The sequence below is a fragment of the Corynebacterium kalidii genome (assembly GCF_022869005.1).
Classification (GTDB): Bacteria; Actinomycetota; Actinomycetes; order Mycobacteriales; family Mycobacteriaceae; genus Corynebacterium; species Corynebacterium kalidii.
Genome location: NZ_JALIEA010000008.1, coordinates 57672 through 115342, shown reverse-complemented (window position 1 = coordinate 115342; position 57671 = coordinate 57672). Strand labels below are relative to the sequence as shown.

The 57671-nt window shown below is 69.8% G+C and carries 52 protein-coding genes (2 of these 52 cut by a window edge); 23 read left to right on the top strand and 29 right to left on the bottom strand.

From position 1 onward, the window contains the following. The 3 genes from MUN33_RS02110 to MUN33_RS02100 form a co-directional block, all read right to left on the bottom strand. On the bottom strand, positions 1 to 321 hold the beginning of the coding sequence (locus MUN33_RS02110) for an acyltransferase family protein (protein ID WP_244803261.1). It extends 1896 nt beyond the left edge of the window; the window shows 321 of its 2217 coding nt (coding positions 1-321); the start codon lies at positions 319 to 321; its stop codon lies off the left edge, out of view. Positions 322 to 530: 209 nt separating this feature from the next. Next, the gene (locus tag MUN33_RS02105) at positions 531 to 1109 is read right to left on the bottom strand and encodes a GNAT family N-acetyltransferase (RefSeq protein WP_244803260.1); all 579 of its coding nucleotides are present in this window, start codon (positions 1107 to 1109) and stop codon (positions 531 to 533) included. 14 nt (positions 1110 to 1123) lie between these two features. Next, entirely contained in the window at positions 1124 to 2089 is a 966-nt protein-coding gene (locus tag MUN33_RS02100; RefSeq protein ID WP_244803259.1) for an aldo/keto reductase, read from the bottom strand. 125 nt (positions 2090 to 2214) lie between these two features. Here MUN33_RS02100 and MUN33_RS02095 point away from each other — a divergent pair, with 125 nt between their 5' ends. From MUN33_RS02095 to MUN33_RS02085, 3 genes are all read left to right on the top strand, one after another. Continuing rightward, positions 2215 to 4281 (top strand): FAD/NAD(P)-binding protein, encoded by a 2067-nt coding sequence (locus tag MUN33_RS02095; protein WP_244803258.1) that lies wholly within the window; start codon positions 2215 to 2217, stop codon positions 4279 to 4281. Next, on the top strand, positions 4278 to 4877 hold the full coding sequence (locus MUN33_RS02090; protein ID WP_244803257.1) for a DNA-3-methyladenine glycosylase: 600 nt from the start codon (positions 4278 to 4280) through the stop codon (positions 4875 to 4877). The genes MUN33_RS02095 and MUN33_RS02090 overlap by 4 nt, the downstream gene beginning before the upstream one ends. 242 nt (positions 4878 to 5119) lie before the next feature. Further along, a complete protein-coding gene (locus MUN33_RS02085) occupies positions 5120 to 5542 on the top strand; it encodes a cupin domain-containing protein (protein ID WP_244803256.1) in 423 nt (140 codons plus the stop codon). A gap of 13 nt (positions 5543 to 5555) precedes the next feature. Here MUN33_RS02085 and MUN33_RS02080 read toward each other — a convergent pair whose 3' ends face one another. Further along, positions 5556 to 5891, bottom strand: coding sequence for a YdeI/OmpD-associated family protein (locus tag MUN33_RS02080; RefSeq protein ID WP_244803255.1), 336 nt, complete (start codon positions 5889 to 5891; stop codon positions 5556 to 5558). A 155-nt stretch (positions 5892 to 6046) separates the two neighbouring features. Here MUN33_RS02080 and MUN33_RS02075 point away from each other — a divergent pair, with 155 nt between their 5' ends. After that, the gene (locus tag MUN33_RS02075) at positions 6047 to 7729 is read left to right on the top strand and encodes a DNA glycosylase AlkZ-like family protein (RefSeq protein WP_244803254.1); all 1683 of its coding nucleotides are present in this window, start codon (positions 6047 to 6049) and stop codon (positions 7727 to 7729) included. Between the two features lie 103 nt (positions 7730 to 7832). Here the strand turns inward: MUN33_RS02075 and MUN33_RS02070 are convergent, their stop codons facing one another. Beyond that, positions 7833 to 8594, bottom strand: a complete 762-nt coding sequence (locus tag MUN33_RS02070) for a hypothetical protein (protein WP_244803253.1) — start codon at positions 8592 to 8594, stop codon at positions 7833 to 7835. Continuing rightward, on the bottom strand, positions 8591 to 9856 hold the full coding sequence (locus MUN33_RS02065) for a cystathionine gamma-synthase (RefSeq protein ID WP_244803252.1): 1266 nt from the start codon (positions 9854 to 9856) through the stop codon (positions 8591 to 8593). The genes MUN33_RS02070 and MUN33_RS02065 overlap by 4 nt, the downstream gene beginning before the upstream one ends. Before the next feature lie 108 nt (positions 9857 to 9964). Here MUN33_RS02065 and MUN33_RS02060 point away from each other — a divergent pair, with 108 nt between their 5' ends. From MUN33_RS02060 to MUN33_RS02040, 5 genes are all read left to right on the top strand, one after another. Then, on the top strand, positions 9965 to 10573 hold the full coding sequence (locus MUN33_RS02060) for a sugar O-acetyltransferase (RefSeq protein ID WP_244803251.1): 609 nt from the start codon (positions 9965 to 9967) through the stop codon (positions 10571 to 10573). Positions 10574 to 10706: 133 nt separating this feature from the next. Continuing rightward, positions 10707 to 12614 carry a hypothetical protein gene (locus MUN33_RS02055; RefSeq protein ID WP_244803250.1) on the top strand — a complete coding sequence of 636 codons (1908 nt, stop codon included), beginning with the start codon at positions 10707 to 10709 and terminating at the stop codon, positions 12612 to 12614. 61 nt (positions 12615 to 12675) lie between these two features. Next, entirely contained in the window at positions 12676 to 12906 is a 231-nt protein-coding gene (locus MUN33_RS02050) for a hypothetical protein (protein WP_244803249.1), read from the top strand. 349 nt (positions 12907 to 13255) lie between these two features. Then, complete coding sequence (gene phoA, locus MUN33_RS02045) at positions 13256 to 14824, top strand: alkaline phosphatase (protein ID WP_244803248.1); 1569 nt, start codon at positions 13256 to 13258, stop codon at positions 14822 to 14824. A gap of 82 nt (positions 14825 to 14906) precedes the next feature. Further along, positions 14907 to 16136: a dicarboxylate/amino acid:cation symporter gene (locus tag MUN33_RS02040; protein ID WP_244803247.1), complete on the top strand. Its 1230-nt coding sequence runs from the start codon at positions 14907 to 14909 to the stop codon at positions 16134 to 16136. Between the two features lie 45 nt (positions 16137 to 16181). Here the strand turns inward: MUN33_RS02040 and MUN33_RS02035 are convergent, their stop codons facing one another. Both MUN33_RS02035 and MUN33_RS02030 read right to left on the bottom strand, forming a co-directional pair. After that, on the bottom strand, positions 16182 to 16880 hold the full coding sequence (locus tag MUN33_RS02035; protein ID WP_244803246.1) for a response regulator: 699 nt from the start codon (positions 16878 to 16880) through the stop codon (positions 16182 to 16184). Then, entirely contained in the window at positions 16877 to 18220 is a 1344-nt protein-coding gene (locus MUN33_RS02030) for a sensor histidine kinase (protein WP_244803245.1), read from the bottom strand. Before MUN33_RS02030 ends, MUN33_RS02035 begins: the two co-directional genes overlap by 4 nt. Positions 18221 to 18363: 143 nt before the next feature. Here MUN33_RS02030 and MUN33_RS02025 point away from each other — a divergent pair, with 143 nt between their 5' ends. After that, positions 18364 to 19026, top strand: a complete 663-nt coding sequence (locus tag MUN33_RS02025; protein ID WP_244803244.1) for a phosphatase PAP2 family protein — start codon at positions 18364 to 18366, stop codon at positions 19024 to 19026. Here MUN33_RS02025 and lepB read toward each other — a convergent pair. Genes lepB through MUN33_RS02005 form a run of 4 tightly spaced genes read right to left on the bottom strand, consistent with a single transcriptional unit; the run spans position 18986 to position 22581 of the window. Then, positions 18986 to 19705, bottom strand: coding sequence for a signal peptidase I (gene lepB / locus MUN33_RS02020; RefSeq protein WP_244803243.1), 720 nt, complete (start codon positions 19703 to 19705; stop codon positions 18986 to 18988). The two genes, MUN33_RS02025 and lepB, sit on opposite strands and share 41 nt — an antisense overlap. 10 nt (positions 19706 to 19715) lie before the next feature. Continuing rightward, positions 19716 to 20495, bottom strand: coding sequence for an ABC transporter ATP-binding protein (locus MUN33_RS02015; RefSeq protein ID WP_244803242.1), 780 nt, complete (start codon positions 20493 to 20495; stop codon positions 19716 to 19718). A gap of 11 nt (positions 20496 to 20506) precedes the next feature. Next, positions 20507 to 21160, bottom strand: coding sequence for a hypothetical protein (locus MUN33_RS02010; RefSeq protein ID WP_244803241.1), 654 nt, complete (start codon positions 21158 to 21160; stop codon positions 20507 to 20509). Continuing rightward, positions 21046 to 22581, bottom strand: a complete 1536-nt coding sequence (locus MUN33_RS02005) for a hypothetical protein (protein ID WP_244803240.1) — start codon at positions 22579 to 22581, stop codon at positions 21046 to 21048. The genes MUN33_RS02010 and MUN33_RS02005 overlap by 115 nt, the downstream gene beginning before the upstream one ends. A gap of 327 nt (positions 22582 to 22908) precedes the next feature. On the opposite strand from MUN33_RS02005, the gene MUN33_RS02000 reads away from it, so the two are divergent. From MUN33_RS02000 to MUN33_RS01970, 7 genes are all read left to right on the top strand, one after another. Then, entirely contained in the window at positions 22909 to 24171 is a 1263-nt protein-coding gene (locus MUN33_RS02000) for an alkane 1-monooxygenase (RefSeq protein WP_244803239.1), read from the top strand. 3 nt (positions 24172 to 24174) lie between these two features. Next, positions 24175 to 24561: a hypothetical protein gene (locus MUN33_RS01995; protein WP_244803238.1), complete on the top strand. Its 387-nt coding sequence runs from the start codon at positions 24175 to 24177 to the stop codon at positions 24559 to 24561. A gap of 110 nt (positions 24562 to 24671) precedes the next feature. Further along, positions 24672 to 24839 carry a rubredoxin gene (locus MUN33_RS01990; RefSeq protein ID WP_244803237.1) on the top strand — a complete coding sequence of 56 codons (168 nt, stop codon included), beginning with the start codon at positions 24672 to 24674 and terminating at the stop codon, positions 24837 to 24839. A 51-nt stretch (positions 24840 to 24890) separates the two neighbouring features. Then, entirely contained in the window at positions 24891 to 25073 is a 183-nt protein-coding gene (locus MUN33_RS01985) for a rubredoxin (protein WP_244803277.1), read from the top strand. A gap of 65 nt (positions 25074 to 25138) precedes the next feature. Further along, positions 25139 to 26416 (top strand): NAD(P)/FAD-dependent oxidoreductase, encoded by a 1278-nt coding sequence (locus MUN33_RS01980; RefSeq protein WP_244803236.1) that lies wholly within the window; start codon positions 25139 to 25141, stop codon positions 26414 to 26416. A gap of 34 nt (positions 26417 to 26450) precedes the next feature. Next, entirely contained in the window at positions 26451 to 27959 is a 1509-nt protein-coding gene (locus MUN33_RS01975; protein WP_244803235.1) for a carboxylesterase family protein, read from the top strand. Between the two features lie 114 nt (positions 27960 to 28073). After that, the gene (locus MUN33_RS01970) at positions 28074 to 29165 is read left to right on the top strand and encodes a Fic family protein (RefSeq protein WP_244803234.1); all 1092 of its coding nucleotides are present in this window, start codon (positions 28074 to 28076) and stop codon (positions 29163 to 29165) included. A gap of 14 nt (positions 29166 to 29179) precedes the next feature. On the opposite strand, the gene MUN33_RS01965 is transcribed toward MUN33_RS01970, so the two are convergent. Next, complete coding sequence (locus MUN33_RS01965; protein ID WP_244803233.1) at positions 29180 to 30553, bottom strand: dicarboxylate/amino acid:cation symporter; 1374 nt, start codon at positions 30551 to 30553, stop codon at positions 29180 to 29182. 223 nt (positions 30554 to 30776) lie between these two features. On the opposite strand from MUN33_RS01965, the gene MUN33_RS01960 reads away from it, so the two are divergent. Then, positions 30777 to 31580: a CPBP family intramembrane glutamic endopeptidase gene (locus MUN33_RS01960; RefSeq protein WP_244803232.1), complete on the top strand. Its 804-nt coding sequence runs from the start codon at positions 30777 to 30779 to the stop codon at positions 31578 to 31580. Between the two features lie 38 nt (positions 31581 to 31618). Here MUN33_RS01960 and MUN33_RS01955 read toward each other — a convergent pair whose 3' ends face one another. From MUN33_RS01955 to MUN33_RS01945, 3 genes are all read right to left on the bottom strand, one after another. After that, positions 31619 to 32662 carry a GmrSD restriction endonuclease domain-containing protein gene (locus tag MUN33_RS01955; RefSeq protein ID WP_244803231.1) on the bottom strand — a complete coding sequence of 348 codons (1044 nt, stop codon included), beginning with the start codon at positions 32660 to 32662 and terminating at the stop codon, positions 31619 to 31621. Between the two features lie 74 nt (positions 32663 to 32736). Then, entirely contained in the window at positions 32737 to 33993 is a 1257-nt protein-coding gene (locus MUN33_RS01950) for a glycosyltransferase 87 family protein (protein WP_244803230.1), read from the bottom strand. 167 nt (positions 33994 to 34160) lie between these two features. Next, positions 34161 to 34664 (bottom strand): Dps family protein, encoded by a 504-nt coding sequence (locus MUN33_RS01945; protein ID WP_244803229.1) that lies wholly within the window; start codon positions 34662 to 34664, stop codon positions 34161 to 34163. A 110-nt stretch (positions 34665 to 34774) separates the two neighbouring features. On the opposite strand from MUN33_RS01945, the gene MUN33_RS01940 reads away from it, so the two are divergent. Both MUN33_RS01940 and MUN33_RS01935 read left to right on the top strand, forming a co-directional pair. Next, positions 34775 to 35662 (top strand): PaaI family thioesterase, encoded by an 888-nt coding sequence (locus MUN33_RS01940; protein ID WP_244803228.1) that lies wholly within the window; start codon positions 34775 to 34777, stop codon positions 35660 to 35662. After that, complete coding sequence (locus tag MUN33_RS01935) at positions 35659 to 36537, top strand: PaaI family thioesterase (protein WP_244803227.1); 879 nt, start codon at positions 35659 to 35661, stop codon at positions 36535 to 36537. Before MUN33_RS01940 ends, MUN33_RS01935 begins: the two co-directional genes overlap by 4 nt. 19 nt (positions 36538 to 36556) lie before the next feature. Here the strand turns inward: MUN33_RS01935 and MUN33_RS01930 are convergent, their stop codons facing one another. Continuing rightward, on the bottom strand, positions 36557 to 37582 hold the full coding sequence (locus MUN33_RS01930; RefSeq protein WP_244803226.1) for a CNNM domain-containing protein: 1026 nt from the start codon (positions 37580 to 37582) through the stop codon (positions 36557 to 36559). Next, entirely contained in the window at positions 37575 to 38954 is a 1380-nt protein-coding gene (locus MUN33_RS01925) for a hemolysin family protein (RefSeq protein ID WP_244803225.1), read from the bottom strand. Before MUN33_RS01925 ends, MUN33_RS01930 begins: the two co-directional genes overlap by 8 nt. 162 nt (positions 38955 to 39116) lie before the next feature. Between MUN33_RS01925 and mgrA the strand changes: the two genes are divergently transcribed. Then, entirely contained in the window at positions 39117 to 40163 is a 1047-nt protein-coding gene (mgrA, locus tag MUN33_RS01920) for an L-glyceraldehyde 3-phosphate reductase (RefSeq protein WP_255805271.1), read from the top strand. Positions 40164 to 40341: 178 nt separating this feature from the next. Here the strand turns inward: mgrA and MUN33_RS01915 are convergent, their stop codons facing one another. From MUN33_RS01915 to MUN33_RS01900, 4 genes are all read right to left on the bottom strand, one after another. After that, positions 40342 to 40896: a DJ-1/PfpI/YhbO family deglycase/protease gene (locus MUN33_RS01915; protein WP_244803224.1), complete on the bottom strand. Its 555-nt coding sequence runs from the start codon at positions 40894 to 40896 to the stop codon at positions 40342 to 40344. 66 nt (positions 40897 to 40962) lie between these two features. Beyond that, a complete protein-coding gene (exaC, locus tag MUN33_RS01910; protein ID WP_244803223.1) occupies positions 40963 to 42504 on the bottom strand; it encodes an acetaldehyde dehydrogenase ExaC in 1542 nt (513 codons plus the stop codon). A gap of 148 nt (positions 42505 to 42652) precedes the next feature. Beyond that, the gene (locus MUN33_RS01905) at positions 42653 to 43069 is read right to left on the bottom strand and encodes a DoxX family protein (RefSeq protein ID WP_244803222.1); all 417 of its coding nucleotides are present in this window, start codon (positions 43067 to 43069) and stop codon (positions 42653 to 42655) included. A 98-nt stretch (positions 43070 to 43167) separates the two neighbouring features. Continuing rightward, complete coding sequence (locus MUN33_RS01900) at positions 43168 to 43929, bottom strand: class I SAM-dependent methyltransferase (protein ID WP_244803221.1); 762 nt, start codon at positions 43927 to 43929, stop codon at positions 43168 to 43170. Between the two features lie 114 nt (positions 43930 to 44043). On the opposite strand from MUN33_RS01900, the gene MUN33_RS14190 reads away from it, so the two are divergent. Next, positions 44044 to 45216, top strand: a complete 1173-nt coding sequence (locus MUN33_RS14190) for a DUF418 domain-containing protein (protein ID WP_244803220.1) — start codon at positions 44044 to 44046, stop codon at positions 45214 to 45216. A gap of 142 nt (positions 45217 to 45358) precedes the next feature. Here the strand turns inward: MUN33_RS14190 and MUN33_RS01890 are convergent, their stop codons facing one another. The 4 genes from MUN33_RS01890 to MUN33_RS01875 form a co-directional block, all read right to left on the bottom strand. After that, complete coding sequence (locus MUN33_RS01890; protein ID WP_244803219.1) at positions 45359 to 46735, bottom strand: M1 family metallopeptidase; 1377 nt, start codon at positions 46733 to 46735, stop codon at positions 45359 to 45361. Positions 46736 to 46745: 10 nt separating this feature from the next. Next, positions 46746 to 50744: a Pls/PosA family non-ribosomal peptide synthetase gene (locus tag MUN33_RS01885; protein ID WP_439647820.1), complete on the bottom strand. Its 3999-nt coding sequence runs from the start codon at positions 50742 to 50744 to the stop codon at positions 46746 to 46748. A gap of 31 nt (positions 50745 to 50775) precedes the next feature. Further along, on the bottom strand, positions 50776 to 52425 hold the full coding sequence (locus MUN33_RS01880) for an ABC-F family ATP-binding cassette domain-containing protein (RefSeq protein ID WP_244803218.1): 1650 nt from the start codon (positions 52423 to 52425) through the stop codon (positions 50776 to 50778). 163 nt (positions 52426 to 52588) lie between these two features. Next, positions 52589 to 53053, bottom strand: a complete 465-nt coding sequence (locus tag MUN33_RS01875; protein ID WP_244803217.1) for an SRPBCC family protein — start codon at positions 53051 to 53053, stop codon at positions 52589 to 52591. 197 nt (positions 53054 to 53250) lie between these two features. Between MUN33_RS01875 and MUN33_RS01870 the strand changes: the two genes are divergently transcribed. Continuing rightward, the gene (locus MUN33_RS01870) at positions 53251 to 53580 is read left to right on the top strand and encodes an immunity protein CdiI family protein (RefSeq protein ID WP_500790165.1); all 330 of its coding nucleotides are present in this window, start codon (positions 53251 to 53253) and stop codon (positions 53578 to 53580) included. On the opposite strand, the gene MUN33_RS01865 is transcribed toward MUN33_RS01870, so the two are convergent. The 3 genes from MUN33_RS01865 to deoC form a co-directional block, all read right to left on the bottom strand. Then, a complete protein-coding gene (locus MUN33_RS01865; protein ID WP_305037367.1) occupies positions 53553 to 55427 on the bottom strand; it encodes an ABC transporter ATP-binding protein in 1875 nt (624 codons plus the stop codon). The two genes, MUN33_RS01870 and MUN33_RS01865, sit on opposite strands and share 28 nt — an antisense overlap. Continuing rightward, positions 55424 to 57181 carry an ABC transporter ATP-binding protein gene (locus MUN33_RS01860; RefSeq protein ID WP_244803215.1) on the bottom strand — a complete coding sequence of 586 codons (1758 nt, stop codon included), beginning with the start codon at positions 57179 to 57181 and terminating at the stop codon, positions 55424 to 55426. Before MUN33_RS01860 ends, MUN33_RS01865 begins: the two co-directional genes overlap by 4 nt. A gap of 206 nt (positions 57182 to 57387) precedes the next feature. Then, positions 57388 to 57671, bottom strand: partial view of a deoxyribose-phosphate aldolase gene (deoC, locus tag MUN33_RS01855; RefSeq protein WP_244803214.1) — the final stretch only. The gene runs 373 nt beyond the window's last position; 284 of the gene's 657 nt are visible here — the last part of the coding sequence; its start codon lies beyond the right edge, outside the window; its stop codon occupies positions 57388 to 57390.

Genomic DNA, 57671 nt, shown 5'->3' with positions numbered 1-57671 from the left:
GTCTTCCCCGACCTCCGGCCACCGCACCCTGTGGAAGACCAGCAGCGCGCTGACCACGACGACGGTGACGACGGTGATCAGCGCCGGGTACAGACGCCGGAAGATGCGCAGGAACGACTGCACCACCGTGAGCCCGGCCGGGTTCAGCGCGTTACGGATCTGTGGGCTGAAGAAGAAGATCCCGCCGAGCAGCAGGAATACGTCCACACCCGCCGACACCCGGCCGACGAAGACATGGAACACCACCACCAGGACGATCGCGAGACCGCGCAGACCGTCGATGTCCCTACGGTGGCCCCGGTACCGGTGTCGGTGTTGCATGTGTGTCGAATCCATAACGGTCCACATGTTATCCTCGCGCACCGGCCGCCCCGGCGAAGCGCTCCACCGGGGCGTCGGAGGACGAACGGAGGCGCTATCGACCCTCGCACCCGATCATCAGCTTATTCATCTCTGATCTGGCGCTTTGTTGTGTTAAGCAACTTATGGGGTGCGAAAGTGGGAGGGATTGCCGGCGCCCCCGCCCACCACTAGGCGCCGAACGCCGGGTGGTAGCTCACCACCGCCTGCGGGTAGGCCGCTCCCCCGTCCAGACGCAACGCCTGGAAGTAGCGCGCGCTGTCCTCCGGCAGGCCCTCCATCACGAGCCCCTCACGCGCCCGGAAACCGAAACGGTCGTAGTAGGCGGGCTCGCCGAGCAGGACCGCACCGGCAGCCCCGTGCTCCGAGGCCAGGAGCTCCAGCGCCGCGCGCATCAGGGCCGCCCCGATGCCCTCGCCCTGGTGGGGCGGAGACACCGACAGCGGCCCCAGACCGAACCACCGGCCGGCAGCCTCCCCGTCCCCACCGGTGAGCGTCACCGGTGAGGCGGCGATGTGCCCGATCGCCCAGCCGGACCGCACCGCCACCAGCGACAGGGTCAGGGCCCCGGCCTGGCGGAGGGCGTCGATGATCGCGGGCTCACGCCCGTCGGACTGCTCGATCCCGTCGAACGCGGCGGCCGTGAGCGAACGGATCTCGCCGGCGTCGCCTCCGTCGGCCGCTTCAGGGCGGATCACCGGCAGTCCCCGGGCTCCACCGTCGTTCCTGTCCGGAGCATGAGTGTTCATGCCCCGGATTCTACTCAGAAACCGTCGGACGCGGCGTCGAGAGCGGCGATCTCCTCGTCGCTGAGCTGCAGCGTCGTCGCGGCGATCAACGGCGCGACCTGCCCGGCGGTACGCGCCGAGGCGATCGGGGCGGTGACCCCCTTGGCCAGCAGCCACGCCAGCGCCACCGACGCCGGCTCCACCCCGTGGGCGTCGGCGACCTGCTGCACGGCCTCGACCACGACGAACGGATCCCTGCCGTCCTCGAAGTACCCGGCGGTCTGCCCCTCGCGGGCGGCACCGGACAGGTCCTCACGGCTGCGGTACTTGCCGGTGAGCAGCCCCGAGGCCAGGGAGAAGTAGCTGAACACACCCACGCCGTACTCCTCGGCGACCTGCAGGTAGCCGTCCTCGTACCCGGCACGGGCCAGCAGGCTGTACTGGGGCTGGACAGCCAACGGGATGGCGTGGTCCAGTTCCAGCTCGCGGGCGGTCTCGAAGAACTCGCGCATGCGGTCGGTGGAGTAGTTCGACAGTCCGATGTAGCGCACCTTGCCGGAATCCACCAGTTCAGCGGCGGTACGGACCTGGTCGGCGATGTCCACGGACGGGTCGTCGTAGTGGTAGTAGTACAGGTCCACCCGGTCGGTCTGCAGCCGCTCCAGCGACCGGTCGAGGTTCGCCACGACGGTGTCGTGCGCCAGGCCCGGCGCATCCTGGATGGCGCCGACCTTGGTGGCCAGCACGACCCGGTCGCGGTTGCCACGCTCGGCGAACCACCGGCCGAGCACGGTCTCGGACTCGCCGCCGGAGTGCCCCTCGCCCCACTGGGAGTACATGTCGGCGGTGTCGATGAAGTTTCCTCCGGCGGCCAGGAAAGCATCCAGCACGTCGAAGGACCCCTGGACATCCGACGTCCAGCCGAAGGTGTTCCCGCCGAGATTCAGCGGGGTGATCTCGAGATCGGTTCCGGGGACGGTAATACGGTTGGTCTCTGTCATGGCGACCACGGTACGCCCTACCGGAAGCGTGCCGGAACCTCCGGTTCCCCGAGTGCCAGCACCAGCCGCTTCCAGCCAGTACCAGGGTGCGTCAGTGTGCGTGACCGGGCGATACCATGGTGGCCATGAGCACACTTGTCGTCATCGGCGGCGGACCGCGCGGCATCTCCGTCCTCGAACGACTCAGCGCCCTGGTGCGCGACAGCAACCACCCCGCCGCGGACCCCGCCGCCGAGCCCGTCACCGTCCACATCATCGACGACGTCGCCGTCGGCACCGGCCGTATCTGGCGCACCGACCAGACCCCCACCCTGTGCATGAACACCCTGGCGGACGCCGTCACCCTCTTCACGGAGCCGGGGTCATCCGTCGCCGCGCCGGTACTCGAAGGCCCCACCATGTACGAGTGGATCCGCCTGCTGCGCGGCGAGTCCCTGCAGGACGGCCCGGGCGACGCCGACCCGACCGGGGCGAAGACCGCCCTGTTCACCGCCCACCCCGCCACCACCCCGGACGGGTTCGCCGCGGAGATCGCCGACACCCGGCCGGAGTCGCACCCGTCCCGCGCCCTGTACGGCCACTACCTCCAGTGGGTTTTCGATACCGTGGTCGCCCGCCTCCCCGAGGGCCTGGTCCTGGAGACCCACACCACCCGCGCCACCGACGTCACCGCGCTCGACGACAGCCGCGACCGCGTCACCCTGCAGGACGGCACCGTGATCGACGCCGACGCCACCGTCCTCGCCCTCGGCTGGACCGACACCGAACCCGATGCGCTGGAGACCTTCACCGCCCAGTCCGTCGAGCTCTACCCCGAACTCACCTGGGTCCGCCCGGGCAACCCCGCCGACCAGGACGTCCACTCCCTCCCCGCCGGCCGGAACGTGGTCGTCCGCGGCCTCGGCATGGGCCTGTTCGACCTCGTGGCGATGGTGACCGTGGACCGCGGCGGACGGTTCGTCCCCGACGACTCCGCACGCTCGGGCCTGCGCTACGAGCCCTCCGGACGTGAACCCCGCCTCGTCGTCTCCTCCCACCACGGCTACCCCTACCAGCCGAAACCCGTCTACAACGCACTGCCGCCCGCCGCGCGGATGCCCCGGTTCCGCGCCGAACTCGCCGCCGTCCCGTCCGACGCCCCGGCCGGCTCCGTCGACTTCGGCGACCGGTTGTGGCCCGCCCTGCTGCGCGACGCCCACGAGGCGTACTACCGGGTGCTGCTGCGCGAGGACGGCGAGGCCAGTATCGACGCCACCCTCGACGCGGTCATCGCGGTGATCGACGCCACCGACGACCCCTGGACCCTGCACGAGGACCCCGCCCTGGCCGCCCTCGTCCCGGACGCCGCCGACCGCTTCGACATCCCCGGTTTCGCCGACCCCGTCGCCGCCTACCTCCACCGCCGGACGCAGGACGGTGCCGCCACCCCCACCGTCGACGAACTGACCGCCCACATCGCCGACCGGCTCACCCGTGACCTGCACGAGGCGACACTCGGCACCGACTCCGCCGTGAAAGCGGGACTGCAGGTCATCGGCTCGGCCCGCAAGCCGGCCCAGGTCGCCGACCAGCCCGGACGCTTCACCCTGGAATCCCGGCGCGGCGCCTACGCCGAGCTGCGCCGGGTCGGCCAGATGGTCGGCTCCGGGCCGCCCGCGTTCCGCACCGCCGAACTCCTCTGCCTCGTCGACGCCGGCTACGTCCGCTTCCTCGGCGGACACCCCACCGTGGTGATCGACCCGGAGGCGCCGGCGTTCCTGATGTCCTCGGAGTCCACCGGCGACCACGCCGTCGCGGCGACCGCCCTAGTGGACGCCTGGCTGCACAAGCCGTCCGCACGCGACAGCGCCGACCCCGTCACCGCCGCCCTGGTGCGCGACGCACGCCTGCGCCCGTTCGTCTTCGCCAGCGCGGAAACCTCCACCGAGGTCGTCTCGAAGGCCCCGGAGGTCGACCTGGCGAGCACCCGGCTGGTGCACGTCGACGGGACCGTGGACCCGCGGATCCACATGCTCGGCATCCCGCTGCAGGAGGTCCGCGCCGACATGACGATCTCCCCGATGCCCCGCACCGACCCGCTGATGCTGCAGGAGACCGACGCCGCCGCGGTCTCGGCCCTGTCCGTCCTGTCGGCTTCGGTGGCGTCGGTGGCGACGGCGGCGACGGCGGCGACGGCGACACCGAACAGATGATCGACTTCTCGGCGTCCCCCGTCACCGTGGCCCCGCAACTTCTCGGGGCCACCCTGCGACGGGTGACCCCCGACGGCATCGTCGCGGTGACGTTGACCGAGGTCGAGGCCTACCCCGGCGCCGGCGACCCCGCCTCGCACACCTTCAACGGCCCGACACCACGGTGCCTCACCATGTTCGGCCCACCCGGACACCTGTACGTCTACGCCAGCTACGGCATCCACCGTGCGGGGAACCTGGTCTGCCAGGCCGAGGGGACCGGGGCCGGGGTGCTGATGCGGGCCGGACGGGTGGTCGAGGGCATGGACCTGGTGCGTCAGCGCCGCGGTCCGGGCCCCACCGAGGACGGACTGGCCCGCGGGCCGGGGAACCTCGGGGCCGCCCTGGGCCTCGACCTGGCTCTCGACGGCTCGGTGGTCTCGCAGGACGGTGCGGGGGCCGACGGTTTCCACCTCAGCGCCCCGGCCTCCCCCGTCGACTGGGTCGCCGGCCCCCGGATCGGCATCTCGAAGAACAGGGACGCCCCGCTGCGGTTCTGGATCCCCGGTGACCGGACCGTCACCTCCCCGCGCCGAAGGCCCCGGCTGCCGGACTGACGGTGGTCGCCTGGTCCCGGCCCGCCGACGTCGCGTCCCGATGATGTCGCCCCCCGATGTCGGATTGTCGCCCTCACAGGTAGGGGTTCGGCCCCGGATCCTACCTGGGAGGGCGACAATCCGACATCGCGTGCACCGCCGGTACACCACGTCACACCACGTCACACCACATCACACCGCGACACATCTGGGCGCCGACGCAGAGCACCTCCCCGAGCTCCGGACGTAGGCTGGGTGCCACCATGACTCCCACACCACACTCCCCCTCCGCGAACACCGACGCCCATCCCGGGTGGACCTTCGTCGACGGCCTCGCCGACGCCCACCCCGGGACCGTGAAAACCGACTACGACATCCCCCGGACCGACTACACGCAGGCGAAACCCGCCGTTGAACGGCTCGCGCGCGCGGACGGGACCACTGTCGTCCGCCTGGCGTTCCGCGCCGGCGACGTGATGGCCGACCACCATGCCGCCGCCCCGATCCTGATCCTCGGCCAGGTCGGCACCCTCGAGGTGTCCATCCGCCGCGACCCCGCCGAAACCACCGACGGCACCGATGCCGTCACCGTCTCCCCCGGGTCGGCGGTGCACATCGACGCAGGTCGCGTGCACAGTCTGCGCGCCGACGGCCCCGCCACCGTGACGCTGCTCGTGCTCGCCTGACCCCGCCCCTGCGTCAGCGGTGCTTGCACCCGGGCCAGCAGCAGGGGCGACGCTTGCCCTCCTCGAGCTCCTCACAGGTCCGCCGGATCCGGCGGGCGCGGGTCTTCGCCTGCTTGGCGTCCTCCACCCAGCAGATGAACTCGTTGCGGGCCAGCGGGGTGATGTCGGCCCACAGGTCCAGCACGCTCCTGGCCACCGACGGGCTGCCGTCGTCGCCCTCTCCCCGGTCACCGCCGAGGACCGCGGCACGCAGGTCGTCCGGAAGGTCGTGGACGACGCCGCCGGGGACGGCAGGCTCTGAGTCGGCCCCGGAAGCCGAGGACGCCGCGGAAGTCACTGTCTCACTCATGGGACCGAACCTACACCGCACCCCGTCCTGCCGACCAGACCGTGCATTCACACCGCATTCGGAAAACATTCGAAAACATTCACACACATTCACATCCTGGCGACTCCAGGTCCCCCAGGATTGAATCATTCACACACGAGCACTATGATAACCGCATGACCAGCGCAGACAACGTCCGCTCGCTTATCGCCGCAGGCGAGTCCCTGACCGTGGAGTTCAAGAGCCGTCGCGAACCTGGCCGTTTCAGCGAGGACAAACTCTCCGCCACGGTCGCCTGCATGGCGAACGGAGAGGGCGGGCAGCTCCTCATCGGAGTCGAGGACGACGGCACGATCACCGGATGCGCCCCCTGGGACCGGAAGACAGGTGCCACGGATCCCGCGCGACTCGAGGCCCTGATCCAGCACAGGACAGTTCCCCCGGTGGCATGCCAGGTCGAGGTCATCACCGTCGACGGCCATGACATCGTGCAGGTCACCGTCCCTGCGTCACCGTCCCCGGTCGCCACATCCAACGGCCTGTACCAGCGCCGCACGATGCGCATCAACGGCGGGCCCGAATGCGTGGCGATGGACCCCAGCTACCTCTTCAGCCGGTACAACAGCGTGAACGCCCGGGACTGGTCCACCCTCGACGCCGTAGGTGCCACTCTCCAGGACCTCGACACACGGGAATTCGACCGCTTCCGGGCGATGATTCGCGCCAGCGGCGGCGACGACCTGCTCGCCGATCTCCCGGACGAGGACATCCTGCGTGCACTTCGGTTCTACGACAACGGTCCGGATCCGGTGAAGCTCGGAGCAGTCCTCCTCTTCGGCACCCGGTCCTCCGTGGCCAGGTGGATCCCCAACCACGAGATCATCTTCCAGGTCATGGACGGCAACGCGGTGTCGGTCAACCACCGCACCACCTCACCTCTGTTCGCCGCCGTCGAAGACGTCACCGCCCGTCTCGACGTCTACCGGACCGAGGACGAGATCACCCTCGGCATGGTGCGTGTCGCCCTCCCGAACCTTCCCGAGCGGGTCAGCCGCGAGGCCGTGGCCAACGCCCTGATCCACCGCGACTACACCGCGCTCGGGCCGGTGAAGATCCTGCTCGAACGCGAGAGGCTGTCTGTGACCAGCCCCGGCGGGCTCCCGCGTGGGGTCACCCTGGAGACCATCATCGAGGATTCGGTACCCCGCAGTCCGGCTCTGGCCGACGCCTTCAAACGTGCGGGGATCGTCGACAGGGCAGGGCGCGGTGTGCGCCTCATGTACCAGTCCCTCCTACGTTCCGGGCACGGGGAACCCGACTACACCTCGACCACGGACGAACAGGTTGTCGTCGAGATCCCGACCGCCGACACCGACCGGGAGTTCGCCCGGTTCGTCGCCACCTGGCAGCGCGACCACGGCGACCTGGACGTCCGCCAGCTCAGGGTCCTCCATTGCCTGCACGCGGACGGACGGGCATCGTCCGAGGATCTGGCGGCACTACTGGGCGAAAAGCCGACCCGACTCCGGCGCACGGTACACCGGCTCACCGACCTTTCCCTGGTCGAGGCACTCGGTCGCGGGGCGACCAGGGAGTACCGTCTCGGCTCAGCGTTCTTCGATTCGGTGGGCCGCCGGTCGGACTTCATCCGCTCCCAGGACCTCGACGATGTCCGCGCCCGCCAACTCATCCTCGCCTATGCCACGGAGTACGGCTCCGTGACCCGCGCTCAGGCCGCCGAAACCTGCGGGCTCACCGGCACTGCCGTCTACCGCCTGCTCAAGGAGTTGACGAACTCGGGGGAGCTGCAAAAACACGGCACAACAAGGAACACGTACTACACGCTGCCAGAGCGGTGACCTGCCGACCAGACCGTGCATTCACACCGCATTCGACAAACATTCGACAACATTCACACACATTCACATCCTGGCGACTCCAGGTCCCCCAGGATTGAATCATTCACACACGGTAGGCCCGGACGGCGTCCCAGCCGGGGTCGTCCTCCTCGTCGACGACCGTGTCGCCGTACTGCCAGGCGGACGCCACCGCGCGCAGCGTGTTCAGCACCGACCTGTCCATCACCGCGGGTGCGGTGGAGTCCAGGTAGAAGTGCATCGTGTCCGCCCCGGAACGGAACTCGGTGACGGCGAGGATTCCCGCGTTGTTCTCGTCGACGGTGTCGGCGAGCGCCTCCCGGACGGCCGCGGACCGGTCCTCGATCTGCGCCATCGTCAGGTCCGACGACGCCACGGGGTCCGTCCCCAGGGTCACCGGAACATGCAGGTCACAGCCCGGGGCCACGGTCGGGGACAACGGCAGGACGACCCGCGCCGTCCTGCGCGTCGCACCCTGACCTGCGTTGAGGACGGCGTACGCGGGACGCCCGTCCGCGCCCACGGCGTCCTGCGCCATGCGTTCGACGCGGTCCTGCAGCTCGGCCATGCCGACGGAGTGCCCCGGGCTGTGGTCGGTCACGGTCACCCGCCCCAGCCAGCCGGCGGCCCGGCCGGCGCCGAGGGCCTCGTCCAGCATCCGGTGCGCCGCGGAGACGTCGGGTGCCGAACCACCGGCCGGACCGTCCGCTCCGAAGAGGCTGCGCCGCAGCGCATCGGTGGCCGCCGACCCCCAGTTCGGGTGCCACAGTTCCACATGCAGCACGGCGTGACCGGGGGTGATCCCGACACGGCAGGCCGCGGGATCGTAGGTGGGAGCGGAGCTCACAGGGCGTCCAGCGCCTGCCCGAGGTCGGCGAGGAGGTCCTCGATGTTCTCGATACCGATGGAGATGCGCACCAGGTCGTCCGGCACCTCCAGGGCGGACCCCGCCGCCGACTGGTGGGTCATCTTCGCCGGGTGCTCCAGCAGCGACTCCACCCCACCGAGGGACTCCGCCAGGCAGATCAGGCGGGTGTTCTCGCAGAACTGCAGGGCAGGCGCCTCACCGCCGGCGAACCGGACCGACACCATGGCGCCGAAACCGTCCATCTGGGCGGCGGCGACGTCGTGACCGGGGTGGCCGGGCAGGCCCGGGTACAGCACCTGGGCGATCTCCGGGCGTCCGTCCAGGTACTCGGCGACGGCCTGCGCGTTGGCGCAGTGGCGGTCCATACGCACTCCGAGGGTCTTGATGCCACGGTAGGTCAGGTAGGCGTCGAAGGGGCTGGGCACCGCGCCGACCCCGCCCTGGAGGAAGAGGAGTTCGCCGTCGAGCTCCTCGTCGTCGGTCACGATGACCCCGCCCACGACGTCCGAGTGCCCGCCGAGGTACTTCGTGGTCGAGTGCATCACCACGTCCGCCCCGAGTGCCAACGGGCGCTGCAGGTACGGGCTGGCGAAGGTGTTGTCCACGATCAGCTTGGCAGGGTGGTCCTTCAGGGCGTCGGCCGTGGCGGCGATGTCCGTGATACCGAGCATCGGGTTGGTGGGCGTCTCCAGCCACACCAGCTTCGTGTCGGGACGCAGCGCCGCGGCGATCTGCGCGGTGTCCGCCGTATCGACGACCGACATCTCCACGCCCCAGTCGCGGTAGGTGGTGTCGAACAGGCGGAACGTCCCGCCATAGGCGTCGTTGCCCAGGATGACGTGGGCCCCAGGCTTCAGCAGGGCACGCAGGACGGTGTCCGTCGCGGCCATGCCGGAGGCGAACGCCCGCCCGAACTTCGCACCCTCCAGCGCGGCGACGGCCTCCTCCAGGGCCGTGACCGTCGGGTTGCCGCAGCGGGAGTACTCGAAACCGCCGCGGAGCTGTGCGACGCCGTCCTGCGCGTAGGTGGTCGACGCGTAGATCGGGGCGTTGATCGCGCCGGTCTGGCCGTCCGGCTCGTAGCCCGAGTGGATGGCGTTCGTGTCGAACCCGAACGGACGACCCGTGGCGTCGGTCAACCGGGTGCGGGCCTGCAGTGCGGCGGCGCGGCGGGCGGCGGTGCCGGCGTCCGCGCGCGATTCGTGCTCCGTGGGCTGGACGGACCGGTCGTCGCTGCTCATGTGCGCTCTCCTGGGCTGGTCGGTGTGATCGTGGCCATCCTACCGGACCAAGCGGTCTATACCCGGACCCGCCCCTGCGGTTCCGGATCGTCTGGCAGGCTGGACCGCATGACGGACGCACCCACCGCAGACAGTCTCCGCGCCGCCGCCGACGCCGACACCCGCACCATGTGGGAACGCATGGTCGCCGGGGACTACTACCTGGCCACCGACCCACAGATCGCCGCGGCATCACTCGCGGCCCGGTCCGCATGCTTCCACCTGGCCCAGACCGACCCGGCGGACGTGGAGTCGCGGAACCGGATGATCCGTGACCTGCTGGGCAGCGTCGGGGCACGGACCGAGGTGTGGGAGGGCCTCCGCGTGGACTACGGCACGAATGTGCACCTGGGGGACGACGTGTTCATCAACGTCGACGCGACGATCCTGGACGTCTGCCCGGTGACTGTCGGCGACCGTTGCCGGATCGGTCCGGGGGCGAGGTTCCTCACCCCGCTGCACCCGTTGGAGGACCATGACCTGCGCGCCAGCGGGTGGGAGTACGGCGCGCCGATCACCCTGGGCCGCAATGTGTGGTTCGGCGGCGGGGTCACCGTGTGCGCCGGAGTGACGATCGGGGACGACGTGGTCGTCGGCGCCGGGTCGGTGGTGACACTCGACCTGCCGTCGAGTGTCCTGGCGGCAGGGACGCCGGCGCGGGTCATCCGGCAGCTCTGAGCCGGGCTCCGGCCGGGGGCGCCCACGAGGGCAGCGATGTTACGGATGTTACTGATGTGACCAAAGTGGCGTATGTTACTTGTACGAAACTTCTCTCCGGCCACGTCTCCCCCATCACCGAAAGCCCCACGCCGTGACTGTCTTCCGCCGCACGTTCCGCCACCCCCTCCGCAGCATCGTCGCTGCGGCCACCGCCGTCGTCCTCGGTATGACGGTGCCCCCCACCGCCGCCGCGCAGGAGGAACCCCTCGCCGGCCCCGACGAACGCCCCGCCTCCAGCCCGGCCGACATCGACCTCGGCCAGATCGGTGACCTGCTCGAGAACGAGCTGATCCTCGACTACGTCGAACTGTGCCGGTCCGGCGACGGCCCGCCCGCCGATGCAACCGACGCCGCCGACACCACCGTCACCGCGGTCGCCGACTGCAGTCAGTCCACCGGCGACGGGCTCGCCGTCGTCCTGCCCGAGAGCGTCGAGGTCGGTGCCGCCGCCGAGGACATGACCGTCGACCTGGGCGACGACATCACCATCCCCCTGATCGGGACGTTCCGCCTCGGGGAACGCAACCTCATCGAGATCCTCAGCGCCGTGGCCCTGGACAAGGACGGCCTCAGCCCCACCGTCCGCCGGGCCGCCGTGGCCCTCGGCTACCCCAGCATCGAACCCCGCCGGCTCGGCGCCTACAGCACCTACGCGCAGGTCCAGCGGGACGCCGCGCTGCCGTACAAGGCCGCGTACCGCACCGAGAACGGGAAGTGCCTCCGGAAGATCTTCGGTGTCTGCGTCGAATACGAGAAGATCCGGGTCGAGTACGACGCCAACCTCACCGCACGCACCGAGGCCCTGACGATCGCCGAGTACCTCACCGGCCAGAAGTACGACTACACTGCACCGGTCGACCTCCCGGACCGTCCTGCGCCGCGTGGCACCTCCACCGTCATCGGCGACGGGACCCAGGTCGCCGCCTCCATGCGCGGAGGCGAGGCCACGGCCGAGTCCCACGAACTCTTCGGCCTGCCCGGCATCGCACTGGCCGCCGCCGACGAGGAGCGCAGCTCCGTCTCCCACGCCCGGCTCGGCTTCGCCTCCGCGATGAACATGGACGCCGACGAGATCGGCCTGACCTGGTTCGGCCGTGCGATCGGCTTCGACCGCCTCCGCGAAGACGGCGTCGTGGACTTCGCCGGCGAGGAGGTCGAGGACATGATCGACACCGTCGACGACCTCGACGTCCCCGCACTCAAGGAGGTCAGCTGCTTCGGGCTGAACTCCCGGGCCACCGCAGAAGGCCTCGGCACGTGCGCGAACATCCTGGGCACCATCGACACCTACCGGGACCTGCGCGAACCGGAGCCCGGGGAGCACCGGCAGACACAGGTCGGCGTCACCGACGTCACCTCCCTCGTCCTCGGCAACGACGCCCTGCTCAAGCAGCTCACCGGCGACGCCGAGAGCACCCCGTTCCTCGACGACATGATGCACAACCTCACCTCCGAGGACGACCGCCTGAAGTTCGCCAAGGACTTCGTCCGCTTCACCTCCGACAGCTACACCGACGAGGTCGAGACCCCCGTCCTCGACGAGAACGGCGACGCGGTCCTGGACGACGCCGGCGAGCCGGTCACGGAGACGACCACCCGCACCACCACCGCCGCCTGGCTGACCAGCGACTACGGCTTCCGCGAACCCGTCACCGTGGAATGGTCGGGCCACCGCGTGGTCTTCTTCCCCGCCGTCGAGGTCAACGGCGACGAACGTCCGAACTACCTCGGTCTGCCGGAGATCGAGGCCGTCGCCGACGACGCGGACGCCGGCCTACTCCCCAGGGTCAGCCTGGTCACCTGGGACAACGCCTTCGGCCTCGGCACCGTCGTCCTCGACGACCTCTCCCGCCCGGACCGCATCGTGACCAACTGGCTGGACAGCGTGACCCTCGTCGACGACATCGTGTGGCTCAGCGAACTGCTGGGCGGGGCCGACGGGAGCGGCGGTCCTGAGGCCGCCGCGGCCCCGGCGGCCCCGGCGGTTCCTGCACCGTAGCGACCTCAGTCAAGCAGGGGCGGTTTCCCCGAACTTCCCCTTGTCCCACGGAGGGCACACCATGATCTTTCATCGCCCATTCTCACGCCATGCCCGCCGTACCGCAGCCGCCGGCGCACTCGCCGTCGTCGGCGGCGACGTGATCCCGTCCTTCGTGCCCACCGTCGAGGGCGCGGAGAAGAGTGACCTCAGCAAGGTGGAGGCCTACGAGTGGCGCATGATCTGCCGGAACGACGACGAGAACCGCGACAAAGTCGCCAGGTACAGCAGCGAAGAGGTGACGGCACTGTAGCCGTCCGTACCCGCCATCGCGGCTGACGGAGTACCGAAACGAGCATGAGGCCCTCGGATCATGTCGATTCGACGGCTCCATGCTCGTTTTCGTACAGTCCAGGCGCCGACAGGGCGGCGCCCCGCCATCCTTCACCGAATTCCCCCACCTCCTCCGCCTTTGCCTGCAGTACCTCGCTGCCCTCGATCCCTGCGGCCGCAGCGGCATCCGTGGCCCCGGGCAGCTCAGCCGGTTCACGGTGTGTTCATCTCACGGACGCCTGACAGGCCCGTCAACCTCACCGCCGGTTAATCTCCGCGCCGTAGCGTCACAGGCTGAACCTGACGTTTGCACACCGAGAGAGTGAACTGTGAAGAACCCCCGCACGACCCCCGGCCTCCGCAACCTGCCCCGTACCGCCGTCGCCGTCCTCGGCGCAGGTGCGCTCCTGGCCACCGCCGCAGCATGCGGCGACAGCAACGCCGACGACAACGCCGCCGGCGGAAACGCGGACGGGGGCTCGTCGTCCCTCCAGCACCGCGAGGCAGACGGGGACATCACGGCCAACGGCGGCGCCCGTCGTCTCGACGGCGACCAGGGTGACTACGTCCGCGACGCCGTCTCCGCCACCGGCGCCAAGAACGTCATCCTGCTCGTCGGCGACGGCATGGGCGACTCCGAGATCACCGCCGCCCGCAACTACGCCGAAGGTGCCGCAGGAAGCTTCAAGGGCATCGACGCCCTGCCCGTCACCGGCCAGTACACCCACTACTCGCTGAACGAGGACGGCACGCCGAACTACGTCACCGACAGCGCGGCGTCCGGCACCGCGTGGGCCACCGGCACGAAGTCCTACAACGGCGCCATCGGCGTGGACGTCAAGGGCGACCCGCAGGAGAACCTCATCGAGAAGGCCAAGGCCGCCGGCCTGGCCACCGGCAACGTCTCCACCGCGGAGATCCAGGACGCCACCCCCGCCGTCCAGGCCGCGCACGTCGCGCAGCGCAAGTGCTACGGCCCGGAGGACGCCGAGAAGTGCGGCGACGACCTCCTCGACAAGGGCGGTAAGGGCTCGATCTCCGAGCAGTACCTCGAGTCCCGCGCGGACGTCACCCTCGGCGGCGGCACCGAGAGCTTCACCCAGAAGGCGAAGGCCGGCGAGTGGGAGGGCAAGACCCTGCTGGAGCAGGCCGAGGAGCGCGGCTACCAGCTGCCGACCAACGCCGAGGAGCTCGACGCCGTCACCGAGGCCAACCAGGACGCCCCGGTCCTCGGCCTGTTCGCGGACGGCAACATGCCCGTGCGCTGGGAGGGCGACACCGCCGAGAAGGAGGGCTACCTCAAGCCGGCGCAGGAGTGCACCGACAACCCCGAGCGCACCGACGACATCCCCACGCTGGCCTCGATGACCTCCAAGGCCATCGACCTGCTGAGCAGCAACGACAACGGCAAGGAGAACGGCTTCTTCCTGCAGGTCGAGGGTGCGTCCATCGACAAGGAGAACCACGCCGCCAACCCCTGCGGGCAGATCGGTGAGACCGTCGACCTGGACGAGGCCGTCCAGGAGGCGCTGAAGTTCGCCGAGCAGGACGGCGAGACGCTCGTCGTGGTCACCGCCGACCACGCCCACACCAGCCAGATCGTGGCCGGCGTCAGCGAGGACGACATCAAGAAGATCGCCGAGGACAAGGGCATCAGCGTCGAGGAGGCCCGCGCCACCGTGTACCCGGGCCTGTCCCGCAACCTGGTCACCCGCGAGGGCGCGGAGATGACCGTCACCTACGCGACCTCGGACGACGTCGACACCCAGGCACAGGGCCACACCGGTAGCCAGCTGCGCATCGCCGCCTACGGTCCGTCCGCCGCCAACGTCTCCGGTCTCACCGACCAGACCGACCTCCACTTCACCATCACCGAGGCACTCGGCCTCGACGACTGAGCTGACTGAGCCGGGCAGTACACCGGGCAAAACCACCACCCCCGCTATGCCCGGGGGCGTGCGGTGGCATATCGTCACCACCATGAGTTTCAAGAAGCTGACGGGTTCCCTGCTGTTCCGGATCATCGTCGCGATCGTCCTCGGTATCGTCTTCAGCCTCTTCTTCCCGGAATGGCTGGCCCGGGTGTTCGTGACGTTCAACGGCCTGTTCAGCAACTTCCTGGACCTGTTCATCCCGGTCCTTATCTTCTCCCTGATCACCCCGGCCATCGCCGGCATCGGCCGTGGGGCGGGCAAGTGGCTCGGCGTCACCGCCGGCATCGCCTACTCTTCCACGGTCCTCTCCGGCCTCGTCGCCTTCGGCGTCGCCACCCTGAGCTACAACTGGCTGCTGGGTGACGAGAGGGTCGACACCCTCGTCGACATCGACGAAGGCGCCCTGAGCCCCTACTTCACCATCGAGATGCCCGCACCGTTCGAGGTGATGACGGCACTGATCCTCGCGTTCTGCGTGGGCCTGGCGATGACCGCTGTGAAGTCCGACACCCTCCACTCCGCGGCGCGGGAACTCGAGAGCGTGGTCATGAAGGTCATCAAGACCTTCGTGATCCCCCTGCTGCCGGTCTTCGTGTTCGGCGTCTTCCTGTCGATGGGCATGAACGGCAACCTCATCGACGTCATCTCGTCCTTCGCGAAGGTCCTCGTCCTCGCCGTGGTGATGACGGTCCTGCTGGTCGTGGTGCAGTACCTCGTCGCCGGTGCGGTCACCGGCCGTAACCCCTTCACCGCCCTGGCCAACATGCTCCCGGCCTACGCCACGGCACTGGGTACGTCCTCCTCCGCGGCGACGATCCCGGTGACCCTGGCCAGCGCGAAGAAGAACGGCGTCCCGGACAACGTCGCCGGATTCGTGGTGCCGCTCGGCGCGACGATCCACCTGGCCGGGTCGATGATGAAGATCGCCCTGTTCGCCCTGGCCGTGGTCCACATGTTCGACATGGACGTCAGCGCCGGCCAGGTCATCGGCTTCATCCTGCTGCTCGGCATCATGATGATCGCCGCCCCGGGTGTGCCCGGTGGTGCGATCATGGCCGCCGTCGGCGTGCTGCAGAGCAACCTCGGGTTCGACGCCGACCAGATCGCCCTGATGATCGCCGCCTACATCGCCATCGACTCCTTCGGCACCGCCGCGAACGTCACCGGGGACGGCGCCATCGCCCTGGTCGTCAACAAGCTGTCGAAGGGCCGCCTGCGCTCCGACAAGGACGACGAGATCGAGACAGACGGTGTGCTGAACACCAGTAAGCCCTGATGCGGCGACTCGTCGTCGTCACCCACCTGGACGGCGTCTGACCACTCACCGGTCCCCGCCACCGGCGCGGACGGCGATGAGTGCGGCCTCCACCCGGTTCCGGGCACCGGTGGTCCTCAGGATCGACGACACGTGCACCTTGACCGTCGACGCCGCGAGGTGGAGCCGGCCGGCGATCTCACTGTTGGACATCCCCTCCCCGACCAGGTCGAGCACCTCCTGCTCCCGGGCGGTGAGGAGCCCGTACTTCTCCCGTGCCTCCGCGCCGGCGGCCAGCCTGCCCCTCGCTCCGTCGACAAGGAGCCGCCGCGCCACCGACGGGGAGAAGAACGCGCCGCCCGACGCCGCCGCGTGCACGCTCAGCTGCAGTTCCCGTGGGTCGCCGGACTTCAGGACGAAACCGGCCGCCCCCAGCCTGGTCGCCTCGGACACGTAGGAGTCCTCGCCGAACGTCGTGACGAACACGACGGGGACGTCACTGCCGGCGCGCCGCAGCTCCGACACGACCTCCAAGCCGGACAGCCCCGGCATCCGGATGTCCAGCACCGCGACGTCCGGCCGGTGGCTGAGGACGAGGTCCACAGCCGCGCGCCCGTCCCCTGCCTCGGCGACGACGGCCACGGTCGGGTCCGCGTCGAGGACGGCGGACACGCCTGCACGGACCAGCGGCTCGTCGTCGGCCACGAGGACCCTGACCGTACCGGCTGTACCGGCTGTACCCGCTGTACCGTCGGTACCGGTCATCTCCGGTCCCCCCTGACCACGTCCGCGCCCGTCACCGTCCCCGTGTCTGTGCTGACGCAGATCCGGTAGGCGTCCCCGGCCTCGTCGTCGAACAGCGACGCGGTGACCGCGTAGTCACGGCATTCGGTGCCCGGTGCCGCCGTCGGCCGCGGGCTCAACTCACGGTCGGGGAGCAGCCCCTGCAGCTCCGCCACAGGGTCGCCGGGGTGGATCCGTGCGAAGTCCTCCGCGCCCATCACCGCCTCCTTCCGCATGCCCTGACTGAACACCTGGAGTCCGCCCAGCACCACCAGCGCCACCGCGGCGGTGGTCGCCAGAATCGCCGCGACGGTACGCCGTACCGGCCTCCCATGCCCGTCACCGAGGTTACCCGCGGAGGGGTCGACCGACCCGGGCAGGAAGACCTCCACGGTGAACCCGTCCCCGGACACACCGCTGTCGAGCCAGCCTCCGGCGTTGCCGACGTGGTCCGACAGACTCGCCAGCCCCGTCCCCGACGACGGCTCCCCGGGCCCGGCACCGGGACTGTTCCGGTTCCGCACCACCATCGTCGTCCCGGACGCGGCGACGGAGACCTCCACCTCCACCGGCGCCCCGGGCGCGTGACGCGCAGCGTTGGTGAGCGCCTCCTGCAGCACCCTGCTGAGCAGGGACCGTCCGTCCCCCGACACCGCCGAGAGCTGCTCCACCCCGTGGAGCGTGATGTCCGCACCCGCCTCCCGAGCACCCTGGATCAGGGCCGTGAACTCCGCCGGTCTCGGCGGCGGCACCGCCTTCCCGTCCCGGAGGGTCGAGACCGACTCCCCCAGACGGGCGACAGCCTCGGACAACCGGCTGCGGGCCGCCCCGACGGACGCCCGGGTGTCCGCCGACATCGACGGGTCCACCTCGAGCCGCGCGAGCGTGAGCGCCACGAGGCTGAGCGAATGACCGAGTTCGTCATGCAGGTTCTCCGCCAACGCGAGCCGCTCCGCCGCCCGTCGCGACCGGCGTAGCTCGGCGGCGTGCGCGGCCGCCTGCCGCCGGGTCCGCTGCACCAGCTGGACGGACAGGCCACACAGCCACGGCACACCGAGGCTCCCCGTGGAGAACACCAGCGCACTGAGGCCGTCCTGCCACGGCCGGTCCGTCGCCACCCCGACCACGACCGACCCCGCCGCACCCAGGAGGAACGCCGCCGCACCCCACGCCACCGCCCGTCGCCGTGTACCGACGACGAACGCACACGCAGCCGCGGCCAGGACCAGCCCGAGTGCGGGCCGGGGCCAGACCATCGACGCCACGACGACCGCCGTCGCCGCCACCTGGACGAGCAGGGGACCCCGGTCTCTTCTTCGCATGCACGCCATTATCGACGATCCGGGCGGCACCACGGATCCACCCGAGGGTGGATCCCGCACCCCGGGATCTACTACCCCGGATGTAGACGACTCCCGTCCGAGGGTGGATCTGCGGCGGTGGCGCGCTCCGTAGCGTCATCCGCATGAACAGCAAAAACCTGACGACACCCGTCGTACCCGTCGTACCCCTGTTAGCCGCCGCCGTCGTCCTCGCCCTCCTGGCCGCCCTCACCTACCCCGCGCGCGACGACCTCTTCGTCGCGGTCTCGGTGAACTCCCCGGACTCGGTGACGGGCACACTCGCGGGCGCCGTCGCGTCCCGCGGGCTGCTCGTCCTCGTCGCCGCCGCCGGCGCGGGTGCCGTCTGGGCGTTCCTGCGGGACCGGACGGCACTCGCGAGACTCGTGGCCGCCGGGGTCGGTGTCATCGCCGCGTACCTCACGAGCGAACTACTGAAACTGGTGGTGACGGAGGCACGCCCGTGCGCGACCCTCCACGTCGCCACCGTCCTGACCTGCCCGGAGGCCGGGGACTGGTCCTGGCCGTCGAACCACTCCGTCCTGGCCGCCGCCTTCGCGACGGCCTGCGTCGTCGCGTTCCCCCGGTCCGCCGCAGCCGTCGTCCCCGTCGCCCTGGTCGTCGCTGTCGCGCGGGTCGCCGCCGGCGTCCACTACGTCCACGACGTCCTGTCCGGTCTGGCACTGGGCACGGCCGTCACCGTCCTGGCCGCGGTGGCGCTCACCGCGACCGTCCAGCGGATCGTGCCTAGTCCACGCCACCGATCCGGCTCAGCGGCCAGACCTTGAACTGGACCTTGCCCACGATGTTGTCCAACGGCACCAGGCCCTGCTCCGGGTCACCGGCGAGGTTGTAGTAGCGCGAGTCCTTCGAGTTGGTACGGTTGTCGCCCATCAGCCAGACTTTGTCGTCCGGCACGGTCACCGGGCCGAAGTACTCGCCCTGGCAGGCGTCGGACCCGGTGGTCGGGTCCACGGGGTAGGCCTTGGGGTCCAGGGTGAAGGAGTCGTCGACCTTCTCCCCGTCCACCATGATGCCCGGGTCCCCGGCCTGACACTGGACGGTCTGGCCACCGGTCGCGATCACGCGCTTGACCAGAGTGAATTCATCGGGCGCGAGGATGCCGATCTTCTCCAGCCCGGTCTGCAGGCCCTTCACCAGCGGCTGCGAGGAACGGGTGGACACGTAGTCCTCGGACCAGGCGTCCGTCCCGGTGAACACCACGACGTCACCCTGCTCCACGTCACTGAAGCGGTAGGACACCTTGTCCACGAAGATGCGGTCGTCGGTGCAGCCCTCACAGCCGATGAGAGTGGGCTCCATCGACTCCGACGGGATCTGGTACAACCGTCCGACGAAGGTGTTGAACAGGCCGAGCAGCAGTATCGCCACCACGAAGGTGACGAGGTACTCCACCCAGGCCGGGCGCTTCTTCTTCACTGTCGCGGATTCACTGGAGTCAGTCACCCTTGAGAGCCTATCCGCTGAAGGCGAACCAGCGTCCGGCGACCCGCTGCAGCGTCACGTCCATGCCGTAGAGGACCCCGAGGTTCTCCGACGTCATCACGTCGCCGACCGGCCCGGACACCTGGACACCACCGTCCCGAACCATCAGGACGTCCGTGGTGGAGGCGGCCACCTCCTCGACGTGGTGGGTGATCAGCACGGTGGTCAGCCGCGGGTGGGACGCCCGCAGGTCGTCGACCACCCGCAGCAGCGTCTCGCGTCCCGGCAGGTCCAGCCCGGTGGACGGCTCGTCGAGCAGCAGCAGCTCCGGGTCCGTGACCAGCGCACGGGCGATGAGTGTGCGGGCCTTCTCACCCTGGCTCATCTGGCTCCACAGCCGGTCGGCCTTGTCGTCCATGCCCACCAGCTCCAGCATCGCGGTGGCGCGCGCCTGGTGCGGGGCGTAGTCGAAACGCCGGACGTAACCGTTGGACGCCGACACCCCGGAAAGGACCGCCTCGCGTGCCGGGATGTCGTCGAGGCGTTGTTTCGGGTCGACGTAGCCGATGCGTTTCTGCAGTTCACGGACGTCGGTGCGGCCGACCTGCTCACCGAGGACCCGCACGCTGCCGGTGGTGGGGTACAGCCGTGCGCCGGCGAGCTTGAGGATCGTGGACTTGCCGGCCCCGTTCGGCCCCAGGACCGCCCAGTGGCTGCCGGCCGGCACGGTGAGGCTGACGTCCTCGACGAGGTGGTTCTCCCCGCGGCGGACAGTGACGTCGGTGATCTGCAGTGCGTTGCGCTCGTCCATACGGGGTCAGGCTACTCCCCGCCGGAATGACGCGACGCAATCTCCCTGGACGTCCATTCGCCGTCGGTGCCACGGGTGTGGAGCCGGATCGAGACCCGGTCGGCTGACCAGGCTGTCCGGTCGTCGTCGACCTGCAGGTGACTGCTCCACCCGTGGGCGTCCACCAGGAAAAGCACCTCCAGCGTCTCGGGGTCGAGGCGCCGGAGTTCGCTCTGTCCCCGCCTGTCGGAGCTGCGCACCACCAGGCAACCGTCGGCCGTGCTGACGTCGTGGACCCGGTACCCGTCGGCGCTGTCGACCTGTGCGGTACGGGTCTCCTGCAGGTCGTCGTCGAGATAGCTGACCGTCTGGTCCTGCCAGGTCATCAGGGTGTCGCCGGCGAGGAGCAACCGGGCGGGTGAGTCAGACGGGCCCACGGGGATCTCCCGTCGCCAGTCCACGGTCCCGTCGTCGGCGAGGCGGCCGAGTCGTTGGGTGCCCCGGTCCACGGGGACGCCGTACATGGCGCCGTCGGGCATGTGGGTCCAGGATTCCTCCATGTCGTACCTGTTCACCACCCATCCGCCGCGCGGGTGCGGCACGGCGCCGGGGAAGCCGTCCAGCACCGCGGGACGTTCCTCCTCGACGACGCTGCCGTCGTCGCCCACCAGGAAGGTGCGGCCCACCGCGTCCACGCGGCACCCGTCCCCGGCCCTGCCGCGGACGCGGGCGATGTACATCGGCGCGGCGTTGATACGCAGCGGCAACGCCACCGCCGTCGACTCCCCGGTGGCCACGTCAGTCCGCCAGACGACCGGCAGGCGGAGGTCCCCCGCCACAGGACGGGGGCGTCGACCCCGCCGGTGACGGCGAACCCCTGCAGCGCTGTCGGACGCTCCAGCTGCGCCGGTTCCGGCGGTGTCGCCCCGTCCAGGTCCAGGGTGACCAGGACAGGGTCGACACCGAACTGGCCTCCTCCCTGGATCCACACCCTCGGGAGGGAGCGACGGATCGCCGGAACATCGGCTGTCGCGTCCCTGGTCCGGTACCGCAGCCTGGTCACACGTCCCCTGGTCGGGGTCAGCGGAGTCTCCGCAGGTCTGTCGGAGCTCTGGTGGAATCGGCCCGTCAACCGGACCCGCCCCAGGACCGGACGCGGTGCGTCCCACAATGCCGACCACCCGTCGCCGCGCAGGATGATCGACCACCGTCCGTTGGTCAGGCCCACGGGACGGTCCACCGTCGCCTCCTCGGCGTAGGCATCCACCGTGACGACCAGGTCGTCCGGATCGTCCCCCACGTCGTGGGCGTCACCGCTTTCCCTGAACCACAGGAACATGTCCACGGTGCGCCCGAGGTCGTACGGCGGACAGTTCATGTCCATGTACACCCACCACTCCACGGCAACCGGCAGAATCCGGTGGTCGGCAGGTGGGGCAGGTGGTCGGGGCACCGCGGCCCGCTCAAGCTCCGTGGCGACGATCGCACGTGCCCGGGTCGCGTCCACCGGCTGCGCCGGACGGGCTGCACGGACACGGCCCGCCGGCTCACCGGCCCAGGAGAACTCCTCCTCCCCGATGCACTCGGGGAACTCCACGTCGATCAACTCCGCGCGCGTGCTGCGCCCGTCACGCCACGTCGAGGCGAGCGACACCACCACACCGGTCTCCGCGTCCACGACGCACTCCGCGCCGTGGTCGGTGACCGCCCAGGACGCCCTCCCCTCCCGGCTGACGGCGCTGACCGTACCGCGACGCTCGGGGACGTAGCGACGTCGTTCGATGAGCCGGGACCCCACACAGTGCAGGTCGACCCGGCCACCGGTGGCGTCGACGACCGCGCCGTCCCCGTCGCGGACCAGCGTCCGCCGACCGTCCCGGAGCAGCACCGGTGTGCCGTCGGCCCCGGTGACCGACAGTCGCCCGTCCGACCAGAGGAAACGGTAGTCGCCGGCGGGGAGACGGAGGACCTCCGTCGGCTCGTCGGCCTGCACCATCAGGTCCAGGCAGCCGGGGTCACCGTGCAGCCGTAGCGTGGCGCGGACCGGTGGCCCCTCCAGGCCGTTGCCGTGTTCGATGAGCTCGCGCAGTTCGGACCATGTCGGCATAGGGAGAACCCTACCCCGGCACCTCCGGACGACGTCGCGGCGGAGACATGGCGCCCCCGCGCCGGCCGCATCCGGCCCCACCTGCGGCAGCGTCGTCGCGACACCCCGCATGTCATCATGTCACCGCGCTTCTGCTAGGGGCGCAACCCCGCTCCCCCACCCGATCAGGGGTCAAAAGACGCTGGTCAGAGGCTTCTGTAGTGCATCATCCAGATTTTTCGCGATAAACATTGTGTTCCGCGAATACATATTGTAGTGTGAACCACACTTTACATAGTGTGTGTTCCACAACACACTTCACGCCAGCCAGACGGAGGTCGCCTAGCCATGACGACAGCAAACAAGAAGACAGCACCTGCCAAGGGTGGTGTCACAGCAGACAACCAGTTCACCGCCGAGGAACAACACTGGGTGGACAAGAAGAAGTACGCCTGGATCCTCAGCATGGTGCCGGGTGCCATGCCCCTGATCATCTGGGGCATCGTCGAGTGGATGAAGGCCATCAGCGCACCGGAGTTCCTCGTCTCTGCATCGTGGTTCCTCGGCCCCATCGCCGTCTTCCTCATCGTGCCGATCGGCGACTGGGTCCTCGGCCGCGACGGCGAGAACGCCCCCGAGGAGTTCGTACCCTGGCTGGAGGAGACCAAGTACTACCGGATCATCTCCTACCTGTACTTCCCGCTGATGCTCGCCAGCCTTGTCCTGTGCTGCTGGCAGTGGACCTACGGTGGCCTCGAGTGGTACGAGAAGATCGGCCTCGCCTGGACCATGGGCATGACCTCGGGTATCGGCATCGTCGCCGCCCACGAGCTCGGCCACAAGAAGGGCAGCTTCGAGCGCTGGCTCGGTAAGATCGTGCTCGCCATCCCCGCCTACGGCCACTTCTACGTCGAGCACAACAAGGGCCACCACGTGAAGGTCGCCACCCCGGAGGACCCGGTCAGCTCCCGTATGGGCGAGAACGTCTACACCTACCTGCTCCGTTCCATCCCCCGTCAGATCCCCCGCGCCTGGGACATCGAAAAGAAGCGTCTCGCCCGTGGCGGCAAGAGCCAGTTCAACCTCGACAACGACGTCCTCAACGCCTGGTTGATCACGGTCCTGATCTGGGGCGGCCTGCTGATCGGTTTCGGCATCGGCATCCTGCCCTACCTCCTGATCCAGGCGGTCATCGGTATCGCACTGCTGGAGTTCGTGAACTACCTGGAGCACTACGGCCTGCTGCGCCAGAAGCTCGAAGACGGCCGCTACGAGCGCTGCTCCCCCGAGCACTCCTGGAACTCCGACAACCTGACCACGAACATCTTCCTCTACCAGCTGCAGCGTCACTCGGACCACCACGCCAACCCCACCCGGCGTTACCAGTCCCTGCGGTCCGACGTCTACGCCCCCGAGCTGCCCCAGGGGTACGCGACGATGATCGCCACCGCCGCAATCCCACCGCTGTGGTTCGCGATCATGGACAAGCGTCTGATGCAGTACTACAACTACGACACCGAGCGTGCGAACCTCCACCCGCGCAAGGCCGCCAAGCTGCGCGCCAAGTGGGCCGGGAAGGCTCCCGCCGGGACCGCCGCGAAGGAGTCCTGACCCATGACATCGACAGCCCAACCGAACAAGCAGCCCGCCGACCTCGAGGCGCTGCGCTCCACCGGCGGCGCCGACATCCCCGAGAACATGGCGCCCCCGCAGAAGATGACGGACCCGAAGAAGCACTACACGCTGTGTGTCGTGTCCGGCCTGGTCGGTGCCGGTGCAATGGCACTGGGCATCTTCGGCGCCTACGGCACCGCCTACGTCGACGCGGTGGCCCCCTGGCTCATCCTGATCTCGCTGTTCTTCCTGCTCCCGGGTGTCGTCGGGATCTACCGTGGTCCCGGGGTCCCCTCCACCCACGTGATACCGCGCCCGAAGAACCGCAAGCCGATCGACTACGCCGCCGGCGCCGGCGGAGCCGCCGGCCCCGCGCCGACCGCCTGACGCACGACGCCTGACGCCGGGGCGGACCCGTCCGCCCCGGCACCGGCGACTGTAACGACCGCGACGACTGCAACGACTGCACCAGAGAAGAGAAAGGACGGGTGACCACTGTGTCTGTGTACCAATGCCCCCTGTGCGACTACCGAGTCGACACCGAGAAAGGCGACGACGCCGAAGGATTCAACCCCGGTTTCGACTGGGACGCCGAGGTTCCCGAGGACTGGTTCTGCCCGGACTGCGGTGTCCGTGACAAGGTCGACTTCGAGAAGGTCAGCTAGATGACCACCGCGACGGCGGCACCGTCTACCGGCTCAGGAAAGGAGCTCACCATGGACGACTACAAAGTCTACGAATGCCTGCAGTGCGGGTACATCTACGACGAGGCGGAAGGCGACCCCGCGGAGGGCTTCCCGCCCGGCACCCGCTGGGAGGACATCCCCGACGACTGGGAGTGCCCGGACTGCGGAGCGGCGAAGGCCGACTTCGAGATGGTCCAGATCAGCCGCAAGTAGCCGCACGTAGCCGTCCCCGGCACCCACCCCGAGCCCGCACGACAGAAGAGAGACAGGACCAGCACATGACCCAACCCGACCACCAGCGCATCGTCGTCATCGGCGGTGGTGTGGCCGCCCACTCGGCACTCAAGGCCTTCCTCGCTGCGGCCGGGGACACCGTCGGGACCACCAGCGTGGATATCTTCACCCGCGAGGCGCACCACCCCTACCGTCGCCCCTCCGTGAACAAGGACATCCTCATCGACGGCAAGAGCGTCGACGAGGTCGCCCTCCCCGGCGCGGTCTTCGACGGTTCCGGGAACGTGGACGTCTCGCTGCACCTGTCCAGCGAGGTCACCGCTGTCGACACGGCGGCCCGGACCGTCACCGTCGACGGGGAGCAGGTCCCGTGGGACCAGCTGGTCCTCGCCACCGGGGCGTCACCCCGCCACCTCGACGCCGCGTGGCTGGAGGGTCGCGAGGCCCACTACATCCGCACGCCGGAGCACTCGACCGCGTTGCGCGAGTCGCTCTCCGCCCTGGGTGCCGGGGACAACGTCGTCGTCATCGGCGGCGGCATCCTCGGCCTCGAGGCCGCCGCCGGCGCCTCGGCGCTGACCGACGCCACGGTCACCGTGCTGGAGGCGCAGGACGACATCTGCCGTCGCATCATGCCGGCTGCCGCGGCGACCTGGCTGCGGTCCAAGCACACCGCACACGGCATCGACATCCGCTGCGGCCTGTCCGACGCCGAGATCAACGATGCCGTCGCCGAACTCGACCCCGCCGTCATGGTCGTCTCCGTCGGTCTCGACCGTGACGTCTCCCTCGCCCGCGCCGCCGGGCTGGAGGTCGGACGCGGCATCGTCGTCGACGAGTTCGGCCGCACGTCCGTCCCCGGGGTGTGGGCCGCCGGGGACTGCGTCGAGATCCACGCTGAGGACGGCACGGTCACCCTGCCGGAGGACGAAGGCTCCGCCCGGCTGCTCGGCGGCATCGTCGGACTGTCGATCGCCGGGCAGGAGACCGACCGGTTCCTGCTCAGCCCGCCGAAGGGCTGGTCCCGACAGTACGGCGTCATGCTGAACCTGGTCGGCGCGACCGGGCGCCCGGTGCAGAGCGGCCAGCCCGGCCCGTCGAGCAACCCGTCCGACCATGAACTCGTGCTGGTCAGCGAGGAGGACGAGCTGGTGGTCTTCAGCCTGGAGTCCCGCGCCGGTGGCGAGTCCGTGGTCTCCGGCGTCACCACCGCAGGACGCAGTCCCGTCGTCCGCAAGGCGAAGAACGCACTCGGGATGACCATGGGCGAGGTGGAGAACGAGTTCTTCACCGACGGGGCCCTCATCCCCTCCACGAACTGACGGATAGGCTGGTCCCATGCACCCGGGACCGCACATGAGCCAGACGACCGTCGCCGACCGGTGGACCGTGGACACCACCACCGGATCCCTCAGAGGCCACGCCGTGAACCACGGCGTGGCCTTTCGTGGTGTCCCCTACGCCGAACCCCCCGTCGGACCACTGCGCTTCCGCCGTGCGGTGCCGAAGACCCCCTGGGACGGCACCCTCGTCGCCGACCGTCCCGGTGACTACTGCAGCCAGTGGCGCGACGGCCGTCACGGGTGGGTCGGCTCCGAGAACTGCCTCTGGCTCAACGTCGTCGTCCCCCGCAGCGGGACGCGTCCCGGCACCACCGGGACCATCGACCGGGAGGCCCACCGTCCCGTCGTGGTGTACCTCCACGGCGGATCCAACATCCACGGCTCGGCCCGTGAGCCCCTGCTCTCCGGCGAGTACTTCGCCGCCGCCACCGACGCCGTCTACGTCGCCGTGAACTACCGGGTCGGCGTCCTCGGCCAACTCGCCCTGGGGCACGCGGACTCCCTCGACACCGCCACGTACGAGACCAACACCGGGTTGTCGGACATCGTCACCGCCGTCGAGTGGGTGCACGCCAATGCGCGCTCCTTCGGCGGCGACCCCTCGCGCATCACCGTGATGGGCGAGTCCAGCGGCGGGGCGATGGTGACCGCGCTGAGCGCGTCACCGCGGATGGACGGCCTGGTCGCGGGTTTCATCGCCCAGTCGCCCGCCGCGGCGATGGTCCACTCCCCCGCCCAGGCCCGGGACCTGGCCGGCACGGCACTCGAGCTGCTCCGGGACCGTACCGACGCGGACCCGCTGACCGCCGACCACCGCGACCTGGCGTGGTTGACCGAGAAACTCAACGCCGTGTCCTGGGGGACCGTGGGCATCGCCGGTGCCTTCGCCCCGGTCCTCGACGACCTGCTGCCGCGTCACCCTCTCGAACCGGGGGCCCAGCTGGACGTCCCGCTGCTGGTGGGCACCAACCTCGACGAGTACGTGCTGATGCGCTGGAACCGGGTGTCCCGCCGCACGCTGCGGGACCAGACCCGTGGGTTCGCCTCCCTCGTCGACGCGGACCGGGCCCCGGGCGTCCTGTCGACGTTCTACTCCGACGGACGCCGACGGGGTGACGCCGGCCGCTTCATCGGCGACACCCTGTTCGCCGCCCCGTCGATGCGGCTGGCCGGACAGCACCCCTCGGGGCGGGCCTGGATGTACCGGCTGGACCTGACGACCCCGTCCCTCGACATCTCGGGGATCGGCGCGACCCACGCCCTGGACCTGCCGATACTCTTCGGACGCTACGACGCCGGACGGGGCCCCGGGGCGCTGGCCCTGGGCGGGCGCGACCGCATGGCGGCGACGACGGCGGTGATGCAACGGCGGTGGCGGGAGTTCATCCACCGCGGCGACCCCGGCTGGGCCCCCTACCGGGACGGGTTCGCCACGCAGATCTTCGACGCCGGGGAGCAGACCGTCGCCGACCCCGTCCCTGAACTGCGCGAGGCCTGGTCACAGGTGCGGTTGACGGGGTAACCGGGCGACCGGGCTCAGAGGCGGGCGTGGGCGCGGTGGCTGTCACCATGGGGAATATGTCCACTTTTCCGGACATTTTCACCATATCGCCGAGAACATGTCTACTGTGTGGACATGTCCCCCTCCTTCGACCCGATGGTACCGTTCGACGACCTTCCCCCTCTCCCCCCACACGGAGAGATCGAGACTCGGCGTGTGCTCAAGGCGGCCATACGTGCCAGGGAACAGCTCGCCACCTTGAACACGGCGTGCAGGTTGATTCCCAACCCGACCATCATCACCTCGACAATCCCGTTACGCGAGGCGAAGGCTTCGACCGAGATAGAGAACATCGTCACCACGAACGATGAGCTGTTCCGCGCAAGTCAAGGTATCGACACCGCTCCCACCGCCGAAGCAAAGGAAACACTGCGATACAACGAGGCACTACATCTCGGCAACCGGAGCCTTACCGAGCGCCCTCTGAGTGTCCGCACTGCCATCGACGTCTGCAGTGCACTGCAGAACGCACCTGTCTCCATCAGATCGACCCCTGGCACCTATATCGGCGACCGCCGGTCCAACACCCGGACGTATACTCCCCCCTCAGGCGCGGAGACGATCCAACGGCACCTCTCGTCATGGGAGCGATTCATATACACCGACCATGACCTGGACCCTCTCGTGCTCATGGCCGTGCTCCACTACCAGTTCGAGGCAATCCACCCGTTCCACGACGGCAACGGCAGGACGGGACGCATCCTCAACATACTCCTGCTCATCCAGGAGGGTATCCTCGAGCTTCCGGTGCTGTACCTGTCCGGAATTATCGTCCGGCGGAAAGAAGAGTATTACGACCGTCTCCTCGCCGTGACTTCCCAGGGTTCCTGGGAGGAGTGGATCCTGTTCATGCTCCAGGCTGTCGAAGAGGCAGCCCGCGAATCGTCTGATCTCATTAACGATCTCCGCGCGATGGAGGAGAGTATGTCGACCCGTCTCCGTGAAGAGTGTTCTATCGCGCCCGCCAAGGAGCTGGCCGAACTCCTGTTCACGCTCCCCTATATCCGGATCCGGGACATCGAGGCCCATGGACTCGCCAGAAGACAGACCGCTTCCCACTGGTTGACGCAGCTTGTCGACAAAGGAATCCTGGAACAGGCCCAGGCGGACGGGCGTCAGAAACTGTTCATCAACCGCGGTGCCCTCGACATCCTCACCCGAATGTGACCGGGCGACCGGGCTCAGAGGCGGGCGTGGGCGCGGTGGCTGTCTTCCCCTGCCGCACCTTCGAAACCGGACTCCTCGGCGGTGTCCCAGATCCCGCGATCCCAGATACCGGCACGCTTGGCCACGACCGTGGCCGCCAGCGACTGGCCGGTCACGTTCACCGCGGTGCGGCCCATGTCGATGATCGGCTCGATGGCCAGCAGCAGCCCGACACCGGCCAGCGGCAGGCCCAGGGTCGACAGCGTCAGGGTGAGCATCACCGTGGCGCCGGTGGTGCCGGCCGTGGCGGCCGACCCGATCACGGAGACGAAGATGATCAGCAGGTAGTCGGTGGCCCCGAGGTCGATGCCGTAGAACTGGGCGACGAACAGGGCGGCGATCGCCGGGTACACCGCGGCGCAACCGTCCATCTTCGTCGTCGCCCCCAGCGGCACGGCGAAGGACGCGTACTCGGTGGGCACGCCCATGGAGCGTTCCGTGACCCGCTGGGTCACCGGCATCACTCCCATCGACGAGCGGGTGATGAAGCCCAGGGACGTCACCGGCCACACGCGACGGTAGAACCCGAGGACGGGCAGGCCGTTGAACGCGAGCACCGCCGGGTAGATGACGAGCATGACGATCGCCAGGCCCACGTAGATGGCGAGCACGAACTTGCCCAACGAGCCCAGGGCGTCCCAGCCGTAGTCGGCGACGGCGTGGCCGATGAGGGCACCGGTGCCGATCGGCGCCAGCCGGATGATCCACCACAGCACCTTCTGCACGACGGTGAGCAGGGACTCGGTGACGGCCAGGAACGGCTCGGCGGACTTGCCGGCCTTCACCGCCGCCACACCGAGCACGATGGAGATCACCAGCAGCTGCAGCACGTTGAAGCTCAGGCCGATGTCACCGTCGGAGTTCGCCGAGGCGGCGAGACCCAGGATGTTGTCCGGGACGATGGACTCGAGGAAGCCGAGCCAGGACCCGGAGCTGGACGGTTCGGCGGCGCTGGAGGCGTCCACCGACGTTCCTTCCCCGGGGCGCATGACCAGGCCGACGCCGATGCCGACGAGGACGGAGAAGAACGCGGTGATCGCGAACCAGATCAGGGTGCTGGCGGCCAGCCGTGCGGCGTTGGCGACCTTGCGCAGGTTCGCCACGGAGGTGATCACCGCGGCGATGATCAGCGGCGGGATCATCAACTTCAGCAGCGTGACGTAGGTGGAGCCCACCTCGTCGAGGAGTGTGCCCAGCCAACTCTGCTCGTCGTCCGGGAGGTCCGCGCCCTGGGCGCGGGCAATGAATCCGAGGATCAGCCCGATGACGAGACCGGCGATGACCTGTGCGCCGAAGCCGGTGAGCCAGCCGGGGATGCGGCTGGTCCGGTGGTCCTGTGTTGTCGACATGTGTGTTCCTGTCCCTGTCCGTGTCCCCGCCTGTGGGCGGGACGAACAGACTCATCTGTCTGTTGCGTCCATACTGTAACGCCACGGGGCCGGGAATCCATTCCCGGGGCCCGTCCTTTCCTGGAGGTTAACTGTCAGGCAGGTCAGGAGTCCATGTCGATCGGCATCCGGGACCGCCGAGGGCTCGCGGTGGCGCTCGCCGCCGGTATAACGTTGGACGGCAATGAGCCTGACCACCACACGTTTCACCCCGTCTGCCCTGTTCGCCCGGCGTCGTGCCGCCGCCACCGCCACGACGGTCGCCGCGGCAGGTGCCCCGTCCCGCCGTATCCGCACGCGCGACGTCGCCAACGTCGTCGCGGTGGTCACCGCACTGGCGGTCATCAACGTCACCGCCCACTTCTCCCAACTCGCGGCGGTGGCGGCCACCGTACCGGTCGGTGTCGCCATCCTCCTGGCCATCGCCCGCGCCAACGGCATGACCTGGCGCGACCTCGGACTGGCCCGCCACACGCACGGCCGGGGCCTGCTCTACGGCCTGGGGGCCGCCGCCCTGGTCGTCGTGGGCGTGGGCATCGCCGTCGCCCTGCCGTTCACCAGGGAGTTCTTCTTCAACGAGTCCTACGCGAACCTGCGGACAGCGCTCATCGCTGCCCTGGTGATCATCCCCCTGCAGACCGTCCTGCCGGAGGAACTCGCCTTCCGCGGCGTGCTGCACGGCACCCTCGCCCGCATGGGCGGAACGAAGCTGGTGTTCATCGCCAGTTCCCTGCTGTTCGGGCTGTGGCACATCGCCAGTTCACTGAACCTGACGGCGAGCAACGCCGGCCTGACCGCGTTCCTGGGCTCGGGCACCGCCGCCCAGTGGACGGGCGTGGGCGCGGCGGTGGTGGCCACCGCAGCCGCCGGCGCGGGGCTGACCTGGCTGCGTCACCACACCGGCAGCGTGATCGCGCCGATCGGCCTGCACTGGGCGCTCAACGCCGTCGGTGCCCTCGCCGCCGCGGCAGCCTGGCAGCTCCTGTAGGCCCGGGACACGGCCGACGCCCGACCGCCCGACACCCCTCACTCGCAGGCGACGCCGTCGTTGTCGCCGTCCATCTGCGCGCGGTAGCCGGGCTGGCCGCGCAGGAGCGGTGCCGCACCGGCGGCGCGGACCGCGGAACAGTTCGCGTAGTAGGCCCCTGCCCCCGGGTCCGCGGCGGGCACCGCCGGTTGCGGCGCGCGGGGAGCCTCGGGGGCTGGTTCGGGGGCCGGCTCAGGAACCGGTACAGGCGCCGGCTCCGGGGCGGGTGCCGGGGCCTCGTCGACCGGGACGATCCCCTGCGCCCCGCACCTGCCCAGCTCGCGGGCGATCGCGTCGCGTTCCGCGGCGGTCACCCACAGGTCGTACTTCGCCTTGACCTGCACCTGTGTGGCCACATAGGTGCACCGGAACGACCGGTTCGCCGGCAGCCACGTGGCGGCGTCCCCGTCGCTCTTCTGCATGTTCGCCGGGCCGTCGACGGCGAGGAGGTTCATGTGGTCGTTGGCGAGCTGCTCCCGACGCTCCGGCGCGAGCTGCTGGGCGCCCTTCTGCCAGGCGTCGGACAGTGCGACGACATGGTCGATGTGCACGGCGGTGCTGGTGTCCGGCCCGCGCACGAAGTCGATGGTCGTGGCGGTGTAGGGGTCGGCCAGGGTCCCGGCCAGTACCTTGCAGGACCCCTCGCGGCGGACGTCGGTCATGTCCCGGGCAAGCACGTCATTGCGCTGGTCACAGCCGTTACGGTCGGTGTCCTTCCACCGCTGGCCGAATTCGTCGCGGCTGTACCCGGTCTTCGGGGCGCGCCCCTTGACGGCGAGCGTGCCGAGCATGTCCATGGCGTCGCGGACCGCGGGGTCCCCGTGCCCTGACGCGGCCTCGGCGTCCCCCGCCCCGTCCGCACCGGTGGTCTCCGGCGCGGCGGACGGCAGCGTGGGCGAGGCCGTCGAACCGACGGTCGTGGCGGTCGTGGCAGCCGCAGCGGTCCCGTTGTCCCCGGTGTCCCCGGCGCTGCCGCAGGACGACAGGACGAGCGCGGCGGTGGTGGCGAGTACGACGGCGACCGGTCGCCCGATGAATCTCATGTGACCCCTGAGTCTGGTGTGACAATTACTCATCACATACTAAAGGGCGGGGTGCCGGCACCGGAAGTCAGGTGTCACCCCCGCGACGGGGCCGGCCGGCAGCGGGCCGCGACCACCAGCAACAGGATGAAGCACAGGATCCCGGCCAGCCCCTGCAGATTGCTCAGCAGCCAGTTCCCCTCGAACCGGGTGTAGAGCGGCTCGCGGTCACCGAGGTTGTTGTCGAACAGCAGGTTCACCAGCGTCAGCACCGAGACGCCCACCAGGGTCAGCCGGTCGGCCACGGTGCCGGGCCATCCGACCAGCAGTGACGCCAGCAGCCCCACCGCCACGATGATCCCGGTCCAGTGGTGCGTCACCGCGACCGGCGCCGAGATGCTCACCGCCAGCACCATCAGCAGCAGGGTGGACACGGGCCGTCCCGCCGCGGACAACCGGTACGCACCCCAGCCGGCGAGCACGGCGATCACCAGCAGCCCCGGGACCATGACCGTCTGCGCCAGGTCGCCGTCCATCCCCGCGCGGGACATCAGGCCGGTCAGCGCCTGGTTCGGCTCGTACTCCGGGGCCCCGCCGCGCTCCCCGTTGAAGAACTCGTCGGTCCAGTAGAACAAGGACTCCGCCGGGCGCACCACCCACCCCAGCACCACCGTGACCAGGAACGCCCCGGCGGAACGGGCCAGGTCGCCCCAGCGTCGCGACACCAGGAACACCAGGGCGTACGCCGCCGGGGTGATCTTGATGCCCGCGGCCAGACCCACCCCGGCCCCGCGCAGCCAGCGGGGCGTGTAGCCCAGCAGGTCCGCGGTGACGAGCAGGATCAGGAAGACGTTAATCTGCCCGTACATCAGGTGGGTCTGCACCGGTTCAAGGCACAGCGCGAAGCCCAGCAACGCCACCGCCACCCACGGGGCCCGGGCCAGACGGAGCCGGTCGGCGACCATCGCCAGCACGCCCCAGGCAGCCAGCAGGGACGTGACCGTCCACAGGGTCTCCATCACGCTCTCGTCGAACCAGGTCAGCGGGACGAACAGGGCCGCGGCCAGGGGCGGGTAGATGAAGGCGAAACCGCTGCGGGAGTCGAAGTCGTCGCCGTAGAGGCCACCGCCCTCGACGATCGCCCGACCGGCGTCGCGGAAGACACCGACGTCGAGGAGGTAGTTCCCGGCGACATGGCCGACGATCCCCACCAGCTGCCAGCACAGCAGGACCAGGCCCAGCACCACGGCCGCCCCGGCGGCCCACCGCCCGACGGTGCCCTGTGGCGCCCGACGCGGCAGCTCCGCGGAGTCACCGGGGCTGGCGGGACGTGACAGGGTGGCACGTGTCATGGGGCTACTCTCTCCGTGGGTCGCGGGGCCGGTCGGGACCAGGGTGGGTGACGGACGAGGGACCATAGTAGGGATCCAGGCTGAACGGAACCGACCGGCACACTGAAAGACCGCTGTCAGCCGTACTGGGCTGACAGCGGTCAGGGGACGCGACGAGGGTGGGGCCCCTATGCGCCGCCGGAGATGTTGCCGTTACCGTCCTCGAGGTGGGCGCGGATGAACCACTGGAATTTCTCCATCTCGCGGACCTGGCCCACGATGAGGTCCTCGGTGACCGGGTCGAGCTGGCCGATGGCGGAGTCCGCTTCGCGGGTGTCGACGATGACCTTGTCGTAGACCTCGTTCAGAGCCAGGAGGTGCTGCTGCACCGTGCCCTTGTTGATCGGGTACTGCAGCGGGTCGCGGCCCGGTGCGTGGGAGTCCGGGGTACCGACCGGCTCGCCGCCGAGGGCGGCGATACGCTCGGCGACGTCGTCTGCGTCGCCACGGACGCGTTCAACCTCCGGGTCGAGCATCTCGTGCACGCCGATGAACGTCGGTCCGACGACGTTCCAGTGCGCGTGCTTGAGGATCAGGTGCAGGTCGTTGTAGGCGGTGAGCCTCTCCTGCAGAATATCGATGACCTGCTTGGCGTCGCCTTCGGACAGGCCCGGGACTGTGAAGTTACTCATGGTGTGAACCGCTCCTTTCCCTTCCACAGCTTACGCCGTCCCGGAGCAACCCGCCATGTTCACATAATTGTTCTCGCGGACCTGGCGTGGAATGTAGTGTTACCGATATTATGACTTCACGAACAAACCCCTCCCGCGCCCGCCAGCTGGTCCGTAAGGCCCAGGGGCAGGTCATGAAGCGTGTGTTCTCCGGACCGCAGGCGTTCGAGCGGTCCCTCGACGTGTGGCCGCCGTTGGCCGGCGCCGGGGTGAAGGTCCGGAACATCAGCGACGACTGGTCCCGGGGCGACGTGGTCCTGCGGCTGGGCCCGTTGAACCGCAACATGCACGGCGCGGCCTTCGGCGGCACCCTGTTCGCCATGACCGACATCCTGTTCGGGACGTTGGTGATGAAGCGCCTCGGCAAGGACTACGAGGCGTGGACCAGGACCGGTAGCTTCCAGTACCTGAACCCCGGCCGCAACGGCGCGAAGCTCGTGGTCGAGGTCGACGACGCCCTGATCGCCGAGATCATCGGCAAGGTCACCGCCCACGGCTACTACAACGTCGCCTTCACCTCGGTGATCCGCAACCAGGACGGGACCGTCGTCGGGATCGGCCAGCAGGACCTGCACGTCCGGCCCCGCAAGGGCCGCGAGGCCAGCCGGGCCACGGCGGCGGACGGCTCCACCACCCCCCGTGGCGTCGGTGAGTCCGCCCCGCCCCTGGAGCCGCGCGGCATCACCCTGGCCTCCCTGGTCACCGCCGTGGCCTGGCGGGCCTGGGGCAGCGACGCCGACGCCCCGGAACGTGGCGGGAAGCTGAACTCCGTCCTCAGCCACAGCCGCCGGATCCCCCAGCCCGAGGACCAGGCCCGCTACGTCGCGGCCGAGGCGCTGACGACCGGGGCGCTGAGCCGGGAACAGATCCTGGAACTGCACATCCCGGAACGGTTCCTGCCCGACGGGGACGGCGGGGAGCGCGGTAACGGCGGGGACGGCGGGGAGCCGACGTCGTGACCGCCACCCGACCCGACCGCCGTCGCCGGTCGCTGCCGACACGCGTCTACCGCTCCGTGGAGAGCTACGTGACGCGCTACGTCTTCTCCACACCCCAGGGGCTCCAGAAGGTCACCCGGTTGTGGCCCCCGCTGGCCGGGTCCGGCATCCGCTTCCGCGACGTCGCCGACGACTGGTCGCACGGCGAGGTGGTCCTGCGGCTCAGCCCGATGAACCGCACGCCGAACAACGCCGCGTTCGGCGGCACGCTGTTCGCCATGACCGACATCCTGTTCGGCACCCTCGTCATGCGGCGGCTCGGGTCCGACTACCAGGCGTGGACCCGCACCGGCTCCTTCCAGTTCCTCAACCCCGGCCAGAACGGTGCCAGGCTCGTGGTGGACGTCGACGACGCCATGGTCGCGCGCATCCGTGACCGTGTGGCCGCGGACGGCTACTTCAACGTCAGCTACACCTCGGTGATCCGCAACCCCGACGGGACCGTCGTCGGGATCGGCCAGCAGGACCTGCATGTTCGTCCCCGCAAGGGGCGCGAGGCCAGCCGTGCCTTCGCCACCGACGGGTCGTCGACGGCCCGGTCGGCGTCCGAGTCGGCCCCGCCGTACGAACCCACCGGGATCACGCTGGCCTCACTGGTGACCGCCGTGGCCTGGCGGGCCTGGGGCGGCCCGGAGAACGCCGCGGCCGGGGACGGCCGGTTGAACTCCGTCCTCAGCCACGCCCGACGGATCCCGTTGCCCGAGGACCGCGCCCGGTACGTGTGCGGGGAGGTCCTGGCCGACGGGGTGCTGTCCCGCGACGACATCCTCGGGATGCGCATCCCGGAGCACCTGGTCCCCGGGGAGGACGGGGCGGACGGGGTCACCGGTCGCTGACCGGCCCCTGGACCGGCCCCTACTCTGCGCCCTGTTCCGCGCCGGTGTCCCGTGGCAGCACGAACGCGAGGATCTCGGGGAGGGTGACGACCCGCGGGAGGAGTCCGGCGTCGTCGACACCGACAAGCTGCTCGCTCTCCTCACGCATCCGCCGGAACGCCTCGTAGACCGGCATCGACGCCGGCAGCACGAGCAGCTCCCGGGCCAACGGTGCGGCGGTCTCCGTCCTACCGTGCGGAAGGGTGTCGCGCACGTGCACGACCCGCATCACCGCACCGCCCTCCGGGCCCTCCAGCAGGACGCGCATCTGCGCCGTCCTACGGGCGGCATCCTGCACCTCGGCGACCGTCGCCGACGCCGGCAGGTGCGGCACCGTCGTGCCCGGCAGCTCGCCGAGCGTGCGTTGCTGCAGGTCCAGGGCTCCGGCGATCTGCGACTGGAACTCCGCCTCCAGCGCCCCCTCCTCCGCGGAGTGGGCGACGAGGTGGCGCAGGGTGGCGGCGTCGTGGCCCGCGGCGGCGGCCCGGTCGACCGGCTCCACGCCGGAGAGCCGCACCAGACGGTTCGCCACCCGGTTCATCCACAGCAGCAGGGGCCGCAGGAACCAGGCCAGCGTCCGCGCCGGCAGCGACACCAGACGGGCCGCCCGCTCCGGGAAGGCGATCGCCCACGACTTCGGGGCCATCTCACCGACCACCAGGTGCAGGAACGTCACGATGAGCAGCGCCACCAGGAAGGACACCGTGTAGGCGGCCCCGTCCGGGATCCCCCACGCGGAGAACAGCGGGTTCAGCCACGACGACACCGCCGGCTTCGTGACCGCGCCGAGGGCGAAGGTGCAGGCGGTGATACCCAGCTGGGCGGCCGCGAGCATCACGGTCAGTTCGTTCACGCCGCGCAGGGCGGCCCGCGCCGAGGCGCTCCTGTCGGCGATCTCCTCGAGCCGGTGGCGTCGCACGCCGAGGAGCGCGAACTCGACCATCACGAAGAACGCGCTCCCCACCAGCAGCAGCAGGGTCACCAGGACCACGGTCAGGTCATTCATCCCCGGTCACCTCCAGACGGACGAGCAGTTCGGTGGGTACGTGGTTGCCGACCTCGGTCACCTCGGCGACGAGCACCCGGTCCTGCGGCCGGTCGTCGACCACCTCGCGGGGGTCCCGGGGCAGCTCGACCTCGATGACCTCCCCGACCTCGGGCAGGGAGCCGAGTTCCTCGATGACCAGGCCGGCGAGGGTCTCGAACTCGCCGTCCGGGAGCCGGACGTCCAGGACGCGGGAGACCTCGTCGAGGTGTTCGTCCCCGGCGATCCGCCAGGTGGGGACGTCGCCGGGGGAACCGTCCTCCCGGCTGATGTGGTGCTCGGGGCCGTCGTGTTCGTCGGTGAGTTCACCGACGAGCTCCTCGGCCAGGTCCTCCGCCGTGAGCACCCCGGACACCCCGCCGTACTCGTCGACGACGCAGGCCAGGCGGTTGTCCGACTCCTCCAGTGCCGCGAGGGCGTCGGGCAGCACCATCACCTCGGGCACCACGACGGGCTGACGGACCAGCAGGTCCACCGTCGTCGACGGGTCGAGGTCCGGGTCGAGGACGTCGTCGAGGTGCAGGACACCGTAGAGCTTCTCCTCCTCCTCGTGCGTCTCCGGATCCTCCACCGACCCGAGCACGGGGTAACGGGTGTGCCCGCCGGCCATCCGGACGCGGGCCTCGGCCACGGTGGTGGAGGGGCCCATCTCACCCAGCCGCGCCCGCGGGACCATGGCGTGCTCCACCGTGCGGTCCGGGAAGTCCAGGATGCGGTCGATGAGCATCGACAGGTCACGGGGCAGCACGCCGGAGGCGCGGGAGTCGGCGACGATGCGTCCCAGATCCTTCCGGTCGGCGGTGGAGTCCACGTCCTCGACCGGGGTCACGCCCACCAGCCGCAGCAGGGCGTTCGACGACCAGTCGAAGAAGGCGACGAGCCAGCCGAAAAGGAACAGGTAGACCTGGGTCGACCGGGCGAGGGCGCGGGCCAGGGGCTCCGGTGCCGCGATGGCGAGGTTCTTCGGGTACAGCTCGGCGAAGACCATCTGCACGACGGTGGCGACCACCAGCGTCACCGCGGCGGCCACGGCGGCGGTCCCCGCACCACCGATCAGCTCCCCCACCGAACCACCGATCATCGGCTCGGCGAACTCACCGATGAGCAGGCCGGTCACGGTGATGCCCAGCTGTGCGCCGGAGAGCATGAAGCTCGTCCGCCGCGTCACGGAGAGCGCGCGGGTGGCGGACGCGTCACCGGCCGCCGACAGCGCACGCAGGCGCGCCCGGTCGACGGACATGTAGGCGAACTCCTGCGCGACGAAGTAGCCGTTGGCGACGATGAGCGACAGGATGAGGACGATGCCGAGCAGCAGCATCAGCAACGGGCTCACCGGTCACCCCCTGTGGCCGGTGCAGACGTTGCGCGGGGCGGGCGGCCGCAGCCGCCCTTCATACTCGGATACGGACCATCGTCCATGGTGGACGCTCAACTCCTTCGGGTCATGAATACAGGTGCTACGCAGGATACACGATCGCGCGTACCCTCGGCGTGCATGAGTACCTCGATCCCCGACATCCACCGCGCCGCCAACGACCGCTACGCCACCATGCCGTACAACCGCAGTGGCCGCTCCGGGTTGAAACTCCCGGCGGTCACCCTGGGCCTCTGGCACAACTTCGGTGCCGACCGGCCCCTCGACACCCAACGGGCCATCCTCCGACGGGCCTTCGACCGGGGCGTGACCCACATCGACCTCGCGAACAACTACGGCCCGCCGGCCGGCGCCGCCGAGGAGAACTTCGGCCGGATCCTCGCCGCCGACTTCCGCCCGTACCGCGACGAGCTGGTGGTCAGCTCCAAGGCCGGGTGGTACATGCAGGACGGTCCCTACGGCTTCGGCGGGTCCCGGAAGTACCTCGTGGCCAGCTGCGACGCCTCCCTGCGCCGGATGGGCCTGGACTACGTCGACATCTTCTACCACCACCGCCCCGACCCCGAGACCCCGGTCGAGGAGACGGTCGGCGCCCTGGACCACCTGGTGCGGTCCGGCAAGGCGCTGTACGTGGGGATCAGCTCCTACTCCCCCGCCCTCACCCGGCGGGCCGCCGAGGTGGCCCGGGAGCTGGGCACCCCGCTGACGATCCACCAGCCGTCCTACTCCATGTTCAACCGGTGGGTCGAGGACGAGCTGCTGTCCACCTGCGCCGACGAGGGCCTCGGCGTGATCGCGTTCTCCGCCCTGGCGCAGGGACTGTTGACCGGGAAGTACCTCGACGGGGTCCCGGCGGGCTCGCGTCTCGGCGAGCGGAAGATGTCGGGGTCCTTCCTCACCGAGGAGACCCTGGAGGCGATCCGGGCGCTGAACGGCATCGCCGAGCGACGTGGACAGTCGCTCGCCCAGATGGCGATCGCCTGGGTGCTGCGCCGCCCGGAGGTCACCAGCGCGCTGATCGGCGCGTCCTCGGTGGAGCAGCTGGACGACTCCCTCGACGCCCTGGACAACCTGGAGTTCACCGACGGGGAGCTGGCCGAGATCGACCGGTGGGCGGTGGACCGTGGCATCAACCAGTGGGCCGGCGCCACGGAGTCGACGGAGTAGGTGGGGCCGGCGGCGTGGATATCCGGCAGGCCTGGCCATCCGGCGGCCGGCATCCATCGCACCCCATCAGCGCCTTAAATAAATCCGACCTGCACCTTTGCGGACATCAGTAACTTATCGGGTGCGAATGCCGGACCGTCGGCGCACGATGCCCCACCCCACCGCCGCCGACCGGGCCTCAGGACGCGGCGAAGGCGGCGACGACCGCGGCGTTGAACGCCGGCAGGTCGTCCGGGGTGCGGGAGGAGACGATGGTCCCGGCGCCGGCAGGTCCCTCGCAGGTGGGCGCCTCCTCGTCGACCCAGGTCGCACCCGCGTTGACCAGGTCGGTCCGCAGGCTCGGGAACGAGGTCAGCGTCCTGCCCCGGAGCACGTCGGCGTCGGTGAGGATCCAGGCCCCGTGGCAGATCACGCCGACAGGCTTGCCGGCGGTGACCACGTCACGCACCAGCGACACCGCGGCGGCGTCGAGCCGGAGCGCATCCGCGTTGGACGTCCCACCAGGCAGCAGGACGGCGTCGACGGTGGACGCGTCGACGTCCGCCGTCCCAGCGTCCGCAGGCACCTCGGTACCGTTCTTGCCGGTGATCGCCGACCCGCCCGGGGTGGCGACGACGACCGCGGCGCCGGCGTCGGAGACCGCGTCGCGCGGAGAGGTCAGTTCGGAGTCCTCGAAGCCGTCCGTCGCCAGGACGACGACGGTGCGGCCCGTGAGCACCTTCTGGTCGGACATTGTCGGTACCTCCTGTGGGTCGGTTGCTCATCCACCCACGACGGTACGCGCGATGTCCGGCCGGCGTCAGAACAGTCCGGTCGGGCTCTCGTCGTAGGACCACAGCAGGTTCTTCGTCTGCTGGTAGTGGTCCAGCATCATCAGGTGGGTCTCCCGTCCGATACCGGACTTCTTGTAGCCGCCGAACGCCGCGTGCGCCGGGTAGGAGTGGTAGTTGTTCACCCACACCCGGCCGGACTCGATGGCCCGCCCCGCACGGTAGGCGGTGCGCCCGTCGCGGGCCCAGACGCCGGCGCCGAGGCCGTAGTCGGTGTCGTTGGCGATCCGGATCGCCTCGTCGAAGTCCTTGAACGTGGTCACCGCCAGCACCGGCCCGAAGATCTCCTCCTGGAAGCAGCGCATGGCGTTGTTGCCCCGGAGGATCGTGGGCTCCACGTAGAGCCCGTTCTCCAGGCCCTCGACCGTGCGCACCCCGCCACCGATCAGCACCTCGGCGCCCTCCTCAGGGCCCGACTTCAGGTAGCCGGTGATCTTGTCCATCTGCTCCAGGGACGCCTGGGCGCCGATCATCGTTGCCGGGTCCAGCGGGTTGCCGGCCTTGATGGACCGCACCCGCTCCACGGCGAGGTCGAGGAACTCGTCGGCGATGTCCTCCTGGATCAGCGCCCGCGAGGGGCAGGTGCACACCTCTCCCTGGTTCAGCGCGAACATGGCCAGGCCCTCCAGCGTCTTCTCCCGGAAGGAGTCGTCGGCGTCCATGATGTCGCCGAAGAAGACGTTGGGGGACTTGCCGCCGAGCTCCAGGGTGACCGGGATCAGCTTGTCCGCCACCGACTTGTTGATGATCTTGCCGACCTCGGTGGACCCGGTGAAGGCGATCTTGGCGATCCGGTCGTTGGCCGTCAGCGCGGCACCGGCCTCCTCACCGAGACCGTTGACGATGTTGAGCACACCGTCCGGCAGCAGGTCCGCGATGAGCTCGGCGACCAGCAGGATCGACGCGGGCGTCTGCTCGGCCGGCTTGAGCACGATCGCGTTGCCGGCTGCGAGTGCGGGACAGATCTTCCACGCGGCCATGAGGATCGGGAAGTTCCAGGGGATGATCTGGCCGACCACGCCGAGAGGCTCGTGGAAGTGGTAGGCGACCGTGTTCTCGTCGATCTGCGAGAGCGTGCCCTCCTGTGCCCGCAGCGCCCCGGCGTAGTAGCGGAAGTGGTCCACGGCCAGCGGCAGGTCCGCGGCGAGGGTCTCGCGCACGGACTTGCCGTTGTCCCAGGTCTCCGCGACGGCGAGCATCTCGAGGTTCTCCTCGAGGACGTCGGCGATCTTCAGCAGCACCCGGGAGCGCTCCTGGACACTGGTCCTCCCCCAGGCCGGCGCGGCGGCGTGCGCGGCGTCCACCGCCTTGTCGATGTCCTCGGCCTGGGACCGGGCGACCTCGGTGAACACCTTGCCGTCGACCGGACTGATGTTCTCGAGGTACTGGCCACCCACCGGGGGGACCCACTGCCCGCCGATGAAGTTCTCGTAGCGGGGCTTGAAGGACACGAGGGACCCCTCGGTCCCCGGAGCGGCGTAGGCGTTGCTGGCGGTTGCTGTGGTGGTCATGGTGTGGTGCCTCCCATGCAGGTTACGTCGATGACGGTGGGGCGGGCGGTGCTGTGTCGCGCCACCGCCCAACGTAACCCTTTTCCACGGTGATGACGACCACTATTTTTTCATAGTGTTACGTCGGCCACCCGGCGCACCGCCCGGATCACCGCCTGGTGCGGCCCCGCAGCAGCCCGTCCACACCGAACCGTCCTCCGGCGACGGCGCCGACGAGGGCGGCACCGGCCGCCAGGACGAGGACCAGCTCATAGCCGCCCTCGCCGACGAAGATCGTGCCGGCCGCCCGGTGCGCGAACCAGAACGCACCGGCCATGTCTACGACCACCAGCACCGCGACCAGCGGCGTCAGCAGACCGATGATCAGCAGCGCGCCACCGACCAGTTCGACGACCGCGGCGAAGACCGCGGACGCCGTGGCGGCGGGAATACCCATGGACTCGAACCCTTGGGCGGTGGCGTCGATACCGTTGGTGAAGAACTTCTGCCACCCGTGGGCGAAGAGGGTCACGCCGATCGCGACGCGGGCGAGGAGGATGACGACGTTACTGACGGTCGCGGACATAGCGGGGACCTCACGGCCTTTCGTACGGAGAGTAGTTACCCTGCCCACCCTAGAGGAAGTAGTTGACACGTCAACAACTTTGTGACGCAGCACTCACCTCACAGACGCCCGGCGCGCACCGCAACCGGCCACGACACCTGACGCGGCCGGCCGTTGTCCCCCCAGATGTCCACGATGTCCGAGGAGAAGTTCAGGAACAGGTCGGACCTGCCCTGCTGTTCTGCCTTCCGCACCGCCGACCACGTCCCGATGTAACCCAGGAACGCCTCCCGGTCCAGGTCAGCGTCGATACTGAGCTCAGGGACGTCCAGCTCATCGAAGGGGAACGGCATCGTCCGGTACCCCTCGTCGACGTACCGGCGCTCCGGGTCCCAGTACGGCCCGATCTCGTCGTAGTAGAAGCGGCCGAAGCGCTCCTGAACGTCCTGGTCCGAGATCCTCAGGATCCCGTAGCTGACCAGCGCGAGCAAGGCCCCCGGGCGCCCGATGCGCCGGCACTCCGCGTAGAAGTCCGACAACGAGAACCAGTGGGCCGCCTGCGCTGCCGTGACAAGGTCGACCGAGCCGTCTGGCACCGGCAACGCCTCGGCGGAGGCCACCTCGTAGGTGATGTTCGGGTGCTCCGTCGCCGCGGCGATCTGCGACCCGCTCGGGTCGAAGGCGAGGACCCGATCGAAGTAGTCCGCGAGCTGCACCGACAGCTGCCCCGTCCCGCAGCCGACGTCCACCGCCACCCCCGCCGCCGGCGTGTGCTCCGCGAGGAACCCGGACACCTGCGTGGGGTAGGACGGCCGGAACGTCGCGTACTCCGCACCGCCGGTGAACCAGTTGCTGCTGGGGGCCTCCCGCTTGTCAGTCATGTTCCTCAGGGTACCGGCCCAGCGCGGGGGCACCGCGGAATCATACCCTTGGCCAGCCGGAGTCATACCCGGGGCTGACGACCAGCTCGCCCGCAGCTGGAAGTCTCAGAGCTCGTGGACACACACCAGAACCGCATCATCGGACTCGACATCGCCCGCGCCGTCGCGATCGTCGGCATGACCGCCGACCACTTCGGCCCCGCCTCCTGGGCACCCTGGGTGATGGGCTGGCCCTCGATCCTCTTCGCCTTCCTCTCCGGCATGTCGATGGCGTTGATGACCGGCCGCGGTCGTGCGGCCGGCGTGCCGACGTCGCAGACCCGCCGGCGCATCGCCGTCCGCGGCCTGATCCTCCTGGTCGTCGGGATCCTGCTGGCCTCCGCCGGACCGGACATGGTCATCGTCCTGGCCACCCTCGGTGCGTCCTTCCTGCTGTGCACCACGCTGGTCTCCCTGTCCGGCCCGACGCTGCTCGCGCTCGGTGCCGCCGGCACGCTCGTCCTGCCGCAGGCGTCCCACTGGCTGCGGCAGAACGTCTTCCCCCTGACCGGTGACGAGATCGCCGCCGTCCCCCGCCTCGACCACCTCACCTCACTCGACGGCATGGGCACGGCGCTGCAGGCGCTGCTCCTGGACGGCATGTACCCGGTGATCACCTGGCTGCCGGTGATCGTGCTCGGGATGGGTGTGATGACCGTCGGCGTGGACGGCGTCCGCCGCGTGGTCTGGTCCGCGGTCGGCGTGGCCTCGGCCGCGGTGTCCTGCGTCGTCACCTGGGTCGCGGTCGCCCACTTCGACGTGAAACCGATGATGATGGAGTTCATGGGACTGCCGCTGGGCGAGTTGGCGGAATCGGCGGGCATGTCGGAGTTCGGGGCGTGGCGCATGTTCAGCTCGTCGATGGGGACCACGACGAACACCGGGGACCTGTTGGTCAACGGCGCGCATTCCGGGTCCACCCCGGACCTGCTGCTCCACACCGGGATCAGCCTGGTGCTCGTGTGCGCCTGCCTGTGGGCCGGCGACCTGCTGGGACGACGGGCGTTCCCCCTCGCGGCCCTGGGGTCCTGCGCCTTCACCGTCTACGTGGGTCAGGCGCTGGTGTCCGCCGGGATCAACCACTGGCTCCCCGACGTGCAGGACGGGCCCGGCACCTCTCTCCTGCCGCTGACCTGCTACCTCGGCGCATCCCTGGTGTTCTGCATGGTGTGGAAGCACTTTTTCCGGCGCGGCCCGCTGGAGCAGTTCATGCACGTGGCGTCGAGCCCGTCGCCGCGGATGTCGTAGCTGCCGCGGTGACGTGACTGCCTCGGCTGTCGCAGATGTCGAATGATCGCCCTCCCAGGCAGCGGATCAGTGTATTTCGCTACCTGGGAGGGCGATCATTCGACATCGCGGGAAACCGGAGGTGCCGCGCGCTGACCGTCGGCTACCCCACCGGCAGATCCGGCAGCGGGGTGCGGTGCAACCAGGCCTGCCAGACGTCGTCGAGCGGTTCGGGGCTCACCGCGTCGGCGAGGGCCGTGAACTCGTCCGTGGTGCCGAGGCGGTGCCTCCTGGTGTCGGCCCAGGTACGCAGCAGTCCACGGAAGGTCTCGTCGCCGAGGGTGCGCCTGAGCGTCTCGAGCAGCAGCGCGCCCCGCTTGTACACGCGGTCGTCGAACATGTCGGCTGCACCGGGGTCGAGGAGCCTCAGGTCCTGCGGCAGCCCGGCGAGCCGCGCGTGGTGCTCCTCGGCGCACTCGGCGATCGACGGTCCACCGGACTCCTGGGACCACACCCACTCGGCGAAGCAGGCGAACCCCTCGTTGAGCCAGATGTCCTCCCAGCGGGCGAGGCCGACACTGTTGCCGAACCACTGGTGGGAGATCTCGTGTGCGATGAGCCGCTGCTCCGACTCCTCGCAGTGGTTCAGGCCGAAGGACGCCATGCCCTGCGCCTCGAGGGGGATCTCCAGGTCCTCGTCGACGACGACGATCGTCAGGTCCTCCTGCGGGTAGTCGCCGAACCAGTCCTCGAAGACTGCGACCATGTCGGGCACCGGCGAGAACGCCTCGCGCACCAGGCCGGAGTGTGCCGGCGGGGCGACGAGCCGCGCGGAGCCGACCCCCCGCGGGGCGCGTCCGGTCACGGCCCGTGCCCCGGCGCGCACCGCACCGCCGACGACGTCACCGACCGTCGTCCAGCGGAACGCGTACTCCGAGTACTCCCCCACGTTCGCGGCGAGCAGGTACGTCGCCGTCGGCACCCGACTCTCGAACCGCCAGGTCAGCTTGCCGCCTGCCGGTGTGACCCGCCCCGGCACACCGGTCACGGCGACGAAGAACCCCCGGTCGCACGTGAACTCGACGTCGTAGGTGCCGCGGTCGTCGACACGGTCGTTGCAGGGGAACCACGTGGGTGCGCCGCACGGCTGCGAGGCGACGAGCGCACCGTTCGTGAGCTCCTCCCAACCGACCTCGCCCCAGTGCGACCGGCGCGGCGCGGGCTTGCCGGCGTAGTCGATGACGACGGTCAGCGTCGTCCCCACCGGCAGGCGGTCGTCGAAACGCACGTGGAGCGCGTGTGCCCCACGTTTGAGCTGCTTGTGCACCTTCCCGTCGACGCGCACCTTGCCCGCCCGGAGCCCGACCAGGTCGAAGCGCAGGTCACGGGTCTCCTCGAGCACGCGCACGGTGAGCTCGGCCCGCCCCTCGAGGCGGTTGGTGCGTGGGGTGTAGTCGAGGTCGAGCCGGGTGTGCGCCACCGAGAAACGGGGGTCGCCGGAGTCCGGGAGGTACGGGTGCGGGGCAGAGGTCGGGGACATTGTCGCAATCCTATTTCGTCGACTGGTAGGCGCGCACCTTCACCGCACGCCACGGACCGATCGGGTTGCCGCTCCACCGGGAGCCGACGGGCACGCCCTCGCCGCGCATCACCAGCGAGGCGGGGCCGACCGTCGCGTGCGCACCGATCGACGCCGCGGGCAGGATCACGCTGTGCGGGCCGAGCGTCGCCCCTTCCTCGAGTTCGACGCGGTCCATGCTCATGATGCGGTCGTGGAACAGGTGCGTCTGCACGACGCATCCCCGGTTGACGGTGGACCCGTCGCCGAGGGTCACCAGGTCGGGTTCGGGCAGCCAGTAGGAGTCGCACCACACACCCCTGCCGACGCGGGCGCCGAGGGAGCGCAACCAGACGGCCATCGCGGGTGTGCCGACGGCGGCCCTCGCGAACCAGGGGGCGGCGAGCATCTCGGTGAAGGTGTCGCTCACCTCGGTGCGCCACACGAAACTCGACCACAGCGGCCGCTCGCCCGCCCGGATCGGTCCCACGATCACCCACTTCGCGACGGTGGACACCGCCGCGGCGACCGCACCGGCGGCGAGCATCACGACACCCGACAGCAGCAGGCTCCACCAGGGGCCCAGCGTGGACCAGAGCCACGCGAAGACGCACAGCACGACGACGCCGAGCAGGCACGAGACCAGCACCGGGATGAAACGGCAGAGCTCCCACACCGTGCGCGCGATCCGCAGGCCCACGCTCGGGTGGTAGGTGCGCTCGTCGTCGGCGGTCTGCGTCGCACGGCGCAGGCGCGTCGGGGGCGACCCGAGCCACGACGAGCCCGACTTCGACTTGTCGGGGGCGACCGACAGCACCGCGACCAGCGAGCGCTTCGCGACCCGGTGCCCCGGGCCGGCGATCCCCGAATTGCCGAGGAACGCCCGCTTGCCGATGCGCACGGGCGCGATCCGCATCCAGCCGCGGTGCAGTTCATAGGAGGCGACCATGGTGTCGTCGGCGAGGAAGGCGCCGTCGTCGATCCGCGTCATCGTCGGCAGCAGCAGCACCGTCGACGCCTCGACGTTGGACCCGACCCGGGCACCGAGCAGCCGCAGCCACACGGGGGTGAACAGGCTCGAGTAGATCGGGAAGAGGAAACTGCGCGACGCGTCGAGCAGGCGCTCCGTGGTCCACACCTGCCAGCCGACGCGGCTGTGCACGGGGAACGTCCCCTCCTTCACGCCGATCGAGCACAGGCGCACGAGCACCAGGACCGCCCCGGCGTACACGACGCCGACCGCGAGCACCGCCGGCGCCAGCCAGACGAGCGAGCCGAGCAACCCCTGCCAGGGGGTGTCCGCGCCCGCGATCCCGGTCGACAGGATCGCGGCCCCCACGGCGAAGGCCACGAACGGCAGCAGGGCGAGGGCGACCGAGGACACGCCGTAGGCGACCTTCCACGCCGGCACCTGCCGCGGCTTCTTCCCGGGCCACACACTGCCGGAACTTCCTGAGCTCCCTGACCTGCCCCGTGCACCGCCGATACGCACGGCGGGCGACCCGCCCCACCGCTGGCCCGACTTCACCCGGCCGAACACGGCGGAGCCGACGGCGATCTCCGCGCCGTCGTCGATGCGGGTGCCGGGGGCGAGTGTCGACCGCGCCCCGACGGTGACGTCGCGGCCGATGCGTATCCGCCCGACGCGCAGCAGGTCACCGTCGATCCAGTACCCGGAGAGGTCGGTCTCGGGCTCGATCGCCGAGTTGCGGCCGATCTCCAGCATCCCGGTGATCGGCGGCAGCGTGTGCAGCGACACGTCACGGTCGACCTTCGCACCGAGCAGACGCGCGTACGTCGTGATCCAGGGGGCACCCGCGAGACCGACGGCGTCGATCTGGGCGGCGAACTGCTCGGCGATCCACAGACGCATGTGGGTGGCACCACCCCGCGGGTAGTCACCGGGGGCGAGCCCGGACAGCAGCAGGCGGGCCACGAGCGCGGCGGTACCCATGCGGCCGAACGGGGTGGAGACGACGAGGACCGCGATGCCGAGCACCCACCAGGACACACTCGGCATGACGCGGAAGGCGTCGGCGTCGACGGCGGTGAGGACCGTGCCCGCCGTGAGGAGGTAGACGAGCCACCGCACGCCGCCCGCGATGAACAGCGGGATCCCGGCGAGCGTCTGCAGCCACTGGGTGCGTCGCGGTGTCGGGACGGGCCGGCGGAAGGAGTCGGGGTCGTTCTGCGCGTCGGTCGCGGCGACGGCCTTCGCCATCGCCTCCAGCCGCGGCACGTCGTACACGTCGGCGACGGCGAACTCGGGCACCCTGACGCGGATCCGGCTGACCAGCTGGGCCGCGGCGAGGGAACCACCGCCGAGGTCGAAAAAGTTGGCGTCGGTGCCCGGCACCGGCGTCCCGAGGACCGCCTGCCACTGCTCCGCCAGCCACTGCTCGGCCTCCGTGCAGGACGCGTCGATCCCCTCACCCGGGGTGCCCTGGCCCGCCCCGCCCCCGGTCGCCGACGGTGGCAGCGGCCACGGGAGCGCCGCACGGTCCACCTTGCCCGAGGTCCTCGTGGGCATGTCGTCGACGACCGCGAGGACCGGCATCACGCCCGCCGCGAGCCGTGCGGCGAGGTGCTCACGGGCCGCGCCGCGGTCGAGTTCGCAGCCGCCCTCGACGACGAGGTAGCCGACCAGCAACGGCACCCCCGCGTCGCTCTCCCTCACGGCGGCGGCCGCCGCGGTGACACCGGGCAGGTCCTGCAGCGCATTCTCCACCTCGCCGAGTTCGATGCGACGCCCGCCGACCTTCACCTGGTCGTCGGCACGACCGACGAAGATGAGGCCGTCCTCCTCGTACCGCACCAGGTCGCCGGAACGGTAGGCGCGGTCCCAGCCGAGGGTCGGCATCGGGGCGTACTTCTCCGCGTCCTTCGCGGGGTCGAGGTAGCGGGCGAGCCCGACCCCGCCGATGATGAGCTCGCCCTGCTCCCCCGGCGCGACGCGGGCACCCTCGGTGTCGACCACCGCGAGGTCCCAGCCGTCGAGGGGCAGGCCGATGCTGACCGGACTCGTCCCGTCGAGCCGGCAGCCGCACGACACCACGGTCGCCTCGGTCGGGCCGTAGGTGTTCCACACCTCGCGCCCCTCCTCCCCCAGGCGCGCGGCGAGCTCGGGAGGACAGGCCTCTCCGCCGAAGATGAGCAGCCGCACGTTCTCGATCGCCTCGGCCGGCCACATCGCCGCGAGCGTCGGCACGGTGGAGACGACCGTGATGCCCTGGCGCACGAGCCACCCGGCGAGGTCCTCCCCGCTCCGCACCAGCGAGCGGGGCGCCGGCACGAGACACGCGCCGTGGCGCCAGGCGAGCCACATCTCCTCGCACGACGCGTCGAACGCGACCGACAGCCCCGCGAGGACGCGGTCGCCGGGGCCGAGCGGGTCGTCCTGCAGGAAGAGGTTCGCCTCCGCGTCCACGAACGCCGCCGCCGAACGGTGCGTCACCGCGACGCCCTTCGGCACCCCCGTGGAACCGGAGGTGAAGATCACCCAGGCGTCGTCGTCCGGTGCCGGGTCGTCGGCGTCCACCCCGCCCCGGGGTCCACCCTGTGCGTCGCCTACCTGCGCACTCGGCACGTAGCCGTCGTTGCCGACGATGCCGACCGCGTGCGCCTCCCCGAAGACCAGGCGGGCCCGCTCATCGGTGTCGTCGACGTCGACCGGGACGTACGCGGCGCGGGCGAGCATCACCGCGAGAATCGAGACGTAGAGTTCCTGCGAACCAGAGTCGACGCGGACCCCCACGCGGTCCCCCGGCCGCACACCCGCCGAGCGCAACGTCGCCGCGGTCGCCTCGACCGCCTCAAGCAGCTCGGCGTAGCTCAGCGCCCCCGACCCGTCGTCGATGGCCGAGGCTTCGGGGTACGCCTCAGCGGTCGCCCGAAGAATGTCGACCAGGGTCCGGGGAGGTGCCGCGACATCGCCACGTGTGAGCGGCGGTTGAGAATCATCAGTGGGATGCACATCGTCATCCAAGCACAGGTAGGTTAACAACCGGTGACGTGACCTGCGATCACAACTCCAGCCGTTCCCCACGCCAATGCCGCCGCAACCACTGGTCGTGCGAGGCGACGACCACGGCTCCGGGGTACGTCGGGATAGCCTCCTCCAACGCCGTGACCAGTGACAACGACAGATGGTTGTCCGGCTCGTCCAGCAGCAGAACGTCCGGCGGCGCGGCGAGCAGCACCGCCAGCGCGACGCGGCGCTGCTGGCCCAGGCTGAGCTCACCGAGCGGCCGGGACCCGTCCCGCGGATGGACCAGCCCGAAGGTCGACAGCGGCACCTGCTCGGCGAGGTCGTCGCCGAGCAGGTCACGGTAGGCGCGCTCCACCGTCCTGCCCGGACCACGTCCGGCCGGGTCGGGTAGGTCCACCTCCTGCGTCAGGTGCCCCACGCTCACCCCGGCCACGGTCACCGTCCCGGAGGACGGGGCCAGTGCGCCGGCCAGCACCTCCAGCAGCGTCGACTTCCCGGAACCGTTGGGGCCGGTGACCAGCAACTTCTCGTCACCGTTGACGGTCAGTGACGTCCGTGCCAGACGACCGGCGACAGCCACCTCCGACGCGACGAGGACCGGCCCGGTCCGCACCTCGGTGTCCGTGCGCCCCGCGGCGGTCAGTCCGGCGAAGGTGAGCTCCTCCGGGGGTTTACGGACCTGCGACTCCTCCAGTTTCTCCAGCCTGGAACGCGAGTCGTTGACCCGACGCGACACGACCTTCGCGTTCCGGTCGCCGTAGAACTTCTGCGCCATACGGGTCTCGGTCCGGGGCTTGAAGTTCACGTGCCCGACCTGGTGGTTGTCCCGCACCCCGGCACGCAGGCGCTTCAGCTCGGCCTGTTCGTCGCGGTACTGTCGCTCCCACCGCGCCCGGACGTCCTGTCGGGCGGCGAGGTAGTCGGTGTAGTTGCCGGTGTACCGGGTGACTCCGCCGTCCACCCCGACCTGCGAGGGGGCGGGATCCAGGTCGATCAACGAGGACGCCGCGCGGTCGAGGAACGCCCGGTCGTGACTGGCGAACAGTACCGCACCTTTCCAGGTGTTCAGAACACCGGCCAGGTACTGTGTCGCGGCGTCGTCCAGGTGGTTCGTCGGTTCGTCCAGGAGCAGGATGTCCGGACGGTTCAGCAGCAGCCACGCCAGCGACAGCCGTGCCCGTTGGCCGCCGGACAACTCCCCGGTACGGCGGTCCTGCGGCACCGCGGCCAGGCCGAGGCCGGCGAGGGTCGCGGACACCCGGGCATCCGTCTCCCAGACGTCGAGGCGTTCGGCGAGATCCAGGGCGGCGGCGTAGGCGTCGGGATCGTACGGGTCGGCGGCGGCCTCCAGGTCGGCGGCCGCACGACGCTCCGCGGCGACGGCGCTCTCCAGGGCGTCGTGGACGCTCTCGTCGTCCCGGAACGGGGCCTGCTGGTACAGCAACCCGACGCGCGACCGTCCGACGTCCACCGTCCCTGCCGTCGTCGCGCCGACGGGCAGCGACCCGTGCACGGCATGCAGCACGGTGGACTTCCCCGACCCGTTCTCCCCGATCAGGCCGACACGTTGACCAGGCGACACAGTGAAAGAGATATCGGTGAGGACGCGCGTCCCGGCGATCTGGATGGACAGGCCGTCCACGAGGAGCGGGGACACTGCGGCGGCGGAAGGGTGCGTAGACATGGGGAACTCCCTGAGTGGAGAAAAGGTGTGTCCCACCGGGCAGGTGACGACGCCTCGGGCGTGGGACTGTTCAGGGGTTCTACTTCCGCATGGCTCACGAACCTAGCAGCGGGGCGGTCCCTCCGCAAGAGGTCGGGCGGCACGCGCCTCCTGCAGACCGCGGTCACCCCTCGAGGATCCCCTTGATGTTCTGCAGGGTGTCGGTGATCCCGTAGGTGGCGGCGTCGCGACGGTCCGCCTCCTGGGATGCGGCGTCGTCACCGTACTTCTGCCGGAAGTAGGCCTCGCCCTCCCCGGTGAAGGCGGTGAACTCCGTGAGCACCGTGGCGTCCTCCCGACGGTTCACCGGCTCCATCCGGAAGCCCCACCGGGTGCCGCTGGAGGTCACCCGCCAGCTGAACTCCTCACCCGGGAGGGCGGCGGTGACCTCGGAGACCGTGGACCACTCCCGCCCGTCCCGGTGGTTGTGCCCGGTGAACGTGGCGCCGTCACCCCGGTCGTCCGAGTCCCACTCCGCGCGGCGGCACTGGGCGCTCCACTCCCCCGTTCTGGTGACGTCGCTGACCAGGTCGTAGACCTCGGCAGGGGACGCGGCAATGGTGACGGAATCGCTGATCTCGTAGGCCATGGGTCCCAGCGTAGTTCTCCGGCCGACGGCGACGGCACCACGAGCCGGTTTCAGGTGCCGGAATCCCGGAAGTCGTGGCAGCGGATCCCGGATTCTGGCACCCGTTCGCGGCTCTGGTGCGGCTCTGGCGACGGATCGGGCACCATACGTAGGATCTGTGGTCCGCCGTCGGGTCCGAGGACAGGAGAGCGTCCGTGATGCACTACAAGATGATGAACGAGTACACGGTCGACTGGCCGTTCTGGAACGTCTGGGCCACGACGAACGAGCACCCCTCCCTGTGTGCGGAGGAGGACCCTCCCCTCCCGCACCTGCCGGAGGACCTCGCACAGCGCATCCGGCAGTGGGCACGCCAGTTCAACGACCACTTCAGCTGGGAGACCGGCTGGCCGTCCCGCGAGATGGCCCGCGCCCACGAGGAGGAGGGCCGACGGCTGCACGGGCAGGTCGTCGCCGCGTTACCCGACGACATCGTCGACCTCGACTACTGGGAGACCGGCTACACCGCCCCGCCGGCGGCGAACTGACTGCGGTACAGCTCGGTGTAGGCGCCGTCGGCCTCCAGCAGCGCGTCGTGCGATCCCTGCTCCACGATCGACCCGTCGACCATCACCAGGATGCGGTCGGCGTCGCGGATCGTGGACAACCGGTGCGCGATCACGAAGGACGTACGCTGCGCACGGATCGCGTTCATCGCCTTCTGCACCAGCACCTCGGTACGGGTGTCCACAGACGACGTCGCCTCGTCCAGGATCAGGATCTCCGGCTCCGCCAGGAACGCACGCGCGATCGTGATCAGCTGACGCTCACCGGCGGACACCGAGCCGCCGTCCTGGTCGATCACCGTGTCGTAGCCCTGCGGCAACGCGTGCACGAACCGGTCGACGTAGGCGGCCTTCGCCGCGGCGACGACCTCGTCGTCGGTGGCGTCGAGACGGCCGTAACGGATGTTCTCCAGGATCGTGCCGTCGAACAGGACGGCGTCCTGCAGCACCATGCCGGTCCGGGAACGCAGCTCCGCGCGGCCCATCGTGCGCGTGTCCACCCCGTCGACGAGGATCGCACCCGAGGTGACCTCGTAGAACCGCATCACCAGGTTCACCATCGTGGTCTTGCCCGCACCGGTGGGGCCCACGATCGCGATGGTCTGCCCCGGGTCCACCTCCAGGTCGAGGTGCTCGATCAATGGGGCCTGCGGCGAGTACCCGAAGGAGACGTCACGGAACTCGACCCGGCCGCGCCGCGCCGCCGCGACCGGCGCCACCAGCTCCGTCGACGACACCGGCGTCTCCGGGTCGGGGTCCTGCTCCTCGGCGTCCAGGAGCTCGAAGACCCGCTCGGCCGACGCCACACCGGACTGCACCATCGTCATCATGCCGGCCAGCTCACCGAGCGGCTGGTTGAACTCGCGGGAGTACTGGATGAACGCCGTCGCCGCGCCGAGGGACATCTGCCCGTTCGCCACCCGCAAACCACCGAAGACGGCGATGACCACGTAGCTGAGGTAGTTCAGGAACTGCATCAGCGGCATCATCATGCCCGACAGGAACTGGGCTTTCGCGCTGGCCTCGTAGAGCTCCTCGTTGCGCTCGTCGTAGGTCACCGCCATCTCCCCCTGACGGCCGTAGGCCACCACCAGGTCATGGCCGGTGAAGGACTCCTCGACATGGCCGTTGACCTTGCCGGTGTTGGCCCACTGCGCGCCGTACTGCTTCTGCGCGCGCGTGCCGACGATGCCCACGACCACCGCCGTCAACGGCAGGGCCAGCAGCGCGACGACAGCCAACTGCCAGGACACCCGGAACATCATCACGGTCACACCGATGATCATCATCCCCGAGTAGGCGAACTGGCTCAGCGCCTGCTGGAGGGCCTGCTGGACGTTGTCGACGTCGTTGGTCGTGCGTGACAGCAGGTCACCGGTCTGCCGGGAGTCGTAGTAGCTCAACGGCAGCCGGTGGACCTTGCGCTCCACGTCGGTGCGCAGTTCCACGACCACGGCGACGACGATGCGGTTGAGGATGAACCCCTGCGCCCAGTTGAACACCCCGGCGACGAGGTACATCCCCAGCACGATGCCGATCAGCCGGCCGAGTTCGGTGAAGTCGATGCCCGCACCCGGCTCGTCGTTCCACACCGACAGCACCCCGTCGTAGATCACGTCGACGGCGTCGCCGAGGACCTTCGGCGCGTACACGGTCAACACCACGCACACCACCAGCAGGACGAACACCCACGTCAGCGCGATCTTCCGCGGCGCCATCAACGCCACCATCCGCAGTGCGGACGGCCAGAACGCCTTCGCCGAGCGCGGCGCGGACTCGTCGCCCCGGTCGGCGACCTCCGGAGTCTCTGTCATCTCCGTGTCACTCATCGCTGTGCCTCCATCTGCGATTCGACGATCTCCCGGTAGGTCGCGCTGGACCCCAGCAGCTCGTCATGGGTTCCCCGGGCGACGATGCGCCCCTCGTCCAGCACCAGGATCTGGTCGGCCCCACGCACCGTCGACACCCGCTGCGCCACCGTGACCACCGCGGCATCGCGGGTCATCGGGTGCAGCGCAGCGCGCAACGCCGCGTCGGTACGCACGTCCAACGCGGAGAACGAGTCGTCGAAGACGTACACCTTCGGGGCCGCGACCAGCGCACGGGCGATGCACAGACGCTGACGCTGCCCACCGGAGACGTCCGTACCACCCTGGGCGACCGGCGACGCCAGACCGCAGGCGTCACCGTCGCCACGCTCACGGACGAACCCGTCGGCCTGCGCCACGCGCAACGCCTCCCACAGCTCGTCGTCGGTGGCCCCGGTCCGCCCGAAACGCAGGTTGGACGCCACCGTCCCGGAGAACAGGTACGCCTTCTGCGGCACCAGCCCAACGTAGCGGGCCAGGTCCGCCCGCGGCATCGACGCCACCGGCACCCCGTCCACGAACACCTCGCCGGACGTCGGCGCGAACAACCGGGGAATCAGGTTGACCAGCGTGCTCTTACCCGAACCGGTGGCACCGATCACCGCGGTGGTCTGCCCGGGACGCACGGTGAAGCTGATGTCGTGCAGCACCGGGGCGTCCGCACCCGGGTAGGTGAACGACACGTCCCGGAACTCCAGCTCGCCACGCGCCTGCGCCGGGGACACCGGCTCCACCGACGGATCCGCCTCCGGCTCCGTGATGGACGGCTCATGGCCCAGCACGTCCTGGATACGCCCGGCGCACACGATCGCACGCGGCAGCATCATCGCCATGAACGACGCCATCATCACCGCCACCAGGATCTGCAGCAGGTACTGCATGAACGCCGTCAACGACCCGACCTCGATCGCCCCGTCGGCGACCCGGTGGCCGCCGAACCACAGCACCGCCGCCGTCGCGGCATGCAGCACCAGCATGATCACCGGCCCCATCAGCACGAACACCCGGCCGACGCGCTCGGACACCCAGGCCACGGCCTGGTTGGCGTCCTCGAACCGCCTCGTCTCGAACTTCTCGCGGACGAACGCACGGATCACCCTGATCCCGGTGATCTGCTCACGCATCACACCGTTGATCGCGTCGATCCGTTCCTGCATCGACCCGAACAGCGGCACCAGGCGGGCGACCATCACCCCGACCACCACCAGCAGCACCGCGACCGACACCCACACCAGCCACGACAGGCCGGCGTCCTCCCGCAGCGCCATGACGATGCCGCCGACGCACATGATCGGCATGGTCACCATGAAGCTGAGGAACATGACGAACACCATCTGCACCTGCTGCACGTCGTTGGTGCCGCGGGTGATCAGCGTCGGCACACCGAAGGTGCCCATGTCCTGGGAGCTGAACCGGTCCACGCTGCGGTACACGTCGCGACGGATGTCACGCCCCACCGACATCGCCAGACGTGCGGCACACCAGGTCGCCGCGACGGCCGCGATGACCTGCACGAACGCGACGCCGACCATGACGCCGCCGGTCGACCAGATGTAACCGACGTCGCCGAGGGACACGCCCTTGTCGATGATGTCGGCGTTGAGACGGGGCAGGTAGAGCGTCGCGAAGGTGGCGACGGTCTGGAGGACGAGGACTGCGGTCAGCAGCCCCGGATACTGTCGGGCGTAGAAGCCCACGAGCCGGAGTAATTGCACCCGGACAGTCTAGAGACAATACCGCTGACCTGCCAGGAAGCATAGGTTTAGCAGTGCCCGGGACGGGCGTGGGCGGCCGGGTTGTTCTGACCGGGAGCACAGGAGCACGGGGCGGACGGCGAGCACGGGGTGCGCGGCGGATTGAGCCTACAGGTCACGAATCCGGCGATTCGATGACCTGGGCACTCAACCTGCCGGGTGTGCGGTCAGAACAGTCCCGCTTCGTCCAGCACCGCCGCCGAGGCCGACATCCCCAGTCGCGTGGCACCGTCGGCGACCATCGCCTCGGCGGTCTCGAGCGACCGGATCCCGCCGGACGCCTTGATACCCAACCGTCCGCCGACGGTCTCGTGCATCAGCCGCACGGCCTCCACCGACGCCCCGCCGGCAGGATGGAAACCGGTGGAGGTCTTCACGAAGTCCGCGCCGGCCTCCTCGGCACACCGGCAGGCGGCGACGATCTCCGCGTCGTCGAGTGCGGCGGACTCGA

Coding starts and splice junctions, on each gene's coding strand:
- MUN33_RS01940 (WP_244803228.1), top strand. CDS start 34,775: ATGACTTCACGAACAAACCCCTCCCGCGCCCGCCAGCTGGTCCGTAAG.
- MUN33_RS02040 (WP_244803247.1), top strand. CDS start 14,907: ATGAGTTTCAAGAAGCTGACGGGTTCCCTGCTGTTCCGGATCATCGTC.
- MUN33_RS01870 (WP_500790165.1), top strand. CDS start 53,251: ATGCACTACAAGATGATGAACGAGTACACGGTCGACTGGCCGTTCTGG.
- MUN33_RS02065 (WP_244803252.1), bottom strand. CDS start 9,856: ATGAGCAGCGACGACCGGTCCGTCCAGCCCACGGAGCACGAATCGCGC.
- MUN33_RS01955 (WP_244803231.1), bottom strand. CDS start 32,662: ATGAGATTCATCGGGCGACCGGTCGCCGTCGTACTCGCCACCACCGCC.
- MUN33_RS01865 (WP_305037367.1), bottom strand. CDS start 55,427: ATGAGTGACACGGAGATGACAGAGACTCCGGAGGTCGCCGACCGGGGC.
- MUN33_RS02105 (WP_244803260.1), bottom strand. CDS start 1,109: ATGAACACTCATGCTCCGGACAGGAACGACGGTGGAGCCCGGGGACTG.
- MUN33_RS01985 (WP_244803277.1), top strand. CDS start 24,891: ATGGACGACTACAAAGTCTACGAATGCCTGCAGTGCGGGTACATCTAC.
- MUN33_RS01900 (WP_244803221.1), bottom strand. CDS start 43,929: ATGACTGACAAGCGGGAGGCCCCCAGCAGCAACTGGTTCACCGGCGGT.
- MUN33_RS02085 (WP_244803256.1), top strand. CDS start 5,120: ATGACTCCCACACCACACTCCCCCTCCGCGAACACCGACGCCCATCCC.
- MUN33_RS02000 (WP_244803239.1), top strand. CDS start 22,909: ATGACGACAGCAAACAAGAAGACAGCACCTGCCAAGGGTGGTGTCACA.
- MUN33_RS01980 (WP_244803236.1), top strand. CDS start 25,139: ATGACCCAACCCGACCACCAGCGCATCGTCGTCATCGGCGGTGGTGTG.
- MUN33_RS01890 (WP_244803219.1), bottom strand. CDS start 46,735: ATGTCCCCGACCTCTGCCCCGCACCCGTACCTCCCGGACTCCGGCGAC.
- MUN33_RS01880 (WP_244803218.1), bottom strand. CDS start 52,425: ATGTCTACGCACCCTTCCGCCGCCGCAGTGTCCCCGCTCCTCGTGGAC.
- MUN33_RS01995 (WP_244803238.1), top strand. CDS start 24,175: ATGACATCGACAGCCCAACCGAACAAGCAGCCCGCCGACCTCGAGGCG.
- MUN33_RS01915 (WP_244803224.1), bottom strand. CDS start 40,896: ATGTCCGACCAGAAGGTGCTCACGGGCCGCACCGTCGTCGTCCTGGCG.
- MUN33_RS01945 (WP_244803229.1), bottom strand. CDS start 34,664: ATGAGTAACTTCACAGTCCCGGGCCTGTCCGAAGGCGACGCCAAGCAG.
- MUN33_RS02030 (WP_244803245.1), bottom strand. CDS start 18,220: ATGCGAAGAAGAGACCGGGGTCCCCTGCTCGTCCAGGTGGCGGCGACG.
- MUN33_RS02035 (WP_244803246.1), bottom strand. CDS start 16,880: ATGACCGGTACCGACGGTACAGCGGGTACAGCCGGTACAGCCGGTACG.
- MUN33_RS02005 (WP_244803240.1), bottom strand. CDS start 22,581: ATGCCGACATGGTCCGAACTGCGCGAGCTCATCGAACACGGCAACGGC.
- MUN33_RS02075 (WP_244803254.1), top strand. CDS start 6,047: ATGACCAGCGCAGACAACGTCCGCTCGCTTATCGCCGCAGGCGAGTCC.
- MUN33_RS02050 (WP_244803249.1), top strand. CDS start 12,676: ATGATCTTTCATCGCCCATTCTCACGCCATGCCCGCCGTACCGCAGCC.
- MUN33_RS02025 (WP_244803244.1), top strand. CDS start 18,364: ATGAACAGCAAAAACCTGACGACACCCGTCGTACCCGTCGTACCCCTG.
- mgrA (WP_255805271.1), top strand. CDS start 39,117: ATGAGTACCTCGATCCCCGACATCCACCGCGCCGCCAACGACCGCTAC.
- MUN33_RS01960 (WP_244803232.1), top strand. CDS start 30,777: ATGAGCCTGACCACCACACGTTTCACCCCGTCTGCCCTGTTCGCCCGG.
- MUN33_RS02090 (WP_244803257.1), top strand. CDS start 4,278: ATGATCGACTTCTCGGCGTCCCCCGTCACCGTGGCCCCGCAACTTCTC.
- MUN33_RS01965 (WP_244803233.1), bottom strand. CDS start 30,553: ATGTCGACAACACAGGACCACCGGACCAGCCGCATCCCCGGCTGGCTC.
- MUN33_RS02060 (WP_244803251.1), top strand. CDS start 9,965: ATGACGGACGCACCCACCGCAGACAGTCTCCGCGCCGCCGCCGACGCC.
- MUN33_RS02080 (WP_244803255.1), bottom strand. CDS start 5,891: ATGAGTGAGACAGTGACTTCCGCGGCGTCCTCGGCTTCCGGGGCCGAC.
- MUN33_RS01950 (WP_244803230.1), bottom strand. CDS start 33,993: ATGACACGTGCCACCCTGTCACGTCCCGCCAGCCCCGGTGACTCCGCG.
- MUN33_RS02100 (WP_244803259.1), bottom strand. CDS start 2,089: ATGACAGAGACCAACCGTATTACCGTCCCCGGAACCGATCTCGAGATC.
- MUN33_RS01970 (WP_244803234.1), top strand. CDS start 28,074: ATGTCCCCCTCCTTCGACCCGATGGTACCGTTCGACGACCTTCCCCCT.
- MUN33_RS01975 (WP_244803235.1), top strand. CDS start 26,451: ATGAGCCAGACGACCGTCGCCGACCGGTGGACCGTGGACACCACCACC.
- MUN33_RS02095 (WP_244803258.1), top strand. CDS start 2,215: ATGAGCACACTTGTCGTCATCGGCGGCGGACCGCGCGGCATCTCCGTC.
- MUN33_RS01875 (WP_244803217.1), bottom strand. CDS start 53,053: ATGGCCTACGAGATCAGCGATTCCGTCACCATTGCCGCGTCCCCTGCC.
- MUN33_RS01930 (WP_244803226.1), bottom strand. CDS start 37,582: ATGAATGACCTGACCGTGGTCCTGGTGACCCTGCTGCTGCTGGTGGGG.
- MUN33_RS01905 (WP_244803222.1), bottom strand. CDS start 43,069: ATGTCCGCGACCGTCAGTAACGTCGTCATCCTCCTCGCCCGCGTCGCG.
- exaC (WP_244803223.1), bottom strand. CDS start 42,504: ATGACCACCACAGCAACCGCCAGCAACGCCTACGCCGCTCCGGGGACC.
- MUN33_RS02015 (WP_244803242.1), bottom strand. CDS start 20,495: ATGGACGAGCGCAACGCACTGCAGATCACCGACGTCACTGTCCGCCGC.